The organism is Roseburia sp. OM03-7AC (assembly GCF_003462625.1).
Classification (GTDB): Bacteria; Bacillota; Clostridia; order Lachnospirales; family Lachnospiraceae; genus Roseburia_C; species Roseburia_C amylophila.
On the sequence record NZ_QTZJ01000006.1, the window covers coordinates 98,379 to 154,776 of the forward strand.

At 41.8% G+C, this 56,398-nt stretch carries 59 protein-coding genes, 1 pseudogene and 1 riboswitch; of the genes and pseudogenes, 53 read left to right on the top strand and 7 right to left on the bottom strand.

Annotated features, from left to right (window positions below):
• Nucleotides 1–359: 359 nt before the first annotated feature.
• The 8 genes from DXB39_RS11630 (at nucleotide 360) to DXB39_RS11665 (ending at nucleotide 6,607) form a co-directional block, all read left to right on the top strand.
• On the top strand, nucleotides 360–566 hold the full coding sequence (locus DXB39_RS11630) for a helix-turn-helix domain-containing protein (protein WP_117841911.1): 207 nt from the start codon (nucleotides 360–362) through the stop codon (nucleotides 564–566).
• Nucleotides 567–582: 16 nt separating this feature from the next.
• Entirely contained in the window at nucleotides 583–846 is a 264-nt protein-coding gene (locus DXB39_RS11635; protein WP_117841912.1) for a type I restriction endonuclease, read from the top strand.
• Nucleotides 847–876: 30 nt separating this feature from the next.
• On the top strand, nucleotides 877–1,671 hold the full coding sequence (locus tag DXB39_RS11640; RefSeq protein WP_117841913.1) for a hypothetical protein: 795 nt from the start codon (nucleotides 877–879) through the stop codon (nucleotides 1,669–1,671).
• A gap of 51 nt (nucleotides 1,672–1,722) precedes the next feature.
• Nucleotides 1,723–2,706 (top strand): helix-turn-helix transcriptional regulator, encoded by a 984-nt coding sequence (locus DXB39_RS11645; RefSeq protein ID WP_117841914.1) that lies wholly within the window; start codon nucleotides 1,723–1,725, stop codon nucleotides 2,704–2,706.
• Nucleotides 2,707–2,737: 31 nt separating this feature from the next.
• Nucleotides 2,738–3,838, top strand: coding sequence for a PDDEXK nuclease domain-containing protein (locus tag DXB39_RS11650; RefSeq protein ID WP_243006028.1), 1,101 nt, complete (start codon nucleotides 2,738–2,740; stop codon nucleotides 3,836–3,838).
• A gap of 568 nt (nucleotides 3,839–4,406) precedes the next feature.
• Complete coding sequence (locus DXB39_RS11655; RefSeq protein ID WP_117841916.1) at nucleotides 4,407–4,724, top strand: nucleoside triphosphate pyrophosphohydrolase; 318 nt, start codon at nucleotides 4,407–4,409, stop codon at nucleotides 4,722–4,724.
• 140 nt (nucleotides 4,725–4,864) lie between these two features.
• Nucleotides 4,865–5,647 (top strand): arginase family protein, encoded by a 783-nt coding sequence (locus DXB39_RS11660; RefSeq protein ID WP_117841917.1) that lies wholly within the window; start codon nucleotides 4,865–4,867, stop codon nucleotides 5,645–5,647.
• Nucleotides 5,648–5,851: 204 nt separating this feature from the next.
• Nucleotides 5,852–6,607 carry a glycoside hydrolase family 1 protein gene (locus DXB39_RS11665; RefSeq protein ID WP_117841918.1) on the top strand — a complete coding sequence of 252 codons (756 nt, stop codon included), beginning with the start codon at nucleotides 5,852–5,854 and terminating at the stop codon, nucleotides 6,605–6,607.
• A 79-nt stretch (nucleotides 6,608–6,686) separates the two neighbouring features.
• Here DXB39_RS11665 and DXB39_RS15085 read toward each other — a convergent pair whose 3' ends face one another.
• Complete coding sequence (locus DXB39_RS15085; protein WP_243006029.1) at nucleotides 6,687–6,950, bottom strand: GntR family transcriptional regulator; 264 nt, start codon at nucleotides 6,948–6,950, stop codon at nucleotides 6,687–6,689.
• A gap of 507 nt (nucleotides 6,951–7,457) precedes the next feature.
• On the opposite strand from DXB39_RS15085, the gene DXB39_RS11675 reads away from it, so the two are divergent.
• The 5 genes from DXB39_RS11675 (at nucleotide 7,458) to DXB39_RS11695 (ending at nucleotide 9,820) form a co-directional block, all read left to right on the top strand.
• Complete coding sequence (locus DXB39_RS11675) at nucleotides 7,458–8,273, top strand: sugar phosphate isomerase/epimerase family protein (protein ID WP_117841919.1); 816 nt, start codon at nucleotides 7,458–7,460, stop codon at nucleotides 8,271–8,273.
• Nucleotides 8,274–8,305: 32 nt separating this feature from the next.
• On the top strand, nucleotides 8,306–8,575 hold the full coding sequence (locus tag DXB39_RS11680; RefSeq protein WP_176935823.1) for a hypothetical protein: 270 nt from the start codon (nucleotides 8,306–8,308) through the stop codon (nucleotides 8,573–8,575).
• Nucleotides 8,576–8,716: 141 nt separating this feature from the next.
• A complete protein-coding gene (locus tag DXB39_RS11685) occupies nucleotides 8,717–8,941 on the top strand; it encodes a hypothetical protein (protein WP_117841920.1) in 225 nt (74 codons plus the stop codon).
• Between the two features lie 8 nt (nucleotides 8,942–8,949).
• Nucleotides 8,950–9,144, top strand: coding sequence for a hypothetical protein (locus DXB39_RS11690; protein ID WP_117841921.1), 195 nt, complete (start codon nucleotides 8,950–8,952; stop codon nucleotides 9,142–9,144).
• Between the two features lie 265 nt (nucleotides 9,145–9,409).
• On the top strand, nucleotides 9,410–9,820 hold the full coding sequence (locus DXB39_RS11695; RefSeq protein WP_117841922.1) for a peptide deformylase: 411 nt from the start codon (nucleotides 9,410–9,412) through the stop codon (nucleotides 9,818–9,820).
• A gap of 84 nt (nucleotides 9,821–9,904) precedes the next feature.
• On the opposite strand, the gene DXB39_RS11700 is transcribed toward DXB39_RS11695, so the two are convergent.
• Both DXB39_RS11700 and DXB39_RS11705 read right to left on the bottom strand, forming a co-directional pair.
• Entirely contained in the window at nucleotides 9,905–10,237 is a 333-nt protein-coding gene (locus DXB39_RS11700; RefSeq protein ID WP_117841923.1) for a type II toxin-antitoxin system RelE/ParE family toxin, read from the bottom strand.
• Nucleotides 10,234–10,497 (bottom strand): type II toxin-antitoxin system Phd/YefM family antitoxin, encoded by a 264-nt coding sequence (locus DXB39_RS11705; protein ID WP_117841958.1) that lies wholly within the window; start codon nucleotides 10,495–10,497, stop codon nucleotides 10,234–10,236. Before DXB39_RS11705 ends, DXB39_RS11700 begins: the two co-directional genes overlap by 4 nt.
• A 276-nt stretch (nucleotides 10,498–10,773) precedes the next feature.
• Between DXB39_RS11705 and DXB39_RS11710 the strand changes: the two genes are divergently transcribed.
• From DXB39_RS11710 to DXB39_RS11815, 22 genes and pseudogenes are all read left to right on the top strand, one after another.
• On the top strand, nucleotides 10,774–11,157 hold the full coding sequence (locus DXB39_RS11710) for a hypothetical protein (RefSeq protein ID WP_117841924.1): 384 nt from the start codon (nucleotides 10,774–10,776) through the stop codon (nucleotides 11,155–11,157).
• A 34-nt stretch (nucleotides 11,158–11,191) separates the two neighbouring features.
• Nucleotides 11,192–12,751 carry a cobyric acid synthase gene (locus DXB39_RS11715; RefSeq protein ID WP_117841925.1) on the top strand — a complete coding sequence of 520 codons (1,560 nt, stop codon included), beginning with the start codon at nucleotides 11,192–11,194 and terminating at the stop codon, nucleotides 12,749–12,751.
• On the top strand, nucleotides 12,729–13,793 hold the full coding sequence (gene cobT, locus DXB39_RS11720) for a nicotinate-nucleotide--dimethylbenzimidazole phosphoribosyltransferase (protein WP_243006030.1): 1,065 nt from the start codon (nucleotides 12,729–12,731) through the stop codon (nucleotides 13,791–13,793). Before DXB39_RS11715 ends, cobT begins: the two co-directional genes overlap by 23 nt.
• The gene (locus tag DXB39_RS11725; protein WP_117841927.1) at nucleotides 13,790–14,392 is read left to right on the top strand and encodes a bifunctional adenosylcobinamide kinase/adenosylcobinamide-phosphate guanylyltransferase; all 603 of its coding nucleotides are present in this window, start codon (nucleotides 13,790–13,792) and stop codon (nucleotides 14,390–14,392) included. Before cobT ends, DXB39_RS11725 begins: the two co-directional genes overlap by 4 nt.
• A 16-nt stretch (nucleotides 14,393–14,408) precedes the next feature.
• Nucleotides 14,409–15,191, top strand: a complete 783-nt coding sequence (locus tag DXB39_RS11730; RefSeq protein ID WP_117841959.1) for an adenosylcobinamide-GDP ribazoletransferase — start codon at nucleotides 14,409–14,411, stop codon at nucleotides 15,189–15,191.
• Between the two features lie 124 nt (nucleotides 15,192–15,315).
• Nucleotides 15,316–15,720: a bifunctional adenosylcobinamide kinase/adenosylcobinamide-phosphate guanylyltransferase gene (locus tag DXB39_RS11735; protein ID WP_022244153.1), complete on the top strand. Its 405-nt coding sequence runs from the start codon at nucleotides 15,316–15,318 to the stop codon at nucleotides 15,718–15,720.
• A complete protein-coding gene (locus DXB39_RS11740) occupies nucleotides 15,693–16,442 on the top strand; it encodes a histidine phosphatase family protein (RefSeq protein ID WP_117841928.1) in 750 nt (249 codons plus the stop codon). The genes DXB39_RS11735 and DXB39_RS11740 overlap by 28 nt, the downstream gene beginning before the upstream one ends.
• On the top strand, nucleotides 16,439–17,407 hold the full coding sequence (cbiB, locus tag DXB39_RS11745; RefSeq protein ID WP_117841929.1) for an adenosylcobinamide-phosphate synthase CbiB: 969 nt from the start codon (nucleotides 16,439–16,441) through the stop codon (nucleotides 17,405–17,407). Before DXB39_RS11740 ends, cbiB begins: the two co-directional genes overlap by 4 nt.
• Before the next feature lie 35 nt (nucleotides 17,408–17,442).
• Nucleotides 17,443–18,477, top strand: a complete 1,035-nt coding sequence (locus DXB39_RS11750; RefSeq protein WP_243006031.1) for a pyridoxal phosphate-dependent aminotransferase — start codon at nucleotides 17,443–17,445, stop codon at nucleotides 18,475–18,477.
• Nucleotides 18,474–19,109, top strand: coding sequence for a precorrin-8X methylmutase (locus DXB39_RS11755; protein ID WP_117841931.1), 636 nt, complete (start codon nucleotides 18,474–18,476; stop codon nucleotides 19,107–19,109). Before DXB39_RS11750 ends, DXB39_RS11755 begins: the two co-directional genes overlap by 4 nt.
• Nucleotides 19,110–19,129: 20 nt before the next feature.
• Nucleotides 19,130–20,239, top strand: coding sequence for a cobalt-precorrin-5B (C(1))-methyltransferase CbiD (gene cbiD, locus DXB39_RS11760; protein ID WP_117841932.1), 1,110 nt, complete (start codon nucleotides 19,130–19,132; stop codon nucleotides 20,237–20,239).
• Entirely contained in the window at nucleotides 20,236–20,997 is a 762-nt protein-coding gene (gene cobM / locus DXB39_RS11765; RefSeq protein ID WP_117841933.1) for a precorrin-4 C(11)-methyltransferase, read from the top strand. Before cbiD ends, cobM begins: the two co-directional genes overlap by 4 nt.
• 15 nt (nucleotides 20,998–21,012) lie before the next feature.
• Complete coding sequence (locus DXB39_RS11770; protein ID WP_243006032.1) at nucleotides 21,013–22,014, top strand: cobalt-precorrin 5A hydrolase; 1,002 nt, start codon at nucleotides 21,013–21,015, stop codon at nucleotides 22,012–22,014.
• Complete coding sequence (cobJ, locus tag DXB39_RS11775) at nucleotides 22,004–22,741, top strand: precorrin-3B C(17)-methyltransferase (RefSeq protein WP_117841934.1); 738 nt, start codon at nucleotides 22,004–22,006, stop codon at nucleotides 22,739–22,741. Before DXB39_RS11770 ends, cobJ begins: the two co-directional genes overlap by 11 nt.
• Nucleotides 22,738–24,870 (top strand): precorrin-6A reductase, encoded by a 2,133-nt coding sequence (cobK, locus tag DXB39_RS11780; RefSeq protein ID WP_117841935.1) that lies wholly within the window; start codon nucleotides 22,738–22,740, stop codon nucleotides 24,868–24,870. Before cobJ ends, cobK begins: the two co-directional genes overlap by 4 nt.
• The gene (locus DXB39_RS11785; protein WP_117841936.1) at nucleotides 24,857–26,293 is read left to right on the top strand and encodes a cobyrinate a,c-diamide synthase; all 1,437 of its coding nucleotides are present in this window, start codon (nucleotides 24,857–24,859) and stop codon (nucleotides 26,291–26,293) included. Before cobK ends, DXB39_RS11785 begins: the two co-directional genes overlap by 14 nt.
• Nucleotides 26,294–26,355: 62 nt before the next feature.
• Nucleotides 26,356–27,324 (top strand): precorrin-2 C(20)-methyltransferase, encoded by a 969-nt coding sequence (gene cobI, locus DXB39_RS11790; protein WP_158565994.1) that lies wholly within the window; start codon nucleotides 26,356–26,358, stop codon nucleotides 27,322–27,324.
• An 83-nt stretch (nucleotides 27,325–27,407) separates the two neighbouring features.
• Nucleotides 27,408–27,618, top strand: a riboswitch (cobalamin riboswitch).
• 163 nt (nucleotides 27,619–27,781) lie between these two features.
• Nucleotides 27,782–28,984 (top strand): annotated as a pseudogene (locus DXB39_RS11795) (sirohydrochlorin cobaltochelatase); the annotation flags it as partial.
• 464 nt (nucleotides 28,985–29,448) lie between these two features.
• Nucleotides 29,449–29,697, top strand: a complete 249-nt coding sequence (locus tag DXB39_RS11800; protein ID WP_022244140.1) for a hypothetical protein — start codon at nucleotides 29,449–29,451, stop codon at nucleotides 29,695–29,697.
• 1 nt (nucleotide 29,698) lies between these two features.
• Nucleotides 29,699–30,844: an ABC transporter substrate-binding protein gene (locus DXB39_RS11805; RefSeq protein ID WP_117841938.1), complete on the top strand. Its 1,146-nt coding sequence runs from the start codon at nucleotides 29,699–29,701 to the stop codon at nucleotides 30,842–30,844.
• Nucleotides 30,845–30,850: 6 nt separating this feature from the next.
• Nucleotides 30,851–31,855: a FecCD family ABC transporter permease gene (locus DXB39_RS11810; protein WP_117841939.1), complete on the top strand. Its 1,005-nt coding sequence runs from the start codon at nucleotides 30,851–30,853 to the stop codon at nucleotides 31,853–31,855.
• Between the two features lie 56 nt (nucleotides 31,856–31,911).
• Nucleotides 31,912–33,018 (top strand): ABC transporter ATP-binding protein, encoded by a 1,107-nt coding sequence (locus DXB39_RS11815; RefSeq protein WP_117841961.1) that lies wholly within the window; start codon nucleotides 31,912–31,914, stop codon nucleotides 33,016–33,018.
• A 69-nt stretch (nucleotides 33,019–33,087) separates the two neighbouring features.
• On the opposite strand, the gene DXB39_RS11820 is transcribed toward DXB39_RS11815, so the two are convergent.
• On the bottom strand, nucleotides 33,088–34,797 hold the full coding sequence (locus DXB39_RS11820) for a methyl-accepting chemotaxis protein (protein ID WP_117841940.1): 1,710 nt from the start codon (nucleotides 34,795–34,797) through the stop codon (nucleotides 33,088–33,090).
• A 255-nt stretch (nucleotides 34,798–35,052) separates the two neighbouring features.
• On the opposite strand from DXB39_RS11820, the gene DXB39_RS11825 reads away from it, so the two are divergent.
• Together DXB39_RS11825 and DXB39_RS11830 are read left to right on the top strand one after the other, a co-directional pair.
• Nucleotides 35,053–35,586 carry a histidine phosphatase family protein gene (locus tag DXB39_RS11825; RefSeq protein ID WP_117841941.1) on the top strand — a complete coding sequence of 178 codons (534 nt, stop codon included), beginning with the start codon at nucleotides 35,053–35,055 and terminating at the stop codon, nucleotides 35,584–35,586.
• Nucleotides 35,587–35,609: 23 nt separating this feature from the next.
• On the top strand, nucleotides 35,610–35,897 hold the full coding sequence (locus tag DXB39_RS11830; protein WP_199535139.1) for a hypothetical protein: 288 nt from the start codon (nucleotides 35,610–35,612) through the stop codon (nucleotides 35,895–35,897).
• Nucleotide 35,898: 1 nt separating this feature from the next.
• On the opposite strand, the gene DXB39_RS11835 is transcribed toward DXB39_RS11830, so the two are convergent.
• Together DXB39_RS11835 and DXB39_RS11840 are read right to left on the bottom strand one after the other, a co-directional pair.
• The gene (locus DXB39_RS11835; protein WP_117841942.1) at nucleotides 35,899–37,392 is read right to left on the bottom strand and encodes a hypothetical protein; all 1,494 of its coding nucleotides are present in this window, start codon (nucleotides 37,390–37,392) and stop codon (nucleotides 35,899–35,901) included.
• Nucleotides 37,393–37,498: 106 nt separating this feature from the next.
• Nucleotides 37,499–37,864 carry an AEC family transporter gene (locus DXB39_RS11840; RefSeq protein WP_330416535.1) on the bottom strand — a complete coding sequence of 122 codons (366 nt, stop codon included), beginning with the start codon at nucleotides 37,862–37,864 and terminating at the stop codon, nucleotides 37,499–37,501.
• On the opposite strand from DXB39_RS11840, the gene DXB39_RS11845 reads away from it, so the two are divergent.
• The 8 genes from DXB39_RS11845 (at nucleotide 37,863) to DXB39_RS11880 (ending at nucleotide 46,219) form a co-directional block, all read left to right on the top strand.
• A complete protein-coding gene (locus DXB39_RS11845) occupies nucleotides 37,863–38,237 on the top strand; it encodes an aminotransferase class I/II-fold pyridoxal phosphate-dependent enzyme (protein ID WP_278336370.1) in 375 nt (124 codons plus the stop codon). The genes DXB39_RS11840 and DXB39_RS11845 overlap by 2 nt on opposite strands.
• Nucleotides 38,238–38,337: 100 nt before the next feature.
• A complete protein-coding gene (gene thrH, locus DXB39_RS11850) occupies nucleotides 38,338–38,937 on the top strand; it encodes a bifunctional phosphoserine phosphatase/homoserine phosphotransferase ThrH (protein ID WP_117841963.1) in 600 nt (199 codons plus the stop codon).
• 2 nt (nucleotides 38,938–38,939) lie between these two features.
• Nucleotides 38,940–39,995: a 16S rRNA (cytosine(1402)-N(4))-methyltransferase RsmH gene (gene rsmH / locus DXB39_RS11855; protein ID WP_022244131.1), complete on the top strand. Its 1,056-nt coding sequence runs from the start codon at nucleotides 38,940–38,942 to the stop codon at nucleotides 39,993–39,995.
• Nucleotides 39,996–40,038: 43 nt separating this feature from the next.
• Nucleotides 40,039–41,688 (top strand): Na+/H+ antiporter NhaC family protein, encoded by a 1,650-nt coding sequence (locus tag DXB39_RS11860; protein ID WP_117697431.1) that lies wholly within the window; start codon nucleotides 40,039–40,041, stop codon nucleotides 41,686–41,688.
• A 127-nt stretch (nucleotides 41,689–41,815) separates the two neighbouring features.
• Nucleotides 41,816–42,712 carry a YARHG domain-containing protein gene (locus DXB39_RS11865; protein WP_117697359.1) on the top strand — a complete coding sequence of 299 codons (897 nt, stop codon included), beginning with the start codon at nucleotides 41,816–41,818 and terminating at the stop codon, nucleotides 42,710–42,712.
• 40 nt (nucleotides 42,713–42,752) lie between these two features.
• Nucleotides 42,753–44,249 carry a C69 family dipeptidase gene (locus DXB39_RS11870; RefSeq protein WP_117841945.1) on the top strand — a complete coding sequence of 499 codons (1,497 nt, stop codon included), beginning with the start codon at nucleotides 42,753–42,755 and terminating at the stop codon, nucleotides 44,247–44,249.
• 38 nt (nucleotides 44,250–44,287) lie between these two features.
• Nucleotides 44,288–45,883 carry a MutS-related protein gene (locus tag DXB39_RS11875; protein WP_117841946.1) on the top strand — a complete coding sequence of 532 codons (1,596 nt, stop codon included), beginning with the start codon at nucleotides 44,288–44,290 and terminating at the stop codon, nucleotides 45,881–45,883.
• 123 nt (nucleotides 45,884–46,006) lie between these two features.
• Complete coding sequence (locus DXB39_RS11880) at nucleotides 46,007–46,219, top strand: FeoA family protein (protein WP_022244126.1); 213 nt, start codon at nucleotides 46,007–46,009, stop codon at nucleotides 46,217–46,219.
• Between the two features lie 61 nt (nucleotides 46,220–46,280).
• Here the strand turns inward: DXB39_RS11880 and bioB are convergent, their stop codons facing one another.
• Nucleotides 46,281–47,264, bottom strand: coding sequence for a biotin synthase BioB (bioB, locus tag DXB39_RS11885; RefSeq protein WP_117841947.1), 984 nt, complete (start codon nucleotides 47,262–47,264; stop codon nucleotides 46,281–46,283).
• A gap of 164 nt (nucleotides 47,265–47,428) precedes the next feature.
• On the opposite strand from bioB, the gene DXB39_RS11895 reads away from it, so the two are divergent.
• From DXB39_RS11895 to DXB39_RS11930, 8 genes are all read left to right on the top strand, one after another.
• Nucleotides 47,429–48,148: a hypothetical protein gene (locus DXB39_RS11895; protein WP_330416534.1), complete on the top strand. Its 720-nt coding sequence runs from the start codon at nucleotides 47,429–47,431 to the stop codon at nucleotides 48,146–48,148.
• Between the two features lie 257 nt (nucleotides 48,149–48,405).
• Nucleotides 48,406–49,269 (top strand): hypothetical protein, encoded by an 864-nt coding sequence (locus DXB39_RS11900; RefSeq protein WP_117841948.1) that lies wholly within the window; start codon nucleotides 48,406–48,408, stop codon nucleotides 49,267–49,269.
• A gap of 124 nt (nucleotides 49,270–49,393) precedes the next feature.
• Nucleotides 49,394–50,113, top strand: coding sequence for an ABC transporter ATP-binding protein (locus tag DXB39_RS11905; protein WP_117841949.1), 720 nt, complete (start codon nucleotides 49,394–49,396; stop codon nucleotides 50,111–50,113).
• A complete protein-coding gene (locus DXB39_RS11910; RefSeq protein ID WP_117841950.1) occupies nucleotides 50,113–52,590 on the top strand; it encodes an ABC transporter permease in 2,478 nt (825 codons plus the stop codon). The genes DXB39_RS11905 and DXB39_RS11910 overlap by 1 nt, the downstream gene beginning before the upstream one ends.
• Before the next feature lie 119 nt (nucleotides 52,591–52,709).
• On the top strand, nucleotides 52,710–54,197 hold the full coding sequence (locus DXB39_RS11915) for an AAA family ATPase (protein WP_117841965.1): 1,488 nt from the start codon (nucleotides 52,710–52,712) through the stop codon (nucleotides 54,195–54,197).
• Between the two features lie 24 nt (nucleotides 54,198–54,221).
• Nucleotides 54,222–54,452: a hypothetical protein gene (locus DXB39_RS11920; RefSeq protein WP_022244117.1), complete on the top strand. Its 231-nt coding sequence runs from the start codon at nucleotides 54,222–54,224 to the stop codon at nucleotides 54,450–54,452.
• A 33-nt stretch (nucleotides 54,453–54,485) separates the two neighbouring features.
• Nucleotides 54,486–55,205, top strand: coding sequence for a DUF4190 domain-containing protein (locus DXB39_RS11925; RefSeq protein WP_117841951.1), 720 nt, complete (start codon nucleotides 54,486–54,488; stop codon nucleotides 55,203–55,205).
• Nucleotides 55,206–55,241: 36 nt separating this feature from the next.
• The gene (locus DXB39_RS11930) at nucleotides 55,242–56,306 is read left to right on the top strand and encodes a polysaccharide pyruvyl transferase family protein (protein WP_117841952.1); all 1,065 of its coding nucleotides are present in this window, start codon (nucleotides 55,242–55,244) and stop codon (nucleotides 56,304–56,306) included.
• The last annotated feature ends 92 nt before the right edge of the window (nucleotides 56,307–56,398 follow it).

Genomic DNA, 56,398 nt, shown 5'->3' on the forward strand with positions numbered 1-56,398 from the left:
ATGTTACTTTCCGCAGTGAATAACCTGAAGGATTCAGAGGATGAAGAACTTCATCTTCTGATGGTTGATAACCACATTCCGGCAGGAGCAAAGCTGTACTAAAAATATATTATGATGATTGCCCCCATTAGATAGAGAAATCTGTCTGGTGGGGGTTTTATGATGAAGGTGATATTCAGTTAAAATTCATCTATATTTTAGAAAAAGCTGATTGCACAAAGGTGTTTGCAAAAAACGACACCTGATATTCAAAAACAGCATAATTCTTTGTAAAATCTTGAAAAAGCTAATATTCAGATATATAATGTTAAGAAAATAAGTGCAATGAAGGAAGAGCATAAGATATAGGAGCGTTACGAATGAGAATATGTTATAATAAGCTTCAAAAACTTATGATTGATAATCAGATGAAAAGACAAGATTTAATGCGGGCAGCAGAGATTACATCATATGCAATAACTAAAATAAATAAGAACGAACCGGTATCTCTTGAGGTATTGATGAATATATGTCAGGTGTTCCATTGTGATATCGGAGATATATGCGAGGTTGTTTTGGACGAGTGAATGAGGAGGTCTGAAGATGGCAACAATTAGCAAGAAAAATATGTTTAATGAAGCTGCCCGTGTTCAAATGCCGGCAATGGTTCATTTAACACGACTTGGTTATACTTATTTTGGAAAAATAACTGAAGATATGGCTGGTACAGTATATGACCCTGATACGAATATCTTAATTAATGTTTTCAAGGAACAGTTTGCACGACTTAATCCAACTCATGTAGGAGAAGTGGAACAGACATTGAAAACTATTAGGCAGGAATTAGATAATGATGATATACGATAAATTATCGTTTACAGTAGAAGGAGAAAATATATGATGGGTATTTCGGATTGGATAAGTATTATTTGCGCGGGAGTTGCTTTAATAGTCACGATTATTATTGCAGTTCTGCAAATAAGACAAAGCAACCGTATGGAGAGGTTTGAAAAAAGGCAGGACAAGCGCGATGAGCAGCGTCATCAAGAAAGCGTAAAAGCACAAGCGGTTTCATTTATTTCTAAATATTATAAGGATAGAGGGCTTATTCCATTATGTGCAATAGCCGCGATGTATAATGATTTGTTTTATTACAACAGAGAGATGTATAGGGAATTTTGCTGTTGTACTAAAGAGGTTCAAAATAGAATTTTGGAATATTGTGATTTGGATTTACGAGTTAGTGAGTACAATATTTACGAAAAGTGTTTGGCAGCAATAAAAAGTGTGGTAAATAAATACTTCCCTGATGATAAAAATGTTTTTTATGATGGAGGAAAGTATTTTACTCGTAGTTTAGAAGACTATGCTGATAAACCTATTCCACATCAAGAGCTTGAGTATCAAAATCATATTACAGATGTTTTGGTTAATGCATTTAATAGCAATGACAAAAAGGCAACACCAATTCAGCAGTTGTCGATGGAATATAATTTTGAAAGTTGCAAAGGAATAGAAGTGTGTCAGTTGGTTACTGTTATCGCAGAGTTTGTGGCAATCTATGGGAATAAAAATAAAAACATTGATAAATCATACGGTTCTCCGGGAGGATACGATGGAGAAATTATAGAAACAATGGAAGATTTATTTCTTTTAGCATTATTTGAAATATATACAAATTGTGTTTTATAAATTATGAGGTAAAAAATGATTTTTCGGAGGGAATTTTAGAAAGGACGGGCTATGGAAACAAAGCCAAGAATTTTATATTTACAAAAGATTTTACTGGAAAGAACTGATGAAGAAAATCCTCTTTCCACAACACAGTTAATCAATATATTAAATGATGAATATGGAATATCTGCACATAGAACAACAATAACAAAAGATATTGCGGCACTTCAGGAGTTTGGAATGGATATTGTTACTATCCACTCTACTCAGAGCAAATACTTTGTAGCCAGCCGCAAGTTTGAATTGCCAGAACTGAAATTGCTGATTGACGCAGTAGAGTCATCGAAGTTCATTACAAAGAAGAAAAGCGAAGCGTTGATTGAGAAAATACATACGATGACCAGCTCGGGACAGGTGGAAAAGTTGAAGCGTAATAACTATGTGGTTAATCGAATTAAACCAGATAATGAACAGATATATTATATCATCGACGCTATAAATGATGCCATCAATGCAGGCAAGCAGATTTCTTTCCAATATTATGATTATACCGGATTAAAGAAAAAAGTTCTGAAGAATAAGGGTGAGATTTATAAGCTGAGTCCGTACAAACTTCTTTGGAATGGGGATAATTATTATGTTATCGGATATTCTGAGAAGAAAAGCAAGGTTATCAATTTCAGGGTAGATCGTATTGCTTCCAAGCCGGAGATATTGGATAAAGATATTATTCCTATGCCTGATGATTTTGATATTGAGAATTACACAAAGGAAGTTTTCTTTATGTTCTCAGGCGAAAAAGTCCTTGTGGATTTACGGTGTGATAACAGCCTGATGAAAACAATGGTTGACCGTTTCGGAGAAGATGTGACAACCCTTGCATATGATATGACTTCTTTCAGAGTACAGACCGAAGTATCAGCCAGTTCTACCTTTTTCGGGTGGGTATTTGGCTTCAATGGTAAGGTACAGATACTTGCACCGGAAAGCGTGAAAGAACAGTACAGACAAATGATTGCAAAAGCCAGTGAGGATATGCAGGAAAGCGAATAATTAAAAAATGAAATCCAAAGGAGCGATAGCTATGGAGAATAAATTAGAAAAAATTGGTGAAAATAGTTTTATGGATAATTTTGTTAAAACCGATGACATCTTAAAGGATATGTGTGGGATTATCGAGTCTTCACAAAAAGCTGCATATCAGGCTGTCAATACATTGCTCGTACAGAGAAATTGGTTGATTGGTTACAGAATAGCAGAAGAAGAATTAGGTGGAGATGAACGCTCGGAGTATGGATTAGAGGTAATAAAGAAAATTTCTAAAGAACTGACTCAGCGATATGGAAAAGGATATGATAGAAGTAATTTATATCATTGCCTGAAGTTTTATAAAACCTTTCCTGAAATTGTCGACACGGCGTGTAGACAATCCGGTGCTCTGCTTTCGTGGTCGCATTATAGAACCTTATTACAGGTCAAAGACCCTGAAGCTCGTGACTGGTATGAGAAAGAAGCCGCAGAACAGACTTGGAGTGTCCGTACTTTGCAGAGGAACATTTCTTCTCAGTATTATTACCGTATGTTAAGAACTCAGAAAAAAGAGCCTGTAGAAAGTGAAATGAAGGAACTGACAGCACCGTTTCAGAATGATAAGTTGGAGTTTATCAAAAATCCGGTAGTTGCAGAGTTTTTAGGATTTTCTCAGAATACAGATTTTACAGAGAGTGACCTTGAGAAAAGCATTCTTTCCAATTTACAGAAATTTTTGATGGAGCTTGGAAAGGGATATGCTTTTGTGGCAAGGCAACAGCATATTCATACGGAGAAGCAGGACTATTATATTGACCTTGTGTTTTATAATTACATACTGAAATGCTTTGTCCTCATCGACCTGAAAACAGAGAAGATAACACATCAAGATGTAGGACAGATGGATATGTATATCCGTATGTATGATGAATTGAAACGCAGTAAGGGCGATAACCCGACAATTGGTATTGTTCTCTGCTCTGATACAGACGATGATATTGCCCGTTATTCTGTTATGCACGGCAATGAACAGTTATTTGCTTCCAAGTACAAATTATACCTGCCGACAAAAGAAGAACTGAAAGCGGAGATTGAAACTCAAAAGGCAATGTTTTATCTTCAGCAGCAGGATAATGAAGAAAAGGAAATAGAATAGGATTTGGGCAGATTGTCTGCACAATTTATCAGATATTCTTGGACATGTGGATGCGAAAGCAACGATGCAAATTTATACAGAAGATACTAAGGATTTGAAGAAGTCTAGGTTTATAAACTTTGAGATATTGTGATTGATTTGTGACCATTTATGGAGATAAGTGTTGAGGTTTGGCTATGAACAACAGTTTAGCAGAAGTATACCCTGGGCTTATTTCGGAGCACTTTAGCCATTAAGGTTATGGTGTTTTTGGCGTTTTGAAGAGAGGGGATTACAACAAAACACATGAGAAAAGAACTGATTATTATGACAATAAATAACAATCAGTTGGAGGAGTATAGGATTATTTAGAGATTAGCAGAGAGAATATTAAGGAACTTGTTTATGTAATATGTTATAAACAAGTTTTGCTGTATTTTATACAAATAAACTACTTGCTATGCAGGTGTGTTCACAGACGCGTTGGCTTACAGTAAAATCTCCAATGTTATACGAAGTATAAGTTCGCCCACTGTACTAAAAACAAAAGAGGTAGTTAAATAAATATGTTGATGGATGGGATGCTATAATGAAAGTATACAATAAACTAGTACGAGATAAAGTAGCTGAAATAATTAAGGCAGATGGGAAGGAATGCAAAACGCGCATTTTATCAAAAGATGAGTATATAGCTGCACTTGAAACCAAGTTAAATGAAGAGGTTGCTGAGTATCAAGAAGATAAAAATCTTGAAGAAATGGCTGATGTTCTGGAAGTGCTTCAGGCAATTTGTTTGGCGAGAGGATATAGTTTGGATGAGCTCGAGGCAATGAGAATTAAAAAGGCTAAGGAACGTGGTGGATTTAAAGATAAAATATTTTTGGAATATGTGGCGGAGAAAAGGTAGATAGCAGAATGCATTGAATTTATCACAAGGATAAAAAATAATATAATCAAATTTAAGAAAATAGTTGATAGAATATGCTATTAAAGATATTTTGGGTAGGGTATTTTAGGAAAAACATCAAGACTAAGAAAGGCACAACAATGACAACCAATCATCTGATTTTAGATTTTTCGCATGTATATTGCGATGAAAACATACCAAAGAATACCGGCATCCACTGGCTGGACTGCTCTGAAATTGAAGAGTGTGATTTGTATTGTTCCAGACAGGCAGAAGAGAAAATCAGAGAAAAAATCAAGCCATATGGAATTCATGGAATCCATTTTCTGGATTCCGGAAATTATCATTATGTGACAGAAATTATGACAAGCCAGATTCAAAAGGAATTCCAGCTTGTTGTATTTGACCATCATACGGACATGCAAAAGCCGATGATTGAGCACATGACAAGCTGCGGAGACTGGGCAGAAAAGGTGTTAGAGACGAATCCATGGTTGCAGCAACTGATATTAATCGGACCGCAGGCGAAGGATATAGAGCAGCTTTATCGGGAAAAAGATGGCTTGATGAATCGTAAGGAAATATCAGAAAAACTCCTTACTTTTTCTGCAGAAGAGATTCGTGCCGGAGAAGACAAAAATAAGATTTCCAAAATAAAAAAGAATCTGCCGGTTTATATATCCATAGACAAAGACATCTTGGATAAACAATATACGGAGACAAACTGGAGTCAGGGGAACATGTCACTTCCGATGCTGGAGCGATTGCTCTCACATTTTCTGGAAAACGGAAATATACTTGGCATTGATATCTGTGGAGAATGCCAGCAGGGAATTCCACTGCCGGAATATTTGCAGGCTGAAGAACTGAATGAAGAAACGAATCAGAAATTATTTGAGTTCCTGTCCCATTATATTTCATAACATTCTAAAGTAGAAAATAGGATATCCCCCATAAGAGCTCCAAAGCTATCGATATAAAAGTATTGACAATAGTAAGTTGATATATTATATGAATATACAAGTGAATTATTTGGAGTGTAACTTTGAAAGAAGGCAAAACCCAAATCTATAAGAGAAAATTTCTCTGTAGGTTTGGGCTTTTTTTATGCAAAAAGGAGGTAGACGATGGGGTTTCCTAATGATTTTTTGTGGGGATCAGCTATGGCGGCAAATCAGGCGGAAGGTGCCTGGAATGAAGGCGGAAAGGGACCAAGTATCATTGATTATCTGACAGGTTCAAGAGAGGATGGAAAGCGTTTTCTTACATTGGAATTGTCGAAAGATGAAAAATATCCAAATCATGAAGCCGTTGATTTTTATCATAATTATAAAAAGGACATTGCATTATTTGGAAAGATGAATATGAAGGCATTACGTTTCTCTATTGTGTGGAGCAGAATTTTTCCGGAGGGGGAAGGCGAGCCGAATTTAGAAGGATTAAAATTTTACGACAGGGTTTTAGAAGAACTTGAAAAATACCAGATTCAACCAATTATAACGATTTCTCATTATGAAATGCCGATGAAATTATGTACGGAATATGGAGGATGGAGAAATCGCAAATTAATTGAATTGTATGAGAAATATGCAAAGCTTCTTTTATACAGATATGGAAAACGGGTACGTTATTGGATAACTTTTAATGAAATAAATGTCTTATTATCAGGTTTTGCATCTTATGAGGCGGGGGGATTGATTTTTACAGAGGAGGATAACCGGGAAGAAATCTGTATGCAGGCATTGCACCATCAATTATTAGCAAGTGCAAAAATTTGTAATTATGCATATCGTCATTATCCGGAATTAAAGATGGGATGTATGATTGCATACATTACTAAAATTTTTTCGGTTTCATCAAGTCCCATTAATTCTGCTTCATGAGGAGTTGGATCTTCAATGGCAATTTTTATGGTTTTTGATCCGGGTTTTTGGTTCATGCGTTGGCACATTTGAGAAAAGCTTACAACAGCAGGAGAAAGGGAACGCTGCATTTTCTTTTCTGCGATAAATGTTCCTTTTCCTGATTTTTCTCCAGGTATCCTTGACTGTCCAGTGCGGCAAGGGCTTTTCTTACAGTAACACGGCTGACATGGTATTGTTCGCTTAGTTCATTTTCTGTCGGGAGTTTACTGCCGGGAGTAAGTGTTCCATTGGTGATCTTGTCCAGAATCAGTTTTTCAAGCTGTTTATAAAGTGGTGTGGCTATGGCATTATCAAGTTCCATTTAATGAAAATTCCTTTCCGGTAAATAAAAAAACAGATATTGTAATCTGATTTTATAGTTGAATACTTTTGTGTATATATAATAATACATTTGAGACTATTTGTATATGCAGATTTGTTCTTTTGTAGCAAAAAAAGAAAAAATATTGAAAAATGAAATACAAACTTCTATGCTTTTAGTATAACAATATAATACAAAAATGAGTTGGATGATATTGATAAATGCATCTATGAGCACATTTGCAAGTATCAAAAAGATACATTTTGAAATAGAATATGTATTACAATGTATTTTTACTATGCAGATATAATAAAAAATAATAAGGGAAATTGGTCAATTTAACGAAAAAAATAGATGGTATTGACAAAGAAGTTGTGCAGATATACTATTGTATCAGATACAAAGTAATACATATCAAATGCAAGATATGAAATTACTATTGTACGTACTACCAATAAAGACATGCGCATGATCTTAGAATTATTATGGAGAATACAGGAGGAAGAAATGAAATTTGCACCAATGAATTATCATTATTTGAGATATCCGCTGAAGAAATTCCTGGACAAAGTAGAACAGTCAGTATTTAACAGTATTGATCTGTATTGTAGTGCACCACAGTTTAATATATTTGATTATTCTCTTTTTTCATTACTTGAATTGGAAAAGGAGATTAGGAGAAGAGACCTAAGTGTTATGGCAATGACACCGGAGAATTGTACATACCCGGTTAACTTCTGCACACAGGATAGAGGAACACGTGAGTCCAGTATTCGTTATTATCAGCGAGCTATTGATACGGCGGAATTTCTTGGCTGCCATAAAGTTCAGATCAGTACTGGATTTGGATATTTCGATCAGTCACCGGAAGATGCATGGAAGTATTGCAGGGATTCTCTGCAGCAGTTGGGTGCTTATTGTGAGAAAAAGAATGTGGAGCTGATGCTGGAGGAGTTGAAGGTAACAACAACAAATGTGCTGATAAAAAGTTCAGATCTGAAACGAATGATAGAAGAAACAGGCTCATCTCACATACATGGTATGGTAGATCTGGATCAGATGACCTACGCCGAAGAAAGCATAGATGACTATATGGATAATTTAGGTGCTCAGCTTGTTCATGTGCATTTTAACGATCGGGGACATACAGTTCCCGGAGACGGAGATTTTCCAATGAAAAAGTATTATAAAGATCTGAAGCGCAGAGGATATGAGGGGACAATTTCGTTTGAAATATGTGACCGTCGTTATTACTGTGATCCGGATAAGGTAATTGATGACATTACAGAATGGCTTAGGAATAACACAACAGAATTAAGTTAATAAGGTGGATATCTATCCATTTTATATAGAAAATGAAAAAGAATCTGCCGGTTTATATTTCCATAGATAAAGACATCTTGGATAAACAATATACGGAGACTAACTGGAGTCAGGGGAATATGTCACTTCCGATGCTGGAACGTTTGCTGTCGCATTTTCTGGAAAACGGAAATATACTTGGCATTGATATTTGCGGAGAATGCCAGCAGGGAATTCCACTGCCGGAATATCTGCAGGCTGAAGAACTGAATGAAGAAACGAATCAGAAATTATTTGAGTTCCTGTCCCATTATATTTTATAACATTCTAAAATAGAAAATAGGATAAAACCCCACAAGAGGTGTCGGTTGCGGCACCTCTTTTTTCGTGCTAAACTTTAACTTAAGAGAGAAATTATTTGAATTATATTGAAAGACAAAAAGTTGGGAGAGGATGATGGCTGAATGGAAATAAAAAGTATTTTAATCAAAGATACAACCAGGGAAGAGCGGATTCGTATCGTGCAGGAAGGCCTGAACCAGTGCGGAGGAGCCTGTGATTTTTGCAATGGCTGCGATAATTTAGGTGGCGGTTCCATGGATGCATTTTATGAGCCATATATCAACGGCGTAAAGGAGTTGCGGGAAATCAATGAGGAATACCGGAGCAATTCCGGCACCGTCAGGTAGGTGGCAATATGAGAGCGCCGGAAATAGAGACCTCTACTGAAGCGGAAAGAAGACAGTATATCAAAAATGCTTTTCCATGTATTGCAGACTGCGAGATGTGCGGACTTTGCACGGTATTTCGTGGAAAAGACCCGGAACTTGCCTATGCAGATTATATCAGTGGAAAGCGAAGCTATTTAGAGGTATCCCAGGAATGTCGATAAAAGAAACGTGGAGAAATAAAAGGGTAAAATGACGGGATAAAAGAAAAGGCAAAAAAATAAAGCCAGAATCAGGAGATGAACTTTATATGACACATGAAGAATTTGAACAGGCAGCGCAATACTGGAACCGCAAAGAGCAGACGGCAATGCCAAAGGAGGCTTTGCAGCAGGCAGACGTATTTATTTTAAATTAGCACCGAACAAAATTGTGGCTTGAAAGTCTGCATTTTGCTCAATGAGTAGTTTCAGATATTGGAGATAAATTATGGTTAGGAAAATAGTAAAAGGAACACACATTTTTTCAGAGAAAGCAATACCGGCAACGCCTGCAGATAAGCAGGTAATAACAGACCTTTTGGATACCCTTCGGGCGAACCGGGAAACCTGCGTTGGAATGGCAGCAAATATGATTGGCATAAACAAAGCGATTATTGTAGTGGCAGCAGGCCCATTTCAATTTGCAATGGTGAATCCGGTGATTACGAAGAAGTCAGGCGGCTACAGTACAAAAGAAAGCTGTCTTTCGCTGGATGGAGCCAAAGCCTGCACAAGATACCAGGAGATAGAGGTGGATTATCTGAATGGTGATTTTAAACCACAACATGGAAAGTATTCCGGCTTTACCGCGCAGATTATCCAGCACGAGATCGACCACTGCAATGGAGTGGTAATATAATGAGCAGCGAATGTTAATTATGAGTAAATTTTGCTCATGATATATATTGAAAAAATAAAAGGAACCTGCATAAAAACAGATTCCTTAAACGAGGGGAAATCCCTGTCGAATAATGGAAGTCCAGTTACTTTTCTGATAGAGAAAACGGACGATGATTACAGTCTGTTTTTCTTCATCAATCGTATAAAAGACAAGGTAATTATTAATTTTCACAAAACGAATGCCCCAGCTTGCCAGTATTGGATCGTCTGCCGGATGAAACTTCTGTGGCAGGTCGGCTAATGAGTCTATCCACTCGGTCGTAGCATCTAACAGATTATCTGCAACATCAGGATTTTTGAGGGTAAATTCGATGTAATCCGCAGCACGCATAATATCGTGTTCTGCGGTGGAAGTGATATAAACCTGATAGCTCATCGACTGCGGTGGCTCCTGATATCAGCCATAGCTTCGGAAAATAGTCTGGTATTGCCTGTGGCAACATCGTCCATTCCTTCCTTAATCTGACTGTAAAGTTCAAAGCGGCTGGTCAGTTCTTCGTAGGCTTCAATGCTCATAACAGCAAGATCGCCTTTTCCATTCTTCGTAATGAAAACTGCTTCAGGATAATTATGACAAAATGTAGAAATTTCATTGTAATTATTCCTTAAATCAGCACTTGATTTAATTGTTGGCATAAAAACACCGCCCTGTTTGATAACAAAATTATACAAAAATTTTGCTATATGGTCAAAGGACATCTCCATAATAGTAGCTAAATAAATAGCTAAATAAATATAAAAACTACCGGTAGCAGGTTACAGATGTTTAACATATTCCTTTGGAGTAAGCGCACATAGATGAAGAGAAATATGAAAAGCAGAATCATAAATCAAAAAGGAAAGTATCTTTTCTAAAAACAAGGAATGTTATACAATATATCTGTTAAGATAAAAATATGCGGAGGATGTCCAATGTATACAACATACAAAGAGTACTTAAAACAGGAGACGTCACTGCCCTTTGAAGAAGCCATGCAGATCTGGAACCAGATTGCAGAGCAGGGGGAAGCGGATGCAGCCTGCAGGGAACTCATAGACCGTTTTTTGAAATGTGCAGTAGACTATGTGCGAATCAGAAACGGATGGAACCAGAAATCGCTGGCAGAGAAAGGGCAGGCAGATGCGGAGCGCACCTGCTGTCATAATCTTGTAATCAGTGCGAAAAACAAGCTGTCCGTCTATATGTATGAGCATAAGCTGGGCAATGACTGGGATGATTGGTTAGGGGAAGAGCGAAAACGAATCGGAGACTTCGCATGTTATGTGGTACTGCTTCAGGGACTGGAAGCGAGATAGTATAGAAAACAAAAGAAATCGAGGAACTTATCACATGGCAAAAGTGATTATGATACAGGGAACAATGTCGAATGCCGGAAAAAGCCTGATTACAGCAGGCTTATGCCGCATCTTTCATCAGGACGGATACCGCGTGGCGCCTTTTAAGTCGCAGAATATGGCATTGAATTCCTATATTACAACCGAAGGACTTGAAATGGGACGGGCACAGGTTATGCAGGCAGAGGCAGCAGGAATCGAGCCACAGGTCTGCATGAACCCGATTCTTTTAAAGCCTACCAATGATATTGGCTCCCAGGTGATTGTCAACGGTATGGTCATTGGCAATATGCCGGCGCGGGAATATTTTAACTATAAGAAAAAGCTTGTCCCGGATATATTAAAGGCATTTCACAAACTGGAAAAGCAGGCGGATATTATTGTAATAGAAGGAGCCGGAAGTCCGGCAGAAATTAATCTCAAGGAAAATGACATTGTAAATATGGGCATGGCGGAGATGGTAAATGCACCGGTTCTTCTGGCAGGAGATATTGACCGGGGCGGTGTGTTTGCACAGCTTTTAGGAACACTGCTGCTTTTAGAAGAGCAGGAAAAATCCCGTGTAAAAGGTTTAATCATCAACAAATTCCGCGGAGATGTATCCATATTGGAACCGGGCATTCAGATGTTAGAGGAAAAAGGCGGCATTCCGGTCTGCGGAGTGGTGCCTTATATGAAGGTACAGCTTGAGGATGAAGACAGCCTGACCGGAAAATTCAAGCATCGGAAAGAGGCATTGATAGACCTGGCAGTTATCCGTTATCCAAGAATATCTAATTTTACGGATTTTGATGTTTTCGAGCATATGGAGGGAGTATCGGTGCGCTATGTGACTTCGGTGCAGGAAATCCATCATCCGGATGCCATTATTCTGCCGGGCAGTAAGAATACAATGGGTGACCTGAAATGGATGCGCGAAAATGGCATGGAAGCTATGATAAAGAAACTCTCCGCAGACACTCCGGTCATTGGAATCTGCGGCGGTTACCAGATGTTAGGAGAAAGCCTCGAAGACCCCTATTCGGTAGAGGAAGGCGGTAGCTTACGGGGCATGGAACTATTGCCGCTTAAGACCGCGATGAGCTGGGAAAAGGTACGCCGTCAGGTAACGGGAACCATAGACCCTCTCACTGGTATGTTAGCTTCCCTTTCCGGCAAAGAATACAAGGGCTACGAGATTCATATGGGACATACCTGCGGAACACAGAAGACAGAGCAGATACAGGAACCAAAGCAGACACAGGCTCAAGCCCAAGCTCATGCGCATGCACAGGAGGAATCCTGTATACAGGATGCAGTCGTTGTGCAGAAGGGAAATGTCTACGGAACGTATGTCCATGGTATTTTTGATGAAGGAGATATCGCATCCACTTTTATCCGGGCATTAGCGGAGAAAAAGGGAGTGCATTATGAAGATAATCAGGGCATGAATTATCAGCAGTATAAGGAGAGCCAGTACGATTTGCTGGCGGATACACTGCGGAAATATCTTGATATGGAAGCGGTTTATGGAATGCTGCAGGAGGCAGAATATGACAAAAGCAGAATTAGATAACAGAAAGATTTTGCCTTTAGAGGATAGTTGGTATCGCAGGGTAAAAGAGAAGCTGGATGGAATCGCCAAACCCTTGGATGGACTTGGAAAGTTTGAACATCTGATTGCACAGATTGGAGCCATAGAGAAGACGACCAGAATATCCATTCAGAAAAAAGCAGTTCTTGTTATGTGTGCAGACAATGGCGTGGTGGAAGAGCGGGTCAGCCAGAGTGGAAAAGAAGTAACTCTTGCAGTGGCAAAAGCCATGGGAGTAAATAATTCTTCTGTAGGAAAGATGGCAGCAGTGGCAGGCGTGGATGTAATTCCGGTGGACATTGGAATTGATACAGACGAAGTGATTCCCGGAGTATTGCCACGAAAAGTTGCAAAGGGAACGAAAAACTTCGCAAAGGAACCTGCGATGACAGAAGAAGAGGTCTTAAAGGCAATAGAAACCGGAATACAACTGGTGCAGCAATGCCATAGAGACGGTTATGAGATACTTGCTACAGGAGAGATGGGAATTGGAAATACAACCACCAGTACAGCCGTTGCAGCAGCACTTTTGGATTTAGAGGTAGAGCAGGTGACCGGAAAAGGTGCCGGATTAACCGATGGGGCATTAAAAAGAAAATGCAGGATAATTGAAGAAGCGATAGAAAAATATTCCCTTCGTGATGCGGATGCATTTACCATATTAAAGACGGTAGGTGGACTGGACATAGCCGGATTGACAGGCGTATTTATCGGAGCAGCAATCGAGCAGATACCGGTTGTCATCGATGGCGTCATCAGTGCCGTTGCGGCACTTTTGGCAGAGACACTTTGCAAGGGTGCCGTAAATTATATGATACCATCCCATAAGAGCCGGGAACTGGCAGAGACAGCGATTATGAAAAAGCTGCGTTTAGATCCGGTACTGGATGCGGATATGGCGCTGGGTGAGGGAACTGGTGCAGTGATGATGATGTCCCTGCTGGATGTAGCACTGGGCGTGTATTTGCAGGGAGCATCCTTTGCAAATTTTGAGATAGAACAGTACAAGAGGTATGAAGAATGATTGCATTGGTAATCGGCGGAAGCGGCAGCGGAAAATCCGCATATGCAGAACAAATGGCAGTGAAAGCCGCAGGCAACGGCAGCCTCTTTTATGTAGCCACCATGCAGGTGTATGATGAAGAAGGAAAGAAAAAAGTAGAGCGTCACCAGAAAATGCGGGCAGGAAAAGGCTTTCTTACGATAGAGCAGCCGAGAAGACTTAAAGAGGCAGCAAAGAAAGTGGCAACCGAAAAAGTGTCAGCAGGAAGAGTTGCAGCAGAAAGAGTGCCAGCCGGGAAAATAGTTTTGTTGGAATGTATGTCGAACCTCGTTGCCAACGAAATGTTTTCAGAAGAAAATCTGTCTGTTGTGATGGATGAAGCGAAAATAAAGCAGCTTTCCCATGAAATTATAAGTGGAGTAACAGCATTGCAGGATTCCTGTGATATACTGATTATTGTCACGAATCAGATATTTGAAGACGGAATCCGTTATGACGCATCCACAATGGCTTATATCCGGTTGTTAGGAGATATAAACCGGCAGATTGCAGAGCGGGCAGAGCAGGTCGTTGAAGTAGTAGCAGGGATTCCGATTTTTATAAAAAAGGATGGAATTTAAGAAAGAAGAGGAATACATGAAAATTATAAAAGGATTCGTCATTGCATTTTCCATATATTCAAAAATACCGGTGCCACAGTTTGACTGGAAGGAAGAAGATATGCAGTATCACCTCTGCTTCTTCCCATTAATTGGTCTTATCATTGGTGCATTGGAAGCCGGCTGGTTCTTTCTTGGAAATGCAGTCGGGATAAGCCATCTTTGCAAAACACTGATAGCGGTGGCAATTCCATTGCTTGTTACCGGTGGCTTTCATATGGATGGATTTATGGATACCATGGATGCATTTCATTCCTATCAGGATAAGGAGAAGAAGCTGGCAATTTTAAAGGACCCGCATATTGGAGCATTTTCCGTATTGATGCTGGTTTTATATTATCTTATTTATGGAGCAGCATATGCGGAGCTTACGGAACTGTCTGCAATTCTTGTAGTGGGAATTGGCTTTGCGTTATCACGAAGCTTAAGCGGAATTGGTGTGGTAAGCCTGAAGGCGGCAAAAAAAGACGGTATGCTTGCTTATTTTGCAGACAGCGCCCAGAAAAAAAGAGTGCTGGCAGTCCTCATCATAGAGGCAGTTGTCTACAGTGGATGTATGATTTATGTAAACCTGTGGGCAGGGCTTGCAGCAGTAGTTGTGGCATTGCTCTGTTATGGTTATTATAGCTGGAAAAGCCGGAAGGAATTTGGCGGAATCAATGGTGATACCGCAGGATATTTTGTGTCATTATGCGAAAATGCCATGGCAGTTGCAGTGGTAGTTGTTTTTCACTATACAGGAAATTGCTTTCCTGTATAGTAAAAAACGCTCCGCGAGTATGCGCACTGCGGCGTATAAGGTAGATGCCGCAAGCAACCGCCGCAGGCGCGAGAATGTGCCGTGGCACATTCTTTGTTTTATAGCAGGCTAGAAAGGAAAAAACATGGAATTATTTTTGGGCGGATGTTACCAGGGAAAAAAGGAATATGTGTTAAAGCTTCACCCGGAATGTAAAGGTCAGGTGATAGAGGGCGAAAACCTTCCTGCAGACTGGGATGGAATGATAAAAGAACTGCAGGAATTTGAGAATCCGGTCATCAACCATTTACACCTGTGGATTCGGAAATGTCTTGAGCAGCAGACAGATGTGGAGCTGTTAGCTGATAAACTGCTGGAAACATATCCGGGACTTATTTTCATCTGTGATGAGATTGGAAACGGAATTGTACCGATGGATGCTCTGGAACGGGATTACAGGGAGCGGACCGGAAGACTACAGATACGGATTGCCGAGAAGGCAGAAAGGGTAGAACGCATTGTATGTGGAATCAGCCAGAGATTAAAATAAATTTATTGCTTATCCGTCATGGAAAGACCCCGTCAAATCGGGAACACCGGTATTTGGGTGTAACAGAAGAAGCTTTGTCCGGGGAAGGCAGAAAGCAGTTGGAGATTCTTGCAGAAAAAGACATTTTAAAAAAACCATGGCTGCTTTTCATCAGTCCGATGCTGCGCTGTCAGGAGAGTGCTGGTATACTTTTTCCGGGAAAGAAAGCTTATCCGATAGAAGAATGGCGGGAGATGAATTTTGGTGCATATGAGGGAAAGAATTACGAAGATTTGAAAAATGATTCCTATTATCAGAAATGGATTGACAGCAATGGCACACTGCCTTTTCCGGAAGGCGAGAGCCAGCAGGAATATATAAAACGTTGCCAAAGGGGACTTCATGCCGCAACAAAAATCATAGAGGGAAAAATCACCGGAGAAATCGCAGATGCTGCAATGCCGTTATCAAAGAGTCGAATAACAGAACTCCGGGAGCCTGAAAAACTGATAGCAGAAAGTCAGATGATAGAAAATCAAATAGCAGAAAATCAGATGACAGAAAGTCAGCCCCGGAATATAACAGCGGTTGTACACGGCGGCACAATTATGGCACTGCTTCACATTCTTGCAGGCGGAAATTATTTTGATTATCAGGTGAAAAATGGAGGCGGCTACTGCTGTAAGCTCAGACTTTGCGGGGAAGAATGGAAATTAGATTCCCTTGAGGAGATTACAATATGATTTATCACATGATTGCGTTCGGACTGGGATTTTGCCTGGACCTTCTTTTGGGAGATCCATACTGGCTGCCACATCCCATCCGGGTGATTGGAAATTTTATAGGGATATTGGAAAAAAGAATGAATAAAAAGGAGTGCAGTGAGAAATACCTTGTAAGAGCAGGCATTGGAATGGTTGCGCTTGTTTTGCTGACAGTTCTTATGGTGACCGCACTTCTTCTGATTCTTGCGTACCGGATTCATCCGGTGGCAGGTGTTATCTTGGAAATGATTATGACCTATCAGATTCTTGCTGCAAAATGCCTGAAAGTAGAAAGCATGAAGGTATATAATTGTTTAAAGGAGAATGACCTTATAGCGGCAAGACATGCTGTTTCCATGATTGTAGGCAGAGATACCGGGCGGCTGGATGAAACCGGAGTGGCAAAAGCTGCCATTGAAACGGTGGCGGAAAATACTTCGGATGGAGTCATTGCACCGATGCTATATACCGCACTTGGCGGACCGGTTCTGGGCTTTTTTTATAAGGCAGTCAATACGATGGATTCCATGGTAGGATATAAGAATGAACGTTATCTTCATTTTGGCAGAGCTGCCGCAAAATTTGATGATATCTGCAATTATATCCCATCCCGTATCAGTGCATACCTGATGATTGCAGGGACGTATTTCCTTGGAAAGGAATATGACGGGAAGCATGCATATTACATTTATAAAAGGGACCGGTATCATCATGCCAGCCCGAACTCTGCCCAGACAGAGGCAGTTTGTGCAGGAGCACTGTCCATACAGCTTGCAGGAGATGCCTGGTATTTTGGCAAACTGGTGAAAAAGCCGTTTATCGGAGATGCACTGCGTCCGGTGGAATACGAGGACATCAGAAGAGCAAACCGGCTTTTGTATGCGACTGCATTTTTATGTGAAGGCATTTGCCTTTTGGTGATGGGATTGTTATTCTTTATATGATTGAAAGGATAACAATACAGGAAAGGAACAGGAATATGGTACATGGAGGAGACATCTACCGTAATTGCATATCGTTAGATTATTCTGTAAATATCAATCCTCTGGGCATACCGGCATCTGTAGAGGCAGCCCTTAGGGAAGCGGTGTCTTTATGCAGCCGGTATCCGGATATCAGGCAGGAGAAGCTGAAGGCAGCCATTGCTGAGATGGATAAGGTAGCGGCAGATGAGATATTGTGCGGAAATGGAGCTTCTGAACTTTTTCCTGCAATTCTTCATGCATTAAAACCAAAGAAAATACTGATTCCGGTTCCTTCTTTTTATGGTTACGAGTGGGCTGCCGGAACGGAAGCGTGTGAAGTAAGTTATTTTCCATTGCGGGAGAAGGATAATTTTGTGCTGGGAGAGGACTTTATTGAGGCATTAGATAAAGAAACGGAGCTTATATACCTTGCTAATCCCAATAATCCCACCGGACAGTTAATTCCACCGGAGATTTTAAAAGGGATTTTAAAGCGGTGTCAGGAGCTTGATATAATAGTGGTGGTAGATGAATGCTTTCTGCCGTTTTGTGAAGAAGCAGAGCTTTATGAAGAAATGGAAGCTGGCATGAAATGTAGGAATCTGATTCAGGTGAGAGCATTTACCAAGACCTTTGCCATACCGGGAGTCCGGCTGGGTTATCTTATCTGCCGGAACAGGGAAGTCTGTCAGAAGATTGCAAGGCAGCTTCCGGAATGGAACTTATCGGTATTTGCCCAGATGGCAGGATGCGCTGCAGCAAAAGAAACGGAATTTATCGGGGAAAGCAGGAAACTCATAAAAGAGCAGCGGAGTATTCTGACAAAAGAGCTGATATCCTTAGGCTTCCGGGCGTATCCTTCCCGGGCAGATTATATTTTATTTTACACAGAGCTGCCATTATATGAGTTACTTTTAAAGAAACAGATTTTGATTCGAAATTGTGAAAATTACAGAGGTCTGTCCAAAGGATATTACCGGATTGCAGTAAGAGGGCAGGCAGAGAATGAGCGGCTGATAAGCGCATTAAGAGAGGTGACAGAGAAATGAATCCCATCGAATTTGTATTGCCGGGAGAGATTGAAAAACGCAGCTTTGAGATTATTTCAGAGGAATTAGAAAAGCGTCAGATTGTATTGCCTAAGGAGCAGGAGCCTGTTACCAAGCGTGTGATACATACCAGCGCAGATTTTGATTATGCAGAGACAATGTGTTATTCTGACCATGCAGTAGAAATTGCAAAGGAACTGATTCTTAAGGGCGCCAATATTGTAACGGATACCAATATGGCACTTGCCGGAATCAATAAGAAAATACTGGCATCATTTGGCGGAGAAGCCCATTGCTTTATGGCGGACCCGGATGTGGCACAGCTTGCCAGAGAGCAACAGGTAACAAGAGCAACCATCAGCATGGAGAAAGCCGCAGCCATTGAAAAACCAGTTATTTTTGCGGTGGGAAATGCACCGACGGCGTTAATCGAGCTTCATAAAATGATAACGGAGGGACGCTACCAGCCGGCATTTATTATCGGAGTTCCGGTAGGCTTCGTAAATGTGGTACCGGCAAAAGAATTGATTATGGAAACAGAAGTACCGTATATCATTAACCGGGGCAGAAAGGGCGGGAGCAATGTTGCCGCAGCTATCTGCAATGCAATTTTGTATCAATTAAGACGATAGTAAAATCAGGGGGAAGAAAGATGCAATATGGGTTTACCTCCGGAAGCTGTGCCGCAGCCGCAGCAAAGGCAGCAGTCTATATGCTGCTGAGTGGAAGAAGAAAAACAGAGATTACCATTGAGACACCAAAGGGAATTCCCTACCATGCAACGGTGGAGTATATCGAAATTCAGGAAACAGAAGTTTCCTGCGCGGTACAGAAGGACGGAGGGGATGACCCGGATGTGACAACGGGGGCATGGATTTATGCAACGGTGAGTATTTGTGAAGAAAATAACAATCAGATAGAAATAGATGGCGGCAACGGTGTTGGCAGGGTTACGCGGCCGGGATTAGACCAGCCGGTAGGAAATGCCGCAATTAATACGGTGCCACGGCAGATGATTGCAAAAGAAGTATCAGAGGTCTGCCATCTGTTTGATTTTCAGGGCGGAATCAAAGTCGTAATTTCAGTGCCGGAAGGAGAAAATCTTGCGGCACAGACTTTTAATCCGAGACTTGGAATAAAGGGCGGAATCTCGATACTTGGAACCAGCGGTATTGTTGAGCCTATGAGTGATAAGGCATTGCTAGATACCATAGCAGTGGAATTGAAACAGAAGCGGGCAGAAGGTCATTCTATTGTTGCCATATCGCCGGGTAACTACGGATTGGAATTTATGAAACGGACCTATGGTTATGATTTGGAGCGCAGTGTAAAATGCAGCAACTTTATCGGACAGACCATTGACATGGTAAAAGAACTTGGATTTTCCAAAATGCTCTTAACCGGTCATATCGGAAAGCTGATAAAGGTATCCGGCGGCATTATGAACACCCATTCCAAAGAGGCAGACTGCCGGATGGAACTTCTGGCGGCGGCAGCAATCCGTGCAGGCGCAGAAATAACGCTGCTTCGGGAAATATTAGACTGCATTGGTACAGAGGATGCCGTAGACCGGCTTCGAAAAGCCGGACTTTTAGAACCTGCCATGGAATATGTCATGGAAAAAATTGAAGACCATCTTAAGCATCGTGCCGGGGATGGACTGGAAATAGAATGTATGGTTTATAGTAATGATATCGGACTTTTAGGTGTAACGCCGGGAGCAGAGGCATTATTAAAAGAACTGTTGGAGGAAAAGCAATGATTCATTTTGTTGGAGCAGGGTGCGGAGCACCGGATTTGATTACCGTAAGAGGAATGCATCTTTTGGAAAAAGCGGATGTGATTATCTATGCCGGTTCACTGGTAAATCCTGAGCTTTTAAATTATGCCAAAGCAGACTGTCAGGTATATAACAGTGCAGTGATGACATTGGAAGAAGTCCTTGCAGTTATGGTGGAGGCAGAGCAGGAAGGAAAAGATGTGGTGCGGCTGCATACCGGAGAACCAAGCATATATGGAGCGGTGCAGGAGCAGATGCAGGAACTGGATGCAAGAAAGATAGCCTATGATTCCACACCGGGAGTAAGTGCCTGTTTTGGAGCAGCGGCAGCCATGAATCTGGAGTATACCCTGCCGGATATTTCCCAGTCCCTTATCATTACCAGAATGGAAGGCCGGACTGCAGTTCCGGAGAAAGAAAGCATCGAGGCATTTGCAGCCCATCAGTGTTCCATGGCAATTTATTTAAGTGCCGGAATGTTGGAGAAGTTATCTGAGCGACTGATAAAGGGTGGCTATTCAAAGGATACCACTGCGGCACTGGCTTATAAGGTAAGCTGGCCGGAGGAAGAAATATATATCTGCACGGTAGAAACATTGGCACAGACAGCGGCAGAACATGGAATTACCAAAACGGCACTGGTTCTCGTTGGAGATGTCATTAACAAGAGCGGATACAGCAAATCCAGACTGTATGCAGAAGATTTCTCCACAGAATTCCGGGCAGCAAAAAAATCATAAGAAGGCGGAAAGAAAATGCAGTCATTGAAATGGAGTGTCATCAGCTTTACCGAAAAGGGAGCAGAGCTTGCCGAAAAGATAAAAAGACTTTCCAAAGAGCAGCAGCTTCCCTGTGAAATTCATACTTATCATGGCAGAAAACAGGTGGAAAATCTGAACGCGTGGACAAAGGAGCAGTTTTCCCTAAGAAATGCAATCATTTTTATCGGAGCATGCGGAATTGCAGTGCGGACAATTGCCCCATTTCTTAAGGACAAGCTGACAGACAGTCCGGTGCTGGTACTGGATGAGGCAGGCAATTATGTCATTCCTCTTTTATCCGGGCATGTAGGAGGTGCCAATGAGATAGCACTGCAGCTGGCAGAGTTATTAGGAGCAGTTCCGGTAATTACCACAGCGACCGACATTAATAATGCCTTTGCCATAGATGTATTTGCAAAAAAGCATGACCTATCCATTGATAAAAAAGAAGGCATTAAGAAAGTTTCTGCAAAGGTGCTGGAAAAAAAGAAGCTTTCCATGACAATCGCTCCGGAATATGCCGCCAAAGTGGATGTGGCAATCGGCACACCAGAGGATGGACAGAAGCCGGAGCCATTATTGACCTTAATTCCCAAAGAATATATTCTTGGAATCGGATGCAGAAGGAATAAAGAAGAACAGGAACTTAAGGCATTTGCAGAAAGCTGTTTAAAGGAAGCCGGAGTAGACTGGAAACAGATACGGGCGATTGCTTCGATTGATAAAAAGAAGGGTGAGAAGGCAATTCTAAAACTTGCGGCAGAACATGGCATTCCATTTCTTGTCTTTGACGCAGAGACCTTAAGCCGGGTGCCCGGGACATTTGATGCATCGGTATTTGTGGAAAGTCAGGTGGGCGTAGACAATGTCTGCGAGCGGGCAGCCATGGCAGCCTGCCGGGATAATGGAAGGCTGGTGCTTCAGAAAAGAGCGGAAAACGGAATGACACTTGCAATAGCAAAAGAAGATTGGAGACTGACTTTATATGAAGAATAAAATATGGATTGTTGGAATGGGACCGGGAAATGAAGAGATGATGACAGGCAGAGCCATCGAAGTATTAGAACAGGTGGATGTAATCATCGGATATACCGTATACCTTGATTTGTTAGGAGAACGTTTCCAAAATAAGGAATTTCTTTCCACGCCGATGCGGCAGGAAGAAAAACGCTGCAGAATGTGTTTTGAGGAAGCAGAAAAAGGCAAAAGCGTGGCAATGGTATGCAGCGGCGATGCCGGTGTCTATGGAATGGCATCACTGATGTATGAGATTGGAAAAGAATATCCGGCACTCTCACTGGAAGTGATACCGGGAATTACTGCAGCCAACAGCGGTGCGGCGGTTCTTGGAGCACCATTAAATCATGACTACTGTGTAATCAGTCTCAGTGACCTTATGACACCATGGGAGTTAATTGAAAAGAGGCTGATTATGGCGGCACGGGGAGATTTTGCTATTGCACTTTATAATCCGTCCAGCCGGAAGCGGGCAGACTATTTGGAAAGAGCATGCAAAATTCTGCTTCAGGAGATAGAACCGGAGCGCGCATGCGGTTATGTGGAAAATATCGGAAGAGACGGAGAAAGCACAGTTACCTGTACATTAGAAGAATTACAGAGTAAAACAGTAAATATGTTTACTACCGTTTTTGTTGGAAATTCCAGAACCAGAATTCAGGATGGAAAATTAATCACACCAAGAGGCTATAAGATAGAGCAATGAAAAAAATAATCATTTTTTCAGGAACAACAGAAGGAAGAAAATTATCGGAGCTGATGGCGGCAGCAGGCATAGCCCACACTGTATCGGTGGCAACCGATTATGGAAAGCTGGTCATGAAAGAGCATCCAGAGGTGAAGATTCAGGAAGGACGCCTTTCCAAAGAAGCTATGTCAGAATATCTAAGGAAAGAATCCTTTGACATTGTAATCGATGCCACTCATCCCTATGCGGTGGAAGTGACCAGAACCATAAAAAGCTGCGTTGCCGGAATGAAAGAGGATGGACTTGAGGTCACTTACTTACGGCTGAAACGGAGCATCCATGCGTCAGAAGAAGCAGGACTTCGTTTCTTTGACAGCAATGAGGCCTGTGCAGAAGCATTAAAGGAAATCAAGGGAAACATTCTTCTTACTACAGGAAGCAAGGAACTTTCCGTATATACCGAATCGGAAGAAGTAAAAAAACGTCTTTATGTCCGGGTACTGCCGGGGCTGGAAAGTCTTGAAATCTGCCGGAGAGAAGGAATTCTGCCACAACAGATTCTGGCACTGCAGGGACCTTTTTCTGAAGAATTCAATGATGCACTGATTCATCAGTATGGGATAAAATGTATGGTAACAAAGCAGGGCGGCATTACCGGAGGTTTTTTAGAGAAAAAAGAAGCAGCTTTAAAAAATCGTATCCCGCTTTTGATCATTCGTCGGGAGGCAGCAGAGGAAGACGGACTTTCCTTTGATGCAGTCTGTGAGAAAATCGAAACATTAACAGGAGTAAACCTTTCCTTAAGACCGGCGGAGCTTATGATTACGCTGGCAGGAATCGGACCGGGGGATGCAGATATGATGACCGTCCGGTTAAAGGAAGCATTGGCAGAAGCGGACCTTGTATTAGGTGCGAAACGTCTGATAGAGGCAGTGACACCGAAGCTTGAAAAAGAGGCACTTTATCTGCCGGATAAAATCCTTACATGGCTTAAGGAAAAGAGCAGACAGTATGCGGTGCATGAAAAACTGAAGGTAGTCATCCTTTTTTCCGGGGATATTGGTTTTTACAGTGGCTGGAGTAAGGTAAGAATCTGTCTGCAGGAAGCGCTGCAAACGGGCATACTTCATGGAACCTTGCAAAGCATTCCGGGCATTTCTTCCATTCAGATGATGGCAGCAGCCTGTGGCGTAAGCTGGGAAAATGCCGGAATTTACAGTATACATGGCAAAACAGATACGGATGGCTGGCAGGCAGAAGTGATACGCAGGATGCATGAAAATGGGCGGCTGTTTCTTTTGGTATCCGGAGCAGAAGACATCCGGAAATTAGGAGCACTTTTTTCGGATAAAGAGAATTGCAGAATTACAGTGGGGTACCAGTTATCTTATCCGCAGCAGAAGCTGATGGTGCTTACACCGGAAGCGTGCAGGGAGACAGAACAGGAAGGATTGTATGTTGTCATGATAGAGAAGGAAGAACAGAAAGCGAATGAAGAATGTGCGGAGCAGGGAAAGCGCAGGGAACAGGAAGCGCAGGAAGAGCCGGCAACTTTGTCACCGGGAATCCCGGATGAAGCCTTTATTCGTGGGAAAGTTCCAATGACCAAAGGGGAAGTGCGTCAGGTCAGCCTTTGCAGCCTGCGGCTTCAGAAAGATTCGGTGCTTTATGATATTGGAAGCGGAACGGGTTCGATTGCTGTGGAAGCAGCCCATTTATCCAAAGGAATCAAAGTCTATGCCATTGAAAAGAAAGAAGAGGCGCTAGCACTTCTGGCACAGAATAAAGAGAAGTTTCAGGTAGCAAATATGGAGATTATCCGGGGAACGGCACCGGAGGCATGCAATGGATTAGAGGAGCCAACCCATGTTTTCATCGGGGGAAGCGGTGGACATCTGATGGAAATTTTAGAAGTACTGGCAGCAAAAAAGAGAAGAATAAGAGTTGTAATGAATGCTATAAGTCTTGAGACAGTGGCAGAATTCAAACAGGTAAAAGAACGCTTTTCGGTATGCAATTTTGAAATGATTCAGATGCAGGTCAGCCGTTATCATGAGCTTGGTTCTTATTATATGCCAAAGGCGGAAAATCCGGTTATGATATGTTCCTTTGATTTGCAGGGAGGAGAGGCGGATGCAGAAGCGTAAAGGAGTAGTTCTTGCAGCACCGAAAAGTGGCAGTGGAAAGACACTGATTACCTGTGCATTAATCGAAGCCTTGAAAGAAGCAGGAGTCGATGTCTGTGCATTTAAGTGTGGACCGGATTATATAGACCCGATGTTTCACCGGACGATTTTAGGTGTGCCGGGCGGAAATCTGGATACTTATTTTACCGGCGAAGCAAAGACAAAAGAGATATTTATGGAAGAGACACCGGAAGATGCATTTGCAGTGGTAGAGGGTGTCATGGGACTTTATGACGGACTTGGCGGAATTTTTGAAGAAGGTTCCACCTATCATCTGGCAAAAGCAATTTCTCTGCCGGTGATTCTGGTAATTGATGCACATGGCATGGGAAGAACAATACTTCCGCTGATACAGGGACTTTTATCCTATGACAAAGCCGGAATCATAAAGGGCGTGATACTAAACCGGGTCAGCAAAATGTTCTATGCGTCATTAAAAGAGTTAATCGAAACCGAATTATCCATAGAAGTGCTGGGCTGTTTTACCGAACAGAAGGAGCTTCATCTGGAGAGCCGCCACTTAGGCTTAAAACTTCCGGAAGAAAAGCGTGATTTAAAAGAACAGGTATGCCGCGGGGCAGACAGCTTAAAAGAAACGGTATCGATAGAGCGGATTTTAGCAATTGGGGGAGCCGGAGAAAAGGATGCGGCATCCCCAGAAGTTGATAGTTACGAAAACAAAGTGACATATCAGAGAGCAGATATCAAAGAAAATGACACCCATGAAAGTAAACTCCGCCTTGCCATCGCAAGAGATGAGGCATTTTGTTTTTATTATCAGGAGAACCTGAAACTGCTTTCAAAAAGGGGCTTTGAGCTGGTGCCGTTTTCTCCCCTGCATGATAAGAAATTGCCGGAGCATATCAGCGGATTACTGTTAGGCGGGGGATATCCGGAACTTTTTGCAAAGGAATTATCCGAAAATGACAGCATGAAGACAGCCATCCGGGAAACCATCCGGGGCGGACTTCCGTCATTGGCAGAGTGCGGCGGGTTTCTTTATCTTCATAAATCACTGAAGGATATGGAAGGCAGACAATATTCCATGGCAGGCGTAATTGATGCAGATGCAGATTACCGGGGAAAGCTGGTGCGTTTTGGCTATGTGGAGCTTACCGAGAAAGAAAGCCAGTTCCTGCCGGAAAAAGAAGGAATCCGGGGACACGAATTCCATTATTTTGACAGTACGGAAAGTGGAACGGACTGCGTGGCAAAAAAACCGACCGGAAACAGAAGGTGGGAATGTGTCTGGGAAGGAGAAAACCACTGGTGGGGATTTCCTCATCTTTATTATCCGTCCAACCCTTCTTTTGTGGAGCATTTCTATCAGCAGGCAGGATTGTATCAACAATCGAAATTGAAGCAAAAAGATAAATGGAATTAAATGATAAAATGAAGTAAATGATAAATAGAAGTAAAAGATAATTTAAAATAAGAGGAAGACAGATGCAGAAAGAAAAAGCACAGAGTGGAATTTTATATGGAATCGGAGTAGGACCGGGGGAGCCGGAGCTTTTGACCCATAAAGCGGTTCAGGTGATAGAATGCTGCGATACCATAGTAGTGCCGTCCGAACCGATAGAAGAGTGTAATGCTTTTCAGATTGTAGAAAAACTGGTGCCGGACATACGGAAGCATCAGCTTGTGGCATGGAATTTTCCCATGACCAGAGATGAGAAAAAGTTAGAAGAAGCCCATGATAAGATATGCGAAAATATAGAAGCATATCTTGCAAAGGGAGAAAAGGTTGCCTTTTTAACGCTGGGGGATCCGGCAATTTATTCCACCTATACTTATCTTTCACAGAAAATCGAAGAGCATGGTGGCCATACGGAAATGGTCAGCGGTGTACCGTCTTTTTGTGCAGTGGCAGCAAGACTTGGCATTTCGCTGGGAGAAAAGGAAGAGCAGATTCATATTATTCCCGGTTCCTATGAGATAGAAGAATCGAGACAATTTTCCGGTACCAGAATCTATATGAAGTCCGGAAGGAAGCTGAAGCAGTTAAAAGAAATGCTGCAAAAGGAAAGCACCATCCGTCAGTTAGAAGTGTATAGTGTTTCCGATTGTGGAAAAGAGGAAGAAAAAGTCTTTTCCGGTGTGGATAACATACCGGAAAACAACGGATATTTTACCATCGTGATTGTAAAGACCAAAGATGAGCCGGTGCATAACAGCAGCCGCTTTTTTGAGAATCGTGCATGCGCTTATTATCCCTGCCATAGGGACATTGAGCAGATTAACTGTATGTTCTGCTACTGCCCGATGTATGAAATGGAGCATTGTCCGGGAACACCGGAGTACAAAGAGACAAATGGCAGAAAACTTAAGATTTGTACCAACTGCACATATCCCCATCAGGCAGAACATTATGATGCCATTATGAAGGTACTGACCCATCGGCTGAAAGGCTAGAGAACTTTTTAAGGGTGAAGTTTGTTGAGGCTGGGTGAACTATGGCTTGTGAAAAAATAAAAAGTGTGTTAGTATAGTAGCGATTTCATAGAAAGATAACCGGTGCCTGCAATGAAATTCATTCATATGCAGGGTAAAAGGGAAACAGGTGTAAATCCTGTACGAACTCGTCACTGTAAGAAGGGAGTAACGTAGTCAGGCTTTTAAAAGCGCCACTGATGCACAGACATTGGGAAGGTGATTACGGAGCGTTAATCTTTGAGTCAGGAAACCTGCCGTTTATCTGGTACGGGAAGAGATTCCGGGTCACGAGTAATTGGCTGTACTGTTTGATAACAAGGGAAATCCGTAAAGCGTATTTCCTGTAGTTAGTATGTCATTTACTTCGTTCATAGCAATATGGAACGGAGTTTTTTCATGTGTAAGTGAAACCAGAACATGAGAAAAGGAGAAAAAAATGAAAAAGAAAGCATTGACTGTAGTTCTTACACTTACTATGGCTGCAACCATGTTTGCGGGATGTGGTGATAAGAAAACAACAGGGACAACTGAAACAACAGAAGCTGTTTCGACAGAAGATGAAAAGGATGATCAGGCAAAAGCAGATGAGGTAGCAGCATTGATTGATGCAATTTATGTGCAGGAAAGAACTGATGAGACAGATGCACAGTGTAAGGCAGCAAAAGAAGCATGGGATGCACTGACAGATGCTCAGAAGGAACTGGTATCCGGAGAAAATGCTGACCCGGATTACTTTGGAAGAGATACCGGAGATGCATCAAAGGATGATCCTTTAAATCAGGATGATATTGGAGAGAATGAGCTTTTAGTAGTAAGCTTTGGTACATCCTTTAATGACAGCCGCACAACAGATATCGGCGGCATTGAAAAAGCATTACAGGAAGCAAATCCTGACTGGTCTGTAAGAAGAGCATTTACAGCACAGATTATTATTAACCATGTACAGGCCCGTGATGATGAGAAAATCGATAACATGGATCAGGCATTAGAGCGTGCGGTAGACAATGGCGTTAAGAATCTTGTGGTACAGCCGACCCACTTAATGCATGGTGCAGAATATGATGAACTGGTAGAAGCAATTGAGAAGTATCAGGATAAATTCGAAACAGTCCGTATCGCAGAACCTCTGTTAGGTGAAGTTGGAAGCGACGCAACTGTAATCAACGAAGATAAAGCTGCCGTTGCAGAAGCAATTACATCAGAAGCAGTTAAGGCTGCAGGATATGACAGCATGGATGCAGCAGCAGAAGATGGAACAGCATTTGTATTTATGGGACATGGTACTTCCCATACTGCAAATGTAACATATGACCAGATGCAGACCCAGTTAGAGAAACTGAATTATAAAAATGCATTTGTTGGAACCGTAGAAGGTGAACCGGAAGATACCGCATGTGAAGCAGTTATTGAAAAAGTAAAAGAAGCAGGATACAAAAAAGTAATTCTTCGTCCGTTAATGGTTGTTGCCGGAGACCACGCAAACAACGATATGGCTGGAGATGATGAAAATTCCTGGAAGAGCCAGTTTGAAGCATCCAAAGCATTTGACAGTGTAGATACACAGATTGAAGGTCTTGGAAGAATCAAAGCAGTCCAGGATATTTATGTAGCACATACAAAGGCTGCTTTAGAGGCAGAACCACTTGCAACAGCAGGTGGTTCCAATTCCTCTGCAGCCTTAGAGGATGGAACTTATACCGTAGACTTCAACACAGACAGCACAATGTTTCACGTAAATGAAGCAAAAGAAGGCAAGGCAGAACTTACGGTAAAGGATGGAAAAATGACAGCACATATCACACTTCCATCTAAGAACATTGTAAATTTATTTGCTGGAACAGCAGCAGATGCACAGAAAGATGGTGCGAAGCTTCTTGAGCCTACTACAGATACGGTAGAATACAGTGATGGAACCAGCGAAGAAGTATACGGCTTTGATGTTCCGGTTCCTGCAGTGGATGAAGACTTTGACCTTGCATTAATTGGAACAAAGGGAAAATGGTACGACCACAAAGTATCTGTTTCTAATCCTGAAAAAAAAAATTAGCTGATGGCTCTTATGAGGCAGAAGTAACTTTAGAGGGCGGAACCGGAAGAGCAACGGTGGATTCACCGGCGAAGGTTGTGATAAAAGATGGAAAAATTACTGCAACCGTTGTGTGGAGCAGTCCAAACTATGATTACATGTTAGTAGATGGAACGAAGTATCTTAATGAGAACAAGGGCGGAAATTCCACCTTTACGATTCCGGTATCCGGCTTTGACTGTGACATTGCAGTAGTGGGTGATACTGTTGCAATGAGCACACCTCATGAAATTGAATATACATTGAATTTTAAACTGGTAAAATAAAATGCAGAAAAAACGAATTATGATAGTGAGCGTTATCTGTATACTTCTTCTGACTCTTTGTGCCTGTGGTACAAAGAAGCAGGAGAAAAAAGCAGATACCGTAGATTTTAGTTCTCTCAGCAAGACCGGGAGTATGGAATTAAATTATGCAACACAGTATAGTGTCGATGAATATGGCGGGTATAAAATGATTACGATCGTGGATGACGGTCGTTTTTTGCTTATTCCGGAGGGCATGGTGGTGCCGCAGAATATCCCGGAGGATGTTACGGTTTTACAGCAGCCGCTGGATAAAACATATCTGGTATCCACTTCTGTTATGGATTTGGTAAGACAGATTGATGCCATGTCAGATATCCGGCTTTCCGGAACGAAGGAAGATGGCTGGTATGTAGAAGAAGCCAGGGAAGCCATGGAGGAAGGAGACATTTTATATGCAGGAAAATACAGTGCTCCGGACTATGAACTGATTCTGGATGAAGGCTGTAATCTGGCAATTGAAAATACAATGATTTATCATAACCCGGAAGTAAAAGAAAAGCTGGAAGAACTTGGAATACCTGTACTTGTGGAGCGTTCCAGTTATGAATCACACCCGCTGGGCAGACTGGAATGGATCCGTTTATATGGAGTATTATTTGATAAAGAGGAAGAAGCAGATTCTTTCTATGAAACAGAATTAGAAAAATTAGAGCCGATTATGAAGAAAGAAAGCTGCAATGTAACAGTAGCATTTTTCAGTGTGACAGCAAACGGAACAATCAGTGTGCGGAAATCAAATGATTATGTAGCGCAGATGATTGCTCTTTCCGGTGGAACCTATGTGCCGGAACAACTGGCGGGCGAAGAAGAAAATGCACTTTCCACAATGAACATACAGATGGAAGATTTCTATGCAGATGCAAAGAATGCCGATATCTTAATATATAACAGTACAATTGAAGGCGAAATCAGTACGCTGGAGGAATTGAAGCAGAAGAATGCACTGTTTGCAGATTTTCAGGCAGTACAGGATGGAAATGTCTATTGTACCACAAATAATTTCTTCCAGAAATCCACGGCAATCGGAGATTTTATGGAAGATCTGAATAAAATAATTCGGAATACAGATACAGAAGAAGCAGGATATTTAAAGAAACTGAGGTAAAAGAAAATGAAGCGGTATGCAGTCTCTTTTATAACAATTATTATATTGCTGGTGGGATTAATTCTTTGGAATATTGGTTCTGGAAGTATTTCGATTTCCTGGGATGAGCTTTGGAATATTTTACTGAAACAGACAGAAGAAGGCACCGCTTATCATATTATCTGGGATATCAGACTGCCACGGATTCTTGCTGCTGTCATGCTGGGGGGAGCATTGTCCATTTCCGGATTTTTACTGCAGACTTTTTTTGGAAATCCAATTGCAGGTCCGTATGTGCTTGGAATTTCTTCCGGTGCCAAACTTATGGTAGCACTGGCAATGATTTATCTTCTGGGAAGGGGCATTGCAATCAGTTCTTTTGGAATGGTAGCAGCAGCCTTTGCCGGCTCACTTCTGGCAATGGGATTTGTACTTTTAATTTCCATGAAGGTACATAGAATGTCTCTTCTGATTGTATGCGGAATTCTAATCGGATATATCTGCTCGGCAATTACAGACATCTGTGTTACTTTTGCAGATGATTCGAATATCGTAAATTTGCACAACTGGTCCCAGGGCAGCTTCTCCGGAATGAACTGGTCGAATATCCTGATGATATTTATCCTGACCTTGCTGTCCTTTCTTGCGGCAATGTTTCTTGCAAAGCCGATTGGTGCCTATCAGATGGGAGAGACTTATGCCAGAAATATGGGTGTTAATATAACGGTACTCCGGGTAAGCCTGATTCTGTTATCCAGCTTATTGTCGGCTTGTGTAACAGCTTTTGCAGGGCCGATTTCCTTTGTAGGAATTGCAGTGCCACATCTGATAAAATCTGCCACAGGAACAGCAAAACCACTGGTGCTGATACCGGGCTGCTTTCTGGGGGGAGCGGTAGTGACACTGTTTTGTGATGGAATCGCAAGAACACTCTTTGCACCGACAGAAGTAAGTATCAGTACCGTTACAGCGGTCTTTTTGGTTCCGGTGGTAATTGTAATGATGCTGCGCAGACAGGAGGAGCGGGGATGACAAAACAGATGGCAGGAAAAGCAGAGTACACAGAGAAAGAACGCATGGCAGGAAAAATGAAATCTTCTGAAAGAAAACAGGGGCTTGTAACAGACAAATTCACAGTTGGATATGGAAAAAAGGTCATTCTTTCGAATGTCAATCTGATGGCAGAGCCGGGAAGGGTATTGACATTGATTGGTCCCAATGGTTCCGGTAAATCTACGATTCTAAAGAGTATTGTAAAGCAGTTGAAATCCCTTGGTGGTGTAGTATACCTGAACGGGAAAGCAACCTCGGAAATGAAAGAGGCAGAAATTGCAAAGAGCCTTTCCATGGTAATGACAGAGCATATTCATCCGGAACTGATGTCCTGCCGGGATGTGGTTGCAACCGGGCGATATCCCTATACCGGAAGACTTGGAATCTTAGATAAGCAGGACTGGAAACTGGTGGATGAGGCAATTACCATGGTTCATGCGGAAGAGGTGGCAGAGCAGTCATTTACAAGAATCAGTGACGGACAGAGACAGCGTGTTATGTTGGCGAGAGCCATCTGCCAGGATACAGCAATCCTGGTATTGGATGAACCTACCTCTTATCTGGATATCCGCTATAAGCTTGATATTTTAAACAGCATCCGGAAACTGGCAAGGGAACGGAATATAGCAGTAATTATGTCGCTGCATGAACTTGACTTGGTACAGAAAGTATCGGATATGGTAGCCTGTGTAGATGGGACCACCGTCAGCCATATTGGACCACCGGAGGAAATCTTTCAGGGTTCGCTGGTACAGAAGCTTTATGGAATTGAGGAAAAGAACTTTGATTCCATGCTTGGAATCATGCAGATGCCGGGAAATAAAGCTGCCCCGAACGTATTCGTAATCGGAGGCGGTGGTGCTGCAATACCAACTTATTACAGACTGCAGAGAGAACATATTCCATTTGCAGCAGGAATCTTATTTGAAAATGACGTAGAATATCCTGTTGCAACGGCACTGGCATCAAAAGTCATTACTGCAAAAGCTTTTTATCCGATGGAAGAAGCACAGCTGGAAGAAGCTAAGAAAATACTTGCAGGCTGTGAAACCTGTATTTGCACCTGCGAGAATTTCGGACCTTATAATATGTTAAATAAAGAACTGCGAAGCCTGGCAGAAGAACAGGGAAAATTGAAATAGAAAAATTGGAATAAAAGAAAAGCCCATGGAATCAAAGTTGTTTTATGATTTCATGGGCTTTGGTATATTTTACTGTTCAGTGTCTTCTGGTAAGATGAATTTTCCAACAAGTTCATCTAAGGAAGTTGCCTGCGCAGATAACTCCTGGCTGGTAGCAGAGGTCTCTTCTGCGGATGCGGAGTTGGACTGAACTACCTCAGAAATCTGGTTTACACCCTGTTCTGCCTGATCCATGGCATTTGCCTGAGTCTTAGCAACATCACTGATGTGCTTGGAAGATTCTGCAATCTGCTGGATACCATTTACAACGTTTCCGATAGATTCAGCAGCATGGTCTGCAGCAGCATTACCTTCAGCAATCTCCTGAAGGGCACCTTCGATTAAGTCTCTGGTATCTACAGCAGATTTGGTTGTCTGCTCTGCAAGCTGACGAATCTGGTCAGCAACAACGGCGAATCCACGTCCTGCTTCGCCGGCTCTTGCAGCCTCGATAGAAGCATTCAGAGAAAGTAAGTTGGTCTGGGAAGCAATATCTTCGATTTCAGAAATAATATTTCCAATCTTCTTAGAAGTTTCATCAATACGTGCCATAGCATCAACCATGGCTTTCATTTCAGCACTGCTGTCTTCTGCTTCAGCAGCATACTGCTTTGCCTGATCATAAGCAATCTGAGCCTGATCAGCGGACTGTTCAATATTACTTGTAATATCAGTGATTGTTGCCTGAAGCTGTTGTACGGCACCGGCCTGCTCAGTAGCACCTTCTGCCATACTCTGGGAAGATTCTGCAAGGTTCATGGAACCGGCAGAAACCTGGGAAGAAGCTTCTCCAATCATCTGGATAGTATGTACCATTGCATCACGCATGCCACGCATTGCGGTCAGTAACTGTTCGAAGTCACCGACATATTTGTCAGAATGCTCGGACTGAATGGTGTAATCACCATTTGCCATGCCCTCCATCAGAACACCTACATCAGTGATGACTGCGTTCAGTGTTTCAGCCATTTCAGTAGAAGTGGCTGCAATACTTGCAACTTCATCGTTGGATTTCACCTCCGGGAAAGGGTCATGTAAATTACCCTGTGCAAAAGTGCTAAGACGATTCTCCAGTGCGACTAAAGGTTTTGAAATTCCCTTTGCAATGGAAGCTCCCATCTTGGAAGAAACAAGGATGGATACAATAATAATTACAGCAATGATAATGATAAAAATAAGGGTAACAACAGAAAGTGTATCTGCTAAATGATCTCCTTCTGTTACTTTGGTATTCATCAAGTCCCTCATTCCGGAATAGATTTCGTCATATAATGGGGCTACTTCATCAATCATTATATTCTGGGCTTTTGCACTCTGACCCGGGTCGGTTGTTTTGCCGGTATCAATTGCTTTCTGCTCAGTAGTCCAGTAATCTTCCAGCTTGGCATCAATGGAATCATAGATTTCCTGCTCTTTGCTGGTGGTAGTAACTTCATCTACAATTTCCCAATACTGTTCAAAAGTGGCCTTTCTTTCGTCATGGGTATCGGACATCTGACTAATCAGACTGTCATCATCATATCCGACAATAGCACGGGTGGCAGATCTGGTATCGGTAAAGGCAACCAATGCTTTGCCGATGTCACCCTGTGAAAAACCATAATTGTTCAGGGCATTCTTATACAGAGTCATGGTTACAATCAGCATAACCACACCAAGGACGGCTGCGATGGAGCAGGTTGTCACGATAATACGGAATGCCTTCCCCAGACGGTTTCTAATTTTAAGATTCTCAAACATAACGTTCCTCCTTCGTTATATACAATGGCACTATGGCACCAATTGCGTTATGCAACAGTAAAAGTAAAAGCGAAAATCTAAATATTTATCATAATTTTACTACTTTATGGGAAATATGTCAAAATTATTCAGATAATAAGTGACTTGGAAACTGATTATTCCTCAAATTTGTTTAAACATATGAAAATTGACATTTTTCCGGTGAACCGCTAAAATGACGAAGAACATAAATAAGGCATTAAGGGAGAAAACAGTATGGGATGCGTATATTTTGTCCGGCACGGACAGACCATATGGAATGTAGAAAATAAGATATGTGGTGCAACAGATATTGCACTGACTGAGCTTGGACATAAGCAGGCAATTGAGACCGGAAAGAAAATATTAGAAGAAGGCATAAAGGCGGATGAAATATTATATTCCCCATTAATCCGGGCAAAAGATACTGCATTGCATATTTCGGAAATTACCGGAATTCCGGCAAGGGAAGAGCTTCGTTTAAAAGAGCAGAACTTTGGCAGATTTGAATCCACACCGCGGGATGGAGAGAAATTTAAGATTGCCAAGGGACAGTTTATCACCCGCTATGACGGCGGAGAATCTATGCTGCATCTGGCACAGAGGATTTACAATCTTCTGGATGAAGTAACAGCTTCCGATAAGACTTATATTCTGGTGGCACACAATGGCATATCAAGAGTTGTGCAGTCCTATTTTTATGAAATGACAAATGAAGAATATGCTGCATTTGGCGTGAAGAACTGTGCCATATTAAAATATGAATTCTAAGAGACGAAGGGCAGGAATGAAAAATGAAACCGAAGTCGGAAAAGAGTATAGAACTTTATCATATCATGACAGAGCGGGGGTATTCGGAAGAATTCTGTGATGTCATTACCCGGAATCTGAATACGGATTTTACGGCACAGAGGATGCTGTGGTATTTATCACACTATGAATATCTGCCGGAGGGTGAAATTGTAGATGAAATGCTTGCCATTTTAAGTGACCGGAATGCGATTATGCAGAAAAAAGAATTAGAAAAAACCAATGCTGCATGGAATGAATTCCTACAGCATGGTTTTGAGGAAGAAGAATAGTTCATCGGATTAATTTCATATCTTCGATAATAAAAGTCTTATCTTCCATATGATATTCGCTGTGACAGAATGGACAATACCGCTGTCGTACTGCATCAAAGCTGGCACCGCAGCTATTACAGATAACGGAACTGATGGAGAATCCAGGTGGTTCCGGAGTGGAAATATTTCGCAAAAGAGTGACATCAATACAGTCACCGGTTTTGGAAATATTTCCATTTTTTTCGCTGTAATTTATCCACCAGGTTCGTAAGGTCATATGCAGCTGATTGTTTTCCACGGACAGATTTTTCAGTGTCATGCCACTGGTATAAGTCATTTCAATCATATCTTTGAAACGCTCGTCTAATGCACCACCACGATAGGAAGAAAGCGTGGATGGGTCATTGGAAAATACCGCCATGCGTACAAGAGAAATCATCTGGCCTTCAAACTTTTCATAAGAGAAATTCGGATCATAACGAAGCATCGTATCCTTTAACTTCCGTTTCGTACGCAGAAAGCTAAAAGCCGAAATATGTTTCATGCCATCCCGATTGAAAAGACCGATAAGAAGCAGCAAATCTCCTAACAGCAAGCCTAAAAATCCACCGCCAACCAGTGCGGCAAGATAAGCAGAGAACAGTGCCAGGGGAAGAATTTCCTGTTTTCCAATGAGAAAGAAGGGAAAGAATCCTGCAAAAAATGCCAGCATGGTAAGTAAAATGGTATTATAAAATACACGCATGTTTTTGTGGGAAGATGAATTTATTACAAAGGATAAATTCATGACACGGGGAAATAAATCCGTCATGCGAAATTTCATATTACAGTAAGGACAGCCTTCCATCAGATTGGAAACCAGATTAACGGCACCACAGCTTGGACAGGTTGCGGTAATAAAGGAAAGCTGCTGTTCGTTGGGGCTGTGCACAATCGTTTCATACATAACCTGTTCGGTATCACGGGAATAGAGTTCGCCAGAAGCATTGGAAAAGGAGAGCTTATGGTGGATGTCTTCATAAGTTATATCTGAGGTATACCAGGCACTTTTGTGACTGAGACAGGCAGTGCCGTAGGTATTGCCTTTTCCCGGAATGACACGGTTTTTCATACGAAGGCCCTTTTCCTTAAGACGCTCCTGCTGCAATTTCAAAAAATATGTAATATCACCATCACAGCTTACCGGAGGAGTTCCATCTTCATTCCACTGGTTATATTCTTTGGCAAACCGGTCATACATGCCTCGGCCTTTGTCCCAGGCGGGTTCGTAGTCCCGGAAAGCTTTGGCGTCTTTATGGAATTTCAATAATCGAAAACAGCCGAAGATACCAGGGATAATACCGGCAGCAAGCAGCAGATAACGAGGCATCAGATTAAGCTCTGTAACGGTAATGCAGGAAATAAGAATGGTTCCTAGGGCAATGAAGAAGATGCCCTGTGCCAGATATTTCCGGTCTGGTTCTGCTGCTTCAAAGGTACGTTTTTTACTGGATAGGTTGGATAAGATACTCATGGAGACTCCTTTCTGAAGGGTTTCTTAAAGTTAAAATAAGCATTTGATAAGTCACTATTAAGTTAGTACTGCTCATTATAGCATATTTCAGAAAGAAGACCAATCATCAGCCGATGTGGATGCCGAGAAGTTCTAAGAGGAAGAAGACTAGCGGAATCGTAAAGACGGAGCAAAGTGTCATGACAAAGCAGGTCTTAGAAGCAAATTCCGCATCGGAATGGTAGTTTTCTGCCATCATCGGAATGGCGGACATGGCTGGCATACATGCCATCAGGGTAAGAATGGTTGTTTCGGTCGGAGTAAGGAAATGTGATACCACGGCTGCAACACCAACCGGAATCAGAATCATTTTGACAATTACCAGAAAGAAATAATCATAAATAAAGTCGAGATTCTTTAAGGAAATATAAGAAAGAGTTGCACCCAGGAAAATCAGCGCAAGACTGAAGCTTACATTTCCAACAGAGGTAATTGTATGTTATTCCGGCAGCTTTTCCAAGGTTGTGGCACTGGGGCTTCGTGTGGGATTTATGATTGCCAACAAGAAGATTATAGAACGTGGAACACTGTTAAAACAGTTTACCGATGTACATACAAATATTCTTGCACAGATGATTGTTTATGAGTATTATAAGAATTATGATATTAAGAAACATATTGCAGAGGTATCCGCTTTCTATGCGAAAAAGAGCGAATATATGTGCAAATTAATCAGGGAAAAGCTTCCAAAGGAGATAAAGTGTATTGAGCCGGATGGCGGAATGTTTGCATGGTGTACCGATACCTCTGGTAAGATTAACATAGCTTGTCACATATTGGCTATGAGAAAAGCTTTGGCTTTCTGAAAAATGAGGTTCTTTCTTGTACTTTTATTCATAATAAGGTATACTTTAGGGAAGTAATTTGTTGAATTAAATATGTTTGTATGGAGGATTAATTATGGACATGAACATTGTATGCCTTGATCTGGAAGGAGTATTGGTGCCGGAGATCTGGATTGCATTTGCAGAAGCAAGCGGAATCCCTGAATTAAAGAGAACTACAAGAGACGAACCGGATTACAATAAATTGATGAAATGGAGACTTGGCATCTTAAAAGAACATGGACTTGGATTAAAAGAAATTCAGGAAACCATCGCAAAAATTGACCCGATGCCGGGAGCAAAAGAGTTCTTAGATGAACTTCGTTCCATGACACAGGTTATCATCATCAGTGATACCTTTACCCAGTTTGCAGGACCTCTGATGAAGAAATTAGGCTGGCCTACCATTTTCTGCAATTCTCTGGAGGTGGCAGAGGACGGTGAGATTACCGGATTTAAGATGAGAATTGAAAATTCCAAGCTGACTACAGTAAAAGCATTACAGTCCATTGGTTATGAGACGATTGCCAGCGGAGACAGCCACAATGACCTAGGCATGATTGAGGCGAGTAAAGCAGGATTCTTATTCCGCAGCACCGAGCAGATTAAGAAAGATCATCCGGAACTGCCTGCATTTGAGACTTATGATGAATTAATGGAAGCAATCAAGAAGGCTCTTTAATTATGGCAGAGGAAAACCAGACAACCCACAAACGCCGGGTGCGTTACAGTGGAAAATATCCGAAGAAATTTGAAGAAAAATATAAAGAACTTCAGCCGGAAAAATATAAAGATACGATTGAGCATGTAATAAAAAAAGGAAACACACCTGCCGGAATGCATATTTCCATAATGGTAAATGAAATTCTGGATTTCTTAAAAATCCAGCCGGGAGAAACAGGCTTTGATGCGACCTTGGGATATGGCGGTCATACGAAAGCCATGCTGCAGTGCTTAAAAGGGCAGGGACACATCTATGCAACGGATGTAGACCCGGAGGAATCAGCCAGGACAAGAAAGCGGTTAGAAGAGGCCGGTTTTGGAGAAGATATTCTGACAATACGATTACAGAATTTCTGTACGATAGATGAAATTGCAAAAGAAGCCGGCGGATTTGATTTTATTCTTGCGGACCTGGGTGTATCTTCCATGCAGATTGATAATCCGAAGCGTGGATTTTCTTTTAAAGTGGATGGCCCACTGGATTTACGGCTGAACCAGGAAGCCGGAATCAGTGCAGCAGAACGCCTGGCTGCCATTACAAAGGATGAACTGGCGGGAATGCTTTATGAAAATTCGGATGAGCCATACTGTGAAGAACTGGCAAAAGCGATTACCGATGAGATTCGAAAAGGCAACCGGATTGATACCACCACAAAGTTAAGGAATATCATTGAAAAGACGCTTGATTTTCTACCGGAAAAAGAGAAGAAGGATACGATAAAAAAGACCTGCCAGCGAACCTTCCAGGCACTTCGTATTGATGTGAACCGTGAATTTGAAGTACTGTATGAATTCATGGAGAAACTGCCGGATGCATTGAAACCGGGCGGAAGAGCTGCAATTTTAACTTTCCATTCCGGCGAAGACAAGTTAGTAAAGAAAGCATTAAAAGAAGGCTATCGGGCAGGCATTTATGCCGATTATGCCAAAGATGTAATCCGCCCATCTGCACAGGAGTGTGCGCAGAACGGACGGGCACGTTCTACTAAGATGCGCTGGGCAATTAAGGCAGAGTAGGTTATTTTGAAAATACAATGAGATGGAGACGAAAACAGTGAAAATGAAAAGAAAACAGATTGGTATGCTGGTATTTATTGCGATTATCGTGATACTTATGGTCGTAACAAGCCAGACACCTGGAACAATTGCTGATGCTGACAGCTATCAGTGTAAAGCTTATGCGACAATTTTATCATTGCTTCCGCCGGTTATTGCAATCGGACTGGCACTGATTACCAAGGAAGTATATACCTCACTTCTGGCAGGAATTATTGCAGGAGGTTTGCTGTATTCCAACTTCAACCTTGAGTTGATGATAAATACCATTTTCTTCCAAGAAGAGGGCGGTATGGTATACAAGCTTGCGAATGCATGGAATGTGGGAATTTTAGTATTCCTTGTCATGCTTGGCATTTTGGTATCCCTTCTTAACCGTGCAGGTGGTTCTGCCGCATTTGGAAAGTGGGCATCCCGGCATATTAAAACCAGAATCGGAGCGCAGATTTCCGTTATGATTCTTGGTGTATTGATTTTCGTGGATGATTATTTTAACTGTCTGACCGTAGGAAGTGTAATGCGTCCGGTTACAGACCGGCACAAGGTATCCCGTGCAAAATTATCTTATATTATTGATGCAACGGCAGCACCGGTATGTATCATCGCACCAATCAGCTCCTGGGCAGCAGCAGTTACTTCTTCTGTTCCGGCAGATTCCGGAATCAATGGATTTGCGGTATTTATCCAGACAATTCCATATAACTTATATGCATTGCTGACATTGGTAATGTTAATTGGAATTACTCTTTTGCGCGTGGATTTCGGACCGATGAAAACCCATGAAATGAATGCAATCAAAGGTGATTTGTTTACCACACCGGGAAGACCGTATGAAGATAATGAAGAGGAAGTTGTAAAAGAAAACTCTCACGTACTGGATTTGATTCTTCCGGTAGCTGTGTTGATTGTAAGCTGTATCGTAGCCATGATTTATACCGGTGGCTTCTTCAGCGGAACTTCCTTTGTAGAGGCATTCTCCGGCTGTGATGCTTCCGTCGGACTGGTTCTTGGCGGCGCAGTAACACTGGTATTTACTTTTATCTATTACATGTTGCGTGATGTTTTATCCTTTAAGGAATTTACCGAATGTATTCCGGAAGGATTTAAGGCGATGATTGCTCCGATTCTGATTCTGACTATGGCATGGACCTTATCCGGAATGACCAATCTCTTAGGAGCAAAAGTATTCGTGGCTGATCTGGTAGCAAATTCAGCAAATGCAATGCAGGGCTTCCTGCCAATGATTATTTTCCTGGTAGCAGCGTTCTTAGCATTTGCAACCGGAACCTCCTGGGGAACCTTCAGTATTCTGATTCCGATTGTCCTTGGTGTATTCCCAAGCGGACAGATGATGGTAATCTCCATTGCGTCCTGTCTGGCAGGAGCAGTTTGTGGAGACCATTGCTCACCGATTTCAGATACCACAATTATGGCATCTGCCGGTGGTCACTGTGAGCATGTTAACCATGTAGCAACCCAGCTTCCGTATGCATTGACTGTTGCGGTTGTCTGCTTATTAGGCTATTTCCTGATTGGTATCCTGCAGGCAGTCGGACTGGCAGGAATTTCATGGCTGGCACTTCCGGTTTGTATCGTGGTATTAATTGGCGTATTATTCGTAATTCGTTCCAGAACAGGACGGGAAGAAATTTAAAAGATAAAAAAGATAATGCGGGATACGGAATTGGTGTCCCGCATTTTTGTACAATAGAATCTATAATAAAAATAATTTGAAAATTTGAAACAAAAGAAACATAAAATAACAGAAAAGAGGAAAGAAAATGTTTTGTACAAAATGTGGAAATGCATTACCGGTAAATGCAAAATTCTGTACCAAATGCGGAACGAAAGTAGAAGCTTTTCAGCCGGGAGCAATCCAGCCAAATCCGACACCGCAGAAAGCACCGGTAAATCAACCGACTCCGGTACCGCAGAGAAACTCAGTACCGCAACAGGCACCGACACAGCAGCAGACCCCGGTAAGACAGGCAAGCCCGGCACCACATCCACAACAAAAAAAGAATGAGAATGAGAAAGTAACAAAAACAAAGAACAGTGAAAAAATATCAAATAAAAATAAGAATGAAACTGAGAAGAAATCCGGCTCCGGTGCCATGGTATATTTATTAATCGGTGCAGCAGTTCTTATTATTATTCTGATTGCAATTATAGTATTGTTATTTATCAAGGGCAATCAGCCGGCAAAGCAGGATGATATTACCGATAAGCCGGTGGTTACAACGGAGCAGACCACAGAGACGGAAATGTCTACAGAGCAGACAGATAGGAAAGGTGTAAGCGGACAGCAGGAAGCATCTGAGAAAACTTCCGAAGTAATAAATAAAGAAGATACAACCGGAAATGAGGACATGGGAACAGACGGAGCAGTTGGAGAAGAGGAAGCAGAATATATTCTTCCGGAGAGTGCCAGCCGATTATTAACGGAAGCTGATTTGGAGAATCTGACCCAGGAGGACCTTCGGATTGCCAGAAATGAAATCTATGCAAGACATGGAAGAAAATTCTTAGATGAAGGACTGCAGGAATATTTCGATGGAAAATCCTGGTACAACGGAACCATTGAACCGGACGATTTCAAAGAAGATATGTTATCGGAAATAGAGAGAACCAATGAGGATACCATCGTGAACTATGAGACGAAGATGGGCTATCGTTAGAAATAACATTCGATGAAACAGGAAAAGGGGTAGAACAGATATGCCATGTACAACTATTTTAGTAGGGAAAAAAGCTTCTTATAATGGAGCAACTATAATTGCACGAAATGATGATTCCGGTGCCGGACATTTTACACCTAAGAAATATGTGGTAATTCATCCGGAAGAACAGCCGACAATCTATCAGTCGGTATTATCTCATGTGAAAATAGAATTGCCGGAGCATCCGATGCGTTACACGGCAATGCCGAATGCGGTAGACGGGGAAGGTGTCTGGGCTGCCTGCGGTGTCAATGAGGCGAAGATTGCCATGACTGCAACAGAGACCATAACTTCCAATCCCCGCGTCTTAGGAGCAGATCCTCTGGTGACCTACCATCCGGCAGAAAATGGCAGGGAAGAGATTATCGGCGGCATTGGAGAAGAGGATATTGTATACATTGTGCTTCCGTACATTCACAGTGCAAGAGAGGGTGTCATTCGCCTGGGCAGTTTGTTGGAGCAGTATGGAACCTATGAGATGAATGGAATTGCATTTCAGGATAAGGATGAAATCTGGTGGCTTGAGACCATTGGCGGACATCACTGGATGGCAGGAAGAGTGCCGGATGATGTCTATGTGGTAATGCCAAACCAGCTGGGACTTGACAGCTTTGATTTAGAGGATGCCCTTACTACACAGAAGGACTATATGTGCTCAAAGGATCTGCGGGAATTTATTGAAAAGAATCATCTTGACCTTTCTTTGGATGGAAAGTTAAATCCAAGAGATGCATTTGGTTCCCATGATGATTCCGACCATGTATACAATACACCGAGAGCCTGGTTTATGGAGCGTTATCTGAATCCACATACTTATAAATGGGATGGCGAGCAGGCAGATTATACGCCGGCATCCGACGATATTCCATGGTGCTTAAAACCGGAGAAAAAGGTAACAATCGAAGATGTAAAATATGTCTTGTCCGCACATTTTCAGGGAACACCTTATGACCCATACGGTTCTTATGGAGAGAAATCCATGAAGGGCGCATTCCGTTCTATTGGAGTTAACCGGAATGATTTCCTTTCTGTGATTGAAATGCGGCCGGAGCAGGCAGACATTACCGAAAATACAGGAAGCATTATACAGTGGGTGGCATTTGCATCCAATGCATTTAATGTGCTGGTTCCATTTTATGGTGAAGTGGAGACAACGCCGGAATATGTATCCAATACCACAGGAGAAGTTTCCACAGACAATTTCTACTGGGCAAGCCGCATGATTGCTGCAATGGCAGATGCTTCTTACCGCAGCTCCCTGTTTCACATTGAACGCTATCAGATGCATGTTATGGCAAAAGGACGGGAACTATTACATCAATATGATGCGCTTTTAGCGGCAGAAAAAGAGACTGCCAAAAGACAGCAGCTGATGCAGCAGGCAAATGATGCAATTGCAGAAATGCTTAAGAAAGAGACACAGGATACTTTGGATAAAGTGCTGTTTGAATTAAGCAGCCAGATGAAAAATGCATATTCACGCTCAGATGCATAACGAAGAAAGATACGATAGAGAAAAGGAGCATAAGTGCAATGCAGACAGATTTTCATTTATTATATCCACCGGATTATGACCGGAGCAAAGCAGTTCCCATGAAGGATTATAAGTTTATCCAGGCATTAAAAATTGATGCCATGGTGATACTGATTAAAGAAAGCTACCGGGGAGTGGCAGATCTTTCACTGGAAAATTTCTTCTCTACAGATGAGCGGGTATTAGAGTATCGTCTGGGTGTAGTAGAAGATCTGGTGGAGAATCCGTCGCTTTATGAGGCATTTTGCAAGGCGGTATCCATTATCTATAATATCAATGACATGCGAAGGGTATTGAACAGCGATTTTACGACAGATTCAGCCCTGCGTTCGGTGCGATATCTTGAAATGTATCAGGAAATTGTAAATTTATTTGCGGATGCATTGGAAAAAGCAGAGATTCATTCGGAAGGTATGCAGAATTTCAAAAAAGAAATTCACTCAATCGTAGCAGGCAGCGAGTACCAGAGCCTGAATGAGGAACTTCCGAAAATGGAAATGAACTTCGGGCATATCAAAAGCGTAACCGTAGGCATTAATCTTGATGGCAATTTAAGACCGAAAGAAGCCGGGCTGATTTCTGTCAATGAGGAACAATTCCATCCGGGAACCATCATGGACCGGCTTTTGAAAAAAGGGAAAAATGATAAATGGCATCTGATGTCGGCACTCTATCCTCTGAGCCGGGTGCTGCACAATGATGAACAGGATGCTATAGACTATTCCATGAATGCGGCTTTGCAGACTATTTTTGCAAAGTCGCTGAGGGAGTTTGAACCGCTGGTACAGAATTATTATCACATTAATACAAATATGTTTATTGCTTTATTGGATGATATCCGTTTTCTGACTGCCGGAGTAAAATTTATCCGTTCCATGAAAGAAAAGGGATTTGCCATGTGCAGACCGAAGATTGCATCCATGCAGGAGAAACGCTGTGAGTTAAAGCATGTATACAATCCCATGCTGGCAGTGAATTCCGTAGAGGAAACAATTGTGTCTAATTCCTTTGAGCTGGATGAAAAAGGAAGATTCTATCTGATAACCGGCCCAAATCACGGAGGAAAATCTATTTTTGCCTATTCCATCGGAATGGCGCAGGCGTTATTCCAACTGGGGCTGTTTGTTCCGGCAGAAGAGGCGGTAATGAGTCCGGTGTCTGGAATATTTACACATTTTCCATCCTCTGATGAGAATAATTATGGAATGGGCAGACTGGAAAGTGAGTGTGTAAGACTGAGTGAAATCATGAAACAACTGTCAGATACGGATATGCTGTTGATGGATGAATCTTTTTCCAGTACCAGTGGACTTGAGGCAGGCTACATAGCATCAGAGGTGCTGACCGGAATCGGAATTATCGGCTGCTGTGGCCTTTATGTGACCCATATTCATGATTTGACACAACAGCTGGATACCTATAATGAGCATCCGGAGAATAAAGGCAAAATCGATAATCTGGTGGCAATGATGGAAAGTAAAGAAGAGGGTACCCGGAGTTACCGGGTCATCCGGACGACACCGGATGGCTTAAGTTATGCAAGAGATATTGCCAAACGTTATGGTCTGGATTTGGAAGATATTTTAAAAAGATAAAAGAGAAAATCCGTATCTTACTCCTGTTATATACGTATACTATTTGTTGGAAGATTGCAACTAAGATAGCAATTGACTAACAGGGCAGGTGAAAACTACAATAGGAGAAAAGGAGGAATTTCTATGCAGGCATTGTCAAAAGCAACACCAGGTGAAACCTATACCATTCAGTGGATGTTTGGTCAGCCGGAAGTGCTTGATTTCTTGCATAGCCACTCTGTAGATGAGGGGGAACGCATACAGCTCATCCAGAAAATGCGTGACTGTGTAATTATTGGGGCAAAAGACAGCAGATTTGCAATGGGAAATGAAATTGCAGACCGAATACAGGTGTAGGAAAATCGTATAAACGCGGGTGACGGCTTCCTTTTTTCTATCAAAGGTCCATAAGAATCTATTATGCTTCTTTCCAGTAATCCGGAGTTACATCCCTGCCTAAATCTTCTAACAATTTCCGGTCACTTCTTATGGTAGCGCAGGCAACAGTAGTCAGCATATTTCCGGTAATGGTTGCAGATGCACCAGCCTGAAAAGCAGTTTCGCCATCGTTGGTAAGCAGTGCACGGCCGGCAGCCAGACGGATATTTGCATCCGGATTGATATAACGGAAGAATGCAATGGTACGCAGAATATCATCTTCACTTAACTGCGGCAGATTTTCTAATGGAGTTCCCGGAATTGGCATTAAAGCATTGATTGGAATAGAATCAATTCCCAGTTCAGCTAAACTTACTGCCATATCCAGACGGTCTTCCCAGTTTTCGCCCATTCCGATAATACCACCGGAGCAGGCGCACATGCCTTCCGCTTTTACTTTCTTTAAAGTTTCAATTTTCATATCGTAGGTATGGGTGGTGCAGATATTTGGAAAATTCCGGCGTGATGTTTCTATATTATGATGATAGCTGGTAACGCCTGCCTCATGAAGGCGGTGCAGTTGTTCCTCATCTAAAAATCCCATGGAAGCACATAAATCGATTTTGCATTCCCGATGCATGGATTCAAAGGCGTGAATGGCTTTTTCAAACTCCGGACCGGTTAGTGCTTTTCCCGCAGTTACGATAGAAAATCGGTCAACGCCTTCGCTTTCGTTCATTTTGCAGGCTTTGATAATATCTTCTTCCGGCAGGAAGTCATATACTTCACAGTTGGTATGGTTATGTGCGGACTGGGCACAATATTTACAGTCTTCCGGACAGCGTCCGCTTCGTCCGTTTATGATAGAACATAAATCTACTTTATCTCCGATTCTTGCAGCACGTATTTTGTCGGCTCCTTCGCATAATTCCTTTAAATCGCAGGTAAGAAAAAAGGATAAATCATCCTCTCTCGTAATGCGTCGTCCGTCAATAATTTCCTGTGCCAGTGTCAGTGCATCCATGGTTTGTCTCCTTTGTATCTGTATGAATTTTACAGTTCTTTATGATAAACAAAAATCAATAGAATGTCAACCTGCAATAATACATAAGTTGACAATACAAAAACAGGAAAAACTGGTATAATGAAAGATAATGAGATGAAAAAGTAAAGAGAAAGGAATGGCAGATGAAAACATATAGAATCACAGATATTATTGAGGATGAATTCGGCTGTGAAGGACGGCCGGAAGGGGAAGAACCGATGGTTACGATTCTTCTGGTGGATGATACCGGAAAACAGCGCAGCATCCGTATGGCGGATAAGCTGGCTTATGAAAAGAAACTGGATATCGGAGCGGAAATGGAGCTGCCGGAAGAAGAGATAATGACATTAAACGGAAAAGAATATAAAGTGAAAAAACTGCTTGGAAAGGGGAAAGGCGGCTATTCCTATCTTGTGACAGATGGGGAGAAGGAATATGTCCTGAAACAGATTCACCATGAACCATGCAGTTATTATCAGTTTGGTAATAAGTTAGAGGCTGAAAAAAGGGATTATAAACGGCTTATGGAAATTGGAATTACCATGCCAAAGCTGCTTGATATCGATGAAACACAGGAACGCATTTTAAAGGAATACATTCCGGGAGACACTGTCTATCAGCAGGTGGAAAAGGACGCACTGCCGGAAATCTGCCTGCAACAGGTAAAAGAAATGTGCACAAAGTTATATGCTGCACATACAAATATTGATTATTTCCCTACAAATTTTATCCTGTGGCAAAATGTCCTCTATTATGTGGATTATGAGTGTAATGCCTATATGGAAGAATGGAATTTTGAAAACTGGGGAATCAAGTACTGGTCTAAGACAAAAGAATTCTTAGAATATGAACAGACTCATTAATAAAACTTAAGAGATTCTTAGAAATCTAAAATATTCATAAAAGGATTGCCGGGGACAAAATCTTTGTGATACAATAATCCAAAGCATAAAATACAATCCAGATAGCATTTTCTTTTATTCCATTCTGGCAGTCTTAAGCGTTATGACATTTCTGTATCTATCTATGCTTTTTATACCATCTATTAAATAAAAAGCAGGAGAAGTTACAGGAAAAGGAGTATGTAGCAGCTTCCTGCAAATCAAAGGAGGAACTACATATGACAAAGAAAGTACCAGCAGCAAACCGCAATTATAAGGATACGATTTTTCGTATGCTTTTTTCAGACAGGGAGTCACTTCTGTCACTCTATAATGCGGTAAACAAACGGAATTATACCAATCCCGATGACTTGGAAATTGTAACATTGGAAAATGCTATTTATATGGGAATGAAAAATGATCTGGCATTTATTTTAGACATGAATCTCTATCTTTATGAACATCAGTCCACAGTAAATCCCAATATTCCTCTTCGGGACTTGTTTTATATTGCAGCGGAATACCAGAAACTCATCGACCGGAAATCGTTATATTCATCTGCAATTCAAAAGATTCCGACTCCCGGCTTTTTTGTTTTTTATAATGGAATAGAGCCGTTAGAGGACTGTTGCATCAGCCGGCTGTCAGATGCTTTTTTACATACCGGAGCAGAACCGGCATTGGAACTGATTGTGACAACATTAAATATCAATGAAGGACATAATTGCGAATTAATGCAGCATTGCCGAAAATTAAAGGAGTATGCGCAGTATGTAGCAAAAGTCAGAAAGTATGCAGAGCAGCTTCCGTTGGAGGATGCTGTGGAACGAGCGGTTACAGAATGCATCCGGGAGAATATACTTGCTGATTTCCTAAAAAAGAATCGTGCGGAGGTAGTTGCGATGAGTATTTTCGAATATGATAAAGTGGAAGAAGAAAAGAAACTTCGCAAAGCGGAGTTTGAGGCAGGGGTGGAACAAGGTGAAAAGCAGGCATCTGTTAAAGCAGCAACCCGGATGCTCCAGATGGGCAGCTTTTCTTTGGAGCAGATAGCAGAAATTTCAGGATTATCTGTGGATGAAATCAAAGGATTAACAGAATAAATTTATTTAAAAATTAATGATAATATTTTTCAACAGGATAACCGGAACTTGGTTATCCTTATTTTTGTGCTATAATCCCGATTAGACACGACTAACTTGCGTGAAAGAAGGAGAACATGGAAATATGAAAAAGGAAACAAAGAAAACAATTGTTGAGTTTAAGGACGTAGTCCGTACTTATGGGGAAGGAGAAGCACTGCAATATGCAGTCAATCATGTGAACTTTACAATTAACGAGGGAGAATTTGTGGTGATTTTAGGACAGTCAGGAGCAGGAAAATCGACGGTACTAAATATGTTAGGGGGAATGGACCAGCCAACAGAGGGACAGGTTATCATTGATGGAGAAACTGTCTCAGAGATGAATGATAAACAGTTATCGGATTTCCGGGCAGATAAAATAGGATTTATTTTTCAGTTTTACAATCTGCTGCCAAGTCTTACAGCATATGAAAATGTAGCATTGACCAGAAGTATAGTAAAAGATGCAGAAGATCCGGGAAAAATGTTAGAGGCAGTTGGCCTTGCTGATCATAAGAATAAATTTCCAGCGCAGCTATCCGGTGGAGAGCAGCAGCGTGTCTCCATTGCAAGGGCATTATCCAAAAAACCACGGATTATTCTTGGAGATGAACCTACCGGAGCACTGGATTCAGAAACGGGAGTGATCGTATTGCAGCTGTTGCAGAAATGCAGCAGGGAAAATCAGGATACAGTCATTCTGGTAACTCATAACGCGGATATTGCAAAATGTGCAGATAAAGTCATTCGTATGAAAAACGGAAAAATACGTGAAATTGTGGAAAATGAACACCCACTGGATGTAGAGGAGGTGGAGTGGTAATGCTATTTCGCAAAATGCTGCGTGACTACAAGGCCAATTTTGGAGCCTTCTTTTCGGTTTTTCTGCTTGCAGCACTGGCAATGGCACTGTTCTGTACATTTGAAGGCCATGTTTTGTCACAGAAAGTTGCAAGAGAGAATTATCACAAAGAATGTAATCTTTCCGATATCTGGATGTATGGGGAGGGATTTTCCGGGGATGAACTGGATACGGTAAAAGCACTGGATTTTGTAGAAGATGCTCAGCTTCGTATGTCCGTGACCGGAAGTGCACCGGATTGTGATGGCGCGCAGGTGGATATTTATTTAGAACGTGAAAACCTTGTAGATACACCATATTATATTTCAGGAGAACCTTTTGATCCGACAGATACAGATGGTGTCTGGCTTGCCAATGCATTCGCAAAACTCCGGAACATTAAAGTCGGAGATGATTTTACCATTGAATACAACGGGATTACATTTACCAGAAAGGTAAAGGGCCTGATAGAGAGCGCAGAGTATGAATTCCGTGAGGCAGATGGCGATGCGGATATGTATCTTGAAAATATTGCCATTGCATATATGTCCTATGATGCATTTCCAATCCGCGATTATATAAATCACATGATTGATACAGGGAAAATCACCTGGAAGGATGTTAAGAAAAATACCATTGCTTTAGATGAAAAAGTAGAGCAGTTAAAAGAGGCAGGACTTACAGAAGATGACATTACCCAGGAAATGTTAGGTCAGATGATAGATAAAGTCAGCGACGAAAAGCTTGCCAAAATGATGCCGTATACCCAGATGATTATTGTAACCACCGATGGCGGCGGGCTTGCTCATGAAGAGGTTTTGGCAGAAAGCATCGACCGTGATTATTCAGCCATTGTAGACAGAAAATCCATTCCGGGACTGGTAAGATTAGACAGTGAATTAGAACAACATCAGTCATTTTCCTATTTATTTGTCATTATATTTGTGGGAATCGCAATTTTAGTAATTGCAACATCCATGGGAAGAATGGTAGAACAGCAGCGTACCCAGATAGGAACCATGAATGCCCTTGGTTTGAAACGGCATAAAATCATGCTGCATTATATCAGTTTCAGTCTTGTTGTTTCGGTAGTTGGAGTCGTTCTTGGACTGTTGGCAGGAACTTTGTGGGGAAGCCCGGCAGTCATTGGTATGTTTGCAAACTGGTATATCGTGCCGGGTCTGCATTCGGTATTCCATCCGATGTATTTTATCATTGCAGCAGGCATCGTGGCAGTATGTGTGCTTGCATCCTATATGAGCTGCCGGAAACTGCTTCGTATTAAACCGGCAGAAGCATTACGGCCGGCAGCACCGAAGAAAGGAAAGAACTGTATTTTTGAAAAATTGCCATTCTGGGAAAAACTTTCTTTTACCAGCCAGTATAATCTCAGGGATATTTCCAGGGCAAAACTGCGCAGCTTTATGTGTGTGATCGGAACAGCAGTAGGCATGCTGCTTATGGTATATGCGGTTGGCTGTAATGAGCTGCTGGGAAGCATGGTGGAAATCAATTTTAACCGTGTGAGTGCAGGCGAATATCAGATTAAATTCTCTGAGGATGCTAAGACGGAAGATGCAGATGCCATGGCGGAGGAACTGTATGGTGAAGTAGTGATGGTAAACCAGATAGAGGTGGCAAAGAAGAAAAATGCTCCATCAGAAGAAAAGAAGAAAGAGACCATCACAGTATTAGAAGGAAAGAATCTCTATAATATACTGGATTTAAATAATCAGGTGGAAAATCTGACGCCGGGAACCGTTGGAATCAGCCGTAAGCTGGCAGCCGACCTTGATGTAAAGGTAGGAGATACCGTATACTGGCATCTTTATACGAAAAATACCTGGTATGAAGCAAAGGTTGGAAACATTTACCGGAGCCTTGAGTCCCAGGGAATTGCATATTTTAGAGAAGATTATGAGAAAACAGGTGCGGAATATATACCAAGCTTTCTGATGACGGATGATAAAGCAGCAAAAGACAAGACCGACCTTGATTATGTAACCGGAGTAAACAGTAAGAGCGAAATGCAGGCAGCCTATGAAAGCAGTATGGAAATCATGAATATGATGGTAGGTATGATGGCAGTGTTTTCCATACTTATGATAGTTGTCGTATTATATAATTCCGGCGTACTTTCCTTTCGTGAAAGAGTAAAAGAATTTGCAACCTTAAAGGTATTGGGACTGCGTTCCTCTAAGATAAGAAGAATTTTAAGCATGCAGAATCTGTGGCTTAGTATCATTGGAATTATCATCGGAGCACCTCTTGGAAATGTTTCACTGAATGCCATGATTAATACCAATGGAGAGAACTTTGATTACAACCTGATGCTGGCACCGGTGGATTATGTGATAGCAGAAATTTTTGTTATGATTATTTCCATGCTGGTAAGCTTCATGTTCTCGAAACGAATCCGCAAGCTTGATATGGTTGAAATCTTAAAAGGCGTAGAATAACAGCAGATAATAAAACAAAACAGCAAGACCTTTTCTTTTCAGAACCCTTGTGGTATTCTGAGAGAAAAGGTCTTTTTATCAGTTTAAGAGGACAAATGAAAAATACAGGAGAGAGAAAAATGCCAGTTTTTGACTTTAGTAATGCACCGGGCGGGAAAAAGACAGAGTCCATATGCACTTATACAACGTTTCAGTCCAACGAGAAGGAGAAGACAGCAGAGGAGCCGATTCTTATACTGGACAATAAGAGCCGTCATTGGAAACATCATTCCGGTGGTGTGTTTGCAAACCAGAGCCAGCAGACTGCTTTTGAATTTAAAGAGGAAAGCGAGACTTACAGCGCAGATATTTTAAAAGTAGATGCACGTTTTGTCAGCCTGATTAAATGGCTGGGAGAAAATCATATCAGTGTGCGCCTTTCCGGAGAAAACCGGGAAGACGGGTATGCTGTATACAAGATTCGGGAGACAACCTTTGGTGCAGGAACCAAATTGTCGGCAGAGGATGGATTTTTACAGTTTATGATAGAGAGACTTCTTGCCAGCAGTGCACCGACAGAGGAAATGGACGAGGAAGAAGAGGATGAAAATGGAGATGATATGAAGCTGACCAGCTTACAGAGCATTTCCGATTTTATGACTTGCGCCGGCAGAACCATGCCGGATAATATCCGCCTCTGGGCGAGAAGAAACCTTGCAGTAGCACGCTCCCATGAGGTATCACCGGAGGAACGCCGTCATGCCCAGAGAGCATTGTCTATTATGATGAATATCCAGTGGAAGAGCAATTATTTTGAGGCAATTGATCCGGTAGAAGCAAGAAAGATTCTCGATGAAGAGTTATATGGCATGGAGAAAGTAAAACAGCGTATCATGGAAACCATCATTCAGATTAACAGAACCCATACCCTGCCGGCATATGGACTGCTTCTGGTGGGACCGGCAGGAACCGGAAAATCCCAGATAGCCTATGCGGTAGCAAGAATCTTAAAGCTGCCTTGGACAACACTGGATATGAGTTCCATCAATGACCCGGAGCAGTTGACCGGAAGCTCCCGTATCTATGCCAATGCAAAGCCTGGAATTATCATGGAAGCATTTTCCATGGCAGGAGAATCCAATCTGGTATTTATTATCAATGAGTTAGATAAAGCAGCATCTGGCAAAGGAAACGGAAACCCGGCAGATGTGTTGTTAACCTTGTTAGATAACCTTGGATTTACCGACAACTATATGGAATGTATGGTTCCGACCGTGGGAGTTTATCCGATTGCTACTGCTAACAATAAAGCCGATATCAGTGCACCGATTTTATCCCGTTTTGCAGTAATTGATATCCCGGATTATACATCAGAAGAAAAGAAGATTATCTTCTCCCGGTTTGCACTGCCGAAGGTATTAAAACGAATCGGCCTGCATCAGGGTGAATGTGTTGTAACAGAGGATGGACTGGATGCAATTGTAGAGCAGTTTAAGCATACTTCCGGTATCCGTGATTTAGAACAGGCAGCGGAACATTTAGCAGCCAATGCCCTTTATCAGATTGAAGTAGACCATGTGCCATCCGTAACCTTTGATGCTGAAAATGTGAAGAAGCTGTTTGTGTAAAAGTGATTGGTAAGGAGAATAAGGATGAGCGGATATTTAATCAAAGATACAACAAAAGAAGAACGTGAGGCAATTGTTGCAGAATCCTTGGGAAATATTTCTGCAACCTGCGATGGATGCAGTGCCGGAATCGTGGAAATGTATCAGGCATACATTGATGGAGAGAAGGAACTCCGGGAGATTAATATGGAATTCAATGCCCGGTATGTAAGCGGCATGGAAGGACCGGAACGCCGGGGATGCCCGATGGAATAAAGGCGGTTTACATAATATAAAGGAGAAGGAAAAATGAGCAAAGAAAAAACAGAATACAGATTTAGCGTGCATGCGGCACCGGCAGTGATTAACCAGGTGATTCAGAATTATCTGGCAGCCAACCAGTATGTACAGATGCCAAAGCCAAATGCCAATTATTATTTCTTTAATGACCCGTGGATGAAGGGAAAACGTTCTATAGAATATTACATTCATGGAACAGAAGTGATTGTGCTGGCATATATGGGAACTTTTGAGAAACCAAGAGGGCTGGAAGGCTTTGTAGGTGCCATTCCAAAGAAATCTTTCCGGGATGATTTAGAACCGCTGTTTGTAGAACTGCATCGCATTGATATGATGGGTATGGCACCACAGCAGGGAATGCCAATGCAGCAGGGAATGCCAATGCAGCAGGGAGCACCGATGCAGCAGGGCATGCCACCACAGCAGGGGTATATCCCGCCACAGAACAGTGCCAATCAGTTTGTGGAGAAATCCAGAAAGACAAGGGAGAACTGGACGATTGCAGGTTTTGTAATCAGCTTGGTGGGACTGCTGTTATCCTTCTTTGGTATTACATACGGAGCAATTATAATTGTGCTGGAATTCTGGTGTGGATTCCAGGGCTTACAGACGAAGAAAAAAGGACTTGCAATTGCAACCATTGTGCTGGCGGGAATCAGTGTACTGCTTTTAATTCTGTCAATCGTGTATACTGCAAGCCATCCGGTGAGAAGTTACAGATACTATTAAAAGGAAACGTAAAATAAAAGAAGAGAGGTGACGGAGATGAAAATAGCTGTATTACACGGAGCAATTATTAATGCCGGCGATTTTTTGATAAAGAACCGGGCAATTTCATTACTGAAATATTTTTATCCAGACAGTGAAATCGTGGAATATTATCGAAATCAGAGTCTGGAAGAAAAACTTCCAGAAATAAATGCCTGCGATATTTTAGTGTTTGCCGGTGGACCTGGATATTGTAATGGATTTTATCCAAGGATGGCACCAGTTACAGATGATTTAAATAAAATTAAAATCCCAGTTATGCTCCTTGGCATGGGATGGTGGGAACACAATTCAGATGTGGTCAGCCAGTATAGTTATCAATTTGAAGAACCTATGAGGGCACTGTTTCAGAAAGCAATGGAAAAAGGCCTGAAGATGGGATGCAGGGATATTGCAACCGTGAATGTATTGCGCAACAATGGTTACGATAATATAGCGATGACAGGTTGTCCGGCATGGTATGATTTGGAACATATTGGAATTACAAGATATACCGGAAAAGGGCTGACATCCAGTAGAAAAATCTGTATTTCGGATTGCGGAAACATGGCGAATTGGGGTCTGGCAGTAGAATTGACCCAGTTTGTAAGAAGATTCTTTGGAAACTGTGAAATATATTTTGTCTGCCATAGAGGCTTCCCGGATGCAAGGCTTGGAATAGAACCAATTATGAAGGAACTGAATGTGCATTTTATGGATATATCAGGCAGTGATGAAGGATTTAAAGTATATGATGACTGCGATTTGCATATCGGATTTCGTGTACATGCTCATATCTATAACCTTTCCAGAAGAAACCTCTCCATATTACTGGAAGAAGATGCAAGAGGAAGCAGCCTCAATGAAACATTGGGACTGCCTGAGATTAAGACAAAGTATCTTCAGGTAGAAAAAGGAGCATTACAGTACCATATCAATGATAAGATGATTTACCAGGTGGAGGATGCACTTCTTAATCTTGCAGAGAATCATTATTGCAGCATGGAAAATGCATATCGCATGATGAATCAGTATTTTGAAAATATGAAACGTCACATTTTATCCATTAAGGATATTATATAAGAATGAAAATAAAAGAGATAACCCCGGTGTCAGTGATATGTACCCTCTTTACTGGACAACCAGTAAGGAGGGTGTTTTTATGCGTTATAGTT

Bases quoted from the DNA above. Each gene is read 5' to 3' on its own strand.
- DXB39_RS11640 (WP_117841913.1), top strand. From the start codon at position 877: ATGATGGGTATTTCGGATTGGATAAGTATTATTTGCGCGGGAGTTGCT.
- DXB39_RS11645 (WP_117841914.1), top strand. From the start codon at position 1,723: ATGGAAACAAAGCCAAGAATTTTATATTTACAAAAGATTTTACTGGAA.
- DXB39_RS11895 (WP_330416534.1), top strand. From the start codon at position 47,429: ATGAAAACATATAGAATCACAGATATTATTGAGGATGAATTCGGCTGT.
- DXB39_RS11860 (WP_117697431.1), top strand. From the start codon at position 40,039: ATGAAAAGAAAACAGATTGGTATGCTGGTATTTATTGCGATTATCGTG.
- DXB39_RS11820 (WP_117841940.1), bottom strand. From the start codon at position 34,797: ATGTTTGAGAATCTTAAAATTAGAAACCGTCTGGGGAAGGCATTCCGT.
- cobK (WP_117841935.1), top strand. From the start codon at position 22,738: ATGAAAAAAATAATCATTTTTTCAGGAACAACAGAAGGAAGAAAATTA.
- DXB39_RS11815 (WP_117841961.1), top strand. From the start codon at position 31,912: ATGAAATCTTCTGAAAGAAAACAGGGGCTTGTAACAGACAAATTCACA.
- DXB39_RS11900 (WP_117841948.1), top strand. From the start codon at position 48,406: ATGACAAAGAAAGTACCAGCAGCAAACCGCAATTATAAGGATACGATT.
- cbiD (WP_117841932.1), top strand. From the start codon at position 19,130: ATGCAATATGGGTTTACCTCCGGAAGCTGTGCCGCAGCCGCAGCAAAG.
- DXB39_RS11735 (WP_022244153.1), top strand. From the start codon at position 15,316: ATGGAATTATTTTTGGGCGGATGTTACCAGGGAAAAAAGGAATATGTG.
- DXB39_RS11870 (WP_117841945.1), top strand. From the start codon at position 42,753: ATGCCATGTACAACTATTTTAGTAGGGAAAAAAGCTTCTTATAATGGA.
- cbiB (WP_117841929.1), top strand. From the start codon at position 16,439: ATGATTTATCACATGATTGCGTTCGGACTGGGATTTTGCCTGGACCTT.
- DXB39_RS11810 (WP_117841939.1), top strand. From the start codon at position 30,851: ATGAAGCGGTATGCAGTCTCTTTTATAACAATTATTATATTGCTGGTG.
- DXB39_RS11915 (WP_117841965.1), top strand. From the start codon at position 52,710: ATGCCAGTTTTTGACTTTAGTAATGCACCGGGCGGGAAAAAGACAGAG.
- DXB39_RS11905 (WP_117841949.1), top strand. From the start codon at position 49,394: ATGAAAAAGGAAACAAAGAAAACAATTGTTGAGTTTAAGGACGTAGTC.
- DXB39_RS11690 (WP_117841921.1), top strand. From the start codon at position 8,950: ATGAGAGCGCCGGAAATAGAGACCTCTACTGAAGCGGAAAGAAGACAG.
- DXB39_RS11830 (WP_199535139.1), top strand. From the start codon at position 35,610: ATGAAACCGAAGTCGGAAAAGAGTATAGAACTTTATCATATCATGACA.
- DXB39_RS11930 (WP_117841952.1), top strand. From the start codon at position 55,242: ATGAAAATAGCTGTATTACACGGAGCAATTATTAATGCCGGCGATTTT.
- DXB39_RS11715 (WP_117841925.1), top strand. From the start codon at position 11,192: ATGGCAAAAGTGATTATGATACAGGGAACAATGTCGAATGCCGGAAAA.
- cobI (WP_158565994.1), top strand. From the start codon at position 26,356: ATGCAGAAAGAAAAAGCACAGAGTGGAATTTTATATGGAATCGGAGTA.
- DXB39_RS11785 (WP_117841936.1), top strand. From the start codon at position 24,857: ATGCAGAAGCGTAAAGGAGTAGTTCTTGCAGCACCGAAAAGTGGCAGT.
- DXB39_RS15085 (WP_243006029.1), bottom strand. From the start codon at position 6,950: ATGGAACTTGATAATGCCATAGCCACACCACTTTATAAACAGCTTGAA.
- DXB39_RS11865 (WP_117697359.1), top strand. From the start codon at position 41,816: ATGTTTTGTACAAAATGTGGAAATGCATTACCGGTAAATGCAAAATTC.
- DXB39_RS11630 (WP_117841911.1), top strand. From the start codon at position 360: ATGAGAATATGTTATAATAAGCTTCAAAAACTTATGATTGATAATCAG.
- DXB39_RS11710 (WP_117841924.1), top strand. From the start codon at position 10,774: ATGTATACAACATACAAAGAGTACTTAAAACAGGAGACGTCACTGCCC.
- DXB39_RS11655 (WP_117841916.1), top strand. From the start codon at position 4,407: ATGAAAGTATACAATAAACTAGTACGAGATAAAGTAGCTGAAATAATT.
- DXB39_RS11660 (WP_117841917.1), top strand. From the start codon at position 4,865: ATGACAACCAATCATCTGATTTTAGATTTTTCGCATGTATATTGCGAT.
- DXB39_RS11650 (WP_243006028.1), top strand. From the start codon at position 2,738: ATGGAGAATAAATTAGAAAAAATTGGTGAAAATAGTTTTATGGATAAT.
- DXB39_RS11680 (WP_176935823.1), top strand. From the start codon at position 8,306: ATGAAAAAGAATCTGCCGGTTTATATTTCCATAGATAAAGACATCTTG.
- rsmH (WP_022244131.1), top strand. From the start codon at position 38,940: ATGGCAGAGGAAAACCAGACAACCCACAAACGCCGGGTGCGTTACAGT.
- DXB39_RS11740 (WP_117841928.1), top strand. From the start codon at position 15,693: ATGTGGAATCAGCCAGAGATTAAAATAAATTTATTGCTTATCCGTCAT.
- DXB39_RS11925 (WP_117841951.1), top strand. From the start codon at position 54,486: ATGAGCAAAGAAAAAACAGAATACAGATTTAGCGTGCATGCGGCACCG.
- DXB39_RS11835 (WP_117841942.1), bottom strand. From the start codon at position 37,392: ATGAGTATCTTATCCAACCTATCCAGTAAAAAACGTACCTTTGAAGCA.
- DXB39_RS11700 (WP_117841923.1), bottom strand. From the start codon at position 10,237: ATGAGCTATCAGGTTTATATCACTTCCACCGCAGAACACGATATTATG.
- DXB39_RS11730 (WP_117841959.1), top strand. From the start codon at position 14,409: ATGAAAATTATAAAAGGATTCGTCATTGCATTTTCCATATATTCAAAA.
- DXB39_RS11875 (WP_117841946.1), top strand. From the start codon at position 44,288: ATGCAGACAGATTTTCATTTATTATATCCACCGGATTATGACCGGAGC.
- DXB39_RS11635 (WP_117841912.1), top strand. From the start codon at position 583: ATGGCAACAATTAGCAAGAAAAATATGTTTAATGAAGCTGCCCGTGTT.
- DXB39_RS11725 (WP_117841927.1), top strand. From the start codon at position 13,790: ATGATTGCATTGGTAATCGGCGGAAGCGGCAGCGGAAAATCCGCATAT.
- bioB (WP_117841947.1), bottom strand. From the start codon at position 47,264: ATGGATGCACTGACACTGGCACAGGAAATTATTGACGGACGACGCATT.
- cobM (WP_117841933.1), top strand. From the start codon at position 20,236: ATGATTCATTTTGTTGGAGCAGGGTGCGGAGCACCGGATTTGATTACC.
- DXB39_RS11755 (WP_117841931.1), top strand. From the start codon at position 18,474: ATGAATCCCATCGAATTTGTATTGCCGGGAGAGATTGAAAAACGCAGC.
- cobT (WP_243006030.1), top strand. From the start codon at position 12,729: ATGACAAAAGCAGAATTAGATAACAGAAAGATTTTGCCTTTAGAGGAT.
- DXB39_RS11880 (WP_022244126.1), top strand. From the start codon at position 46,007: ATGCAGGCATTGTCAAAAGCAACACCAGGTGAAACCTATACCATTCAG.
- DXB39_RS11705 (WP_117841958.1), bottom strand. From the start codon at position 10,497: ATGCCAACAATTAAATCAAGTGCTGATTTAAGGAATAATTACAATGAA.
- DXB39_RS11920 (WP_022244117.1), top strand. From the start codon at position 54,222: ATGAGCGGATATTTAATCAAAGATACAACAAAAGAAGAACGTGAGGCA.
- DXB39_RS11750 (WP_243006031.1), top strand. From the start codon at position 17,443: ATGGTACATGGAGGAGACATCTACCGTAATTGCATATCGTTAGATTAT.
- DXB39_RS11805 (WP_117841938.1), top strand. From the start codon at position 29,699: ATGCAGAAAAAACGAATTATGATAGTGAGCGTTATCTGTATACTTCTT.
- cobJ (WP_117841934.1), top strand. From the start codon at position 22,004: ATGAAGAATAAAATATGGATTGTTGGAATGGGACCGGGAAATGAAGAG.
- DXB39_RS11825 (WP_117841941.1), top strand. From the start codon at position 35,053: ATGGGATGCGTATATTTTGTCCGGCACGGACAGACCATATGGAATGTA.
- thrH (WP_117841963.1), top strand. From the start codon at position 38,338: ATGAACATTGTATGCCTTGATCTGGAAGGAGTATTGGTGCCGGAGATC.
- DXB39_RS11770 (WP_243006032.1), top strand. From the start codon at position 21,013: ATGCAGTCATTGAAATGGAGTGTCATCAGCTTTACCGAAAAGGGAGCA.
- DXB39_RS11685 (WP_117841920.1), top strand. From the start codon at position 8,717: ATGGAAATAAAAAGTATTTTAATCAAAGATACAACCAGGGAAGAGCGG.
- DXB39_RS11910 (WP_117841950.1), top strand. From the start codon at position 50,113: ATGCTATTTCGCAAAATGCTGCGTGACTACAAGGCCAATTTTGGAGCC.
- DXB39_RS11675 (WP_117841919.1), top strand. From the start codon at position 7,458: ATGAAATTTGCACCAATGAATTATCATTATTTGAGATATCCGCTGAAG.
- DXB39_RS11695 (WP_117841922.1), top strand. From the start codon at position 9,410: ATGGTTAGGAAAATAGTAAAAGGAACACACATTTTTTCAGAGAAAGCA.
- DXB39_RS11665 (WP_117841918.1), top strand. From the start codon at position 5,852: ATGGGGTTTCCTAATGATTTTTTGTGGGGATCAGCTATGGCGGCAAAT.